The organism is Sulfitobacter aquimarinus, from assembly GCF_040149565.1.
Classification (GTDB): Bacteria; Pseudomonadota; Alphaproteobacteria; order Rhodobacterales; family Rhodobacteraceae; genus Sulfitobacter; species Sulfitobacter aquimarinus.
The window spans coordinates 1-55,259 of record NZ_JBEFLO010000005.1 but is presented as its reverse complement, the minus strand read 5'-3'; the positions used below and the strand labels follow the sequence as shown (position 1 = coordinate 55,259).

Annotated in this window: 57 protein-coding genes, 2 tRNA genes and 2 pseudogenes (1 of these 61 running past the window's edge); 22 read left to right on the top strand and 39 right to left on the bottom strand. The window is 60.8% G+C overall.

The features are described 5' to 3' along the window. The 14 genes from ABMC88_RS11115 to ftsW form a co-directional block, all read right to left on the bottom strand. On the bottom strand, positions 1-262 hold the beginning of the coding sequence (locus ABMC88_RS11115; protein ID WP_349576954.1) for an outer membrane protein assembly factor BamD. It extends 611 nt beyond the left edge of the window; the window shows 262 of its 873 coding nt (coding positions 1-262); it begins with the start codon at positions 260-262; the stop codon falls past the left edge of the window. 170 nt (positions 263-432) lie between these two features. Beyond that, a complete protein-coding gene (gene lpxC / locus ABMC88_RS11110; protein WP_349576953.1) occupies positions 433-1,356 on the bottom strand; it encodes a UDP-3-O-acyl-N-acetylglucosamine deacetylase in 924 nt (307 codons plus the stop codon). A gap of 208 nt (positions 1,357-1,564) precedes the next feature. Beyond that, positions 1,565-3,259: a cell division protein FtsZ gene (ftsZ, locus tag ABMC88_RS11105; RefSeq protein ID WP_349576952.1), complete on the bottom strand. Its 1,695-nt coding sequence runs from the start codon at positions 3,257-3,259 to the stop codon at positions 1,565-1,567. A 176-nt stretch (positions 3,260-3,435) separates the two neighbouring features. Continuing rightward, positions 3,436-4,770 (bottom strand): cell division protein FtsA, encoded by a 1,335-nt coding sequence (ftsA, locus tag ABMC88_RS11100; RefSeq protein ID WP_349576951.1) that lies wholly within the window; start codon positions 4,768-4,770, stop codon positions 3,436-3,438. Beyond that, positions 4,767-5,657, bottom strand: a complete 891-nt coding sequence (locus tag ABMC88_RS11095; RefSeq protein ID WP_349576950.1) for a cell division protein FtsQ/DivIB — start codon at positions 5,655-5,657, stop codon at positions 4,767-4,769. Before ABMC88_RS11095 ends, ftsA begins: the two co-directional genes overlap by 4 nt. Next, the gene (locus ABMC88_RS11090) at positions 5,645-6,526 is read right to left on the bottom strand and encodes a D-alanine--D-alanine ligase (RefSeq protein ID WP_349577144.1); all 882 of its coding nucleotides are present in this window, start codon (positions 6,524-6,526) and stop codon (positions 5,645-5,647) included. Before ABMC88_RS11090 ends, ABMC88_RS11095 begins: the two co-directional genes overlap by 13 nt. A 156-nt stretch (positions 6,527-6,682) precedes the next feature. Continuing rightward, positions 6,683-7,600: a UDP-N-acetylmuramate dehydrogenase gene (gene murB, locus ABMC88_RS11085; protein WP_349576949.1), complete on the bottom strand. Its 918-nt coding sequence runs from the start codon at positions 7,598-7,600 to the stop codon at positions 6,683-6,685. Continuing rightward, the gene (locus ABMC88_RS11080; RefSeq protein ID WP_349576948.1) at positions 7,597-7,875 is read right to left on the bottom strand and encodes a hypothetical protein; all 279 of its coding nucleotides are present in this window, start codon (positions 7,873-7,875) and stop codon (positions 7,597-7,599) included. The genes murB and ABMC88_RS11080 overlap by 4 nt, the downstream gene beginning before the upstream one ends. Positions 7,876-7,882: 7 nt before the next feature. Then, positions 7,883-8,143, bottom strand: a complete 261-nt coding sequence (locus ABMC88_RS11075; protein ID WP_349576947.1) for a DUF2484 family protein — start codon at positions 8,141-8,143, stop codon at positions 7,883-7,885. Beyond that, entirely contained in the window at positions 8,143-8,394 is a 252-nt protein-coding gene (locus ABMC88_RS11070; RefSeq protein WP_349576946.1) for a DUF2484 family protein, read from the bottom strand. Before ABMC88_RS11070 ends, ABMC88_RS11075 begins: the two co-directional genes overlap by 1 nt. Further along, positions 8,391-8,717, bottom strand: coding sequence for a hypothetical protein (locus tag ABMC88_RS11065; RefSeq protein WP_349576945.1), 327 nt, complete (start codon positions 8,715-8,717; stop codon positions 8,391-8,393). The genes ABMC88_RS11070 and ABMC88_RS11065 overlap by 4 nt, the downstream gene beginning before the upstream one ends. Then, positions 8,714-10,129 carry a UDP-N-acetylmuramate--L-alanine ligase gene (gene murC / locus ABMC88_RS11060; protein WP_349576944.1) on the bottom strand — a complete coding sequence of 472 codons (1,416 nt, stop codon included), beginning with the start codon at positions 10,127-10,129 and terminating at the stop codon, positions 8,714-8,716. Before murC ends, ABMC88_RS11065 begins: the two co-directional genes overlap by 4 nt. After that, positions 10,126-11,226 (bottom strand): UDP-N-acetylglucosamine--N-acetylmuramyl-(pentapeptide) pyrophosphoryl-undecaprenol N-acetylglucosamine transferase, encoded by a 1,101-nt coding sequence (locus tag ABMC88_RS11055; protein WP_349576943.1) that lies wholly within the window; start codon positions 11,224-11,226, stop codon positions 10,126-10,128. Before ABMC88_RS11055 ends, murC begins: the two co-directional genes overlap by 4 nt. Then, positions 11,223-12,389 (bottom strand): putative lipid II flippase FtsW, encoded by a 1,167-nt coding sequence (ftsW, locus tag ABMC88_RS11050; RefSeq protein ID WP_349576942.1) that lies wholly within the window; start codon positions 12,387-12,389, stop codon positions 11,223-11,225. The genes ABMC88_RS11055 and ftsW overlap by 4 nt, the downstream gene beginning before the upstream one ends. Positions 12,390-12,780: 391 nt before the next feature. On the opposite strand from ftsW, the gene ABMC88_RS11045 reads away from it, so the two are divergent. Further along, positions 12,781-13,980, top strand: a complete 1,200-nt coding sequence (locus tag ABMC88_RS11045; RefSeq protein WP_349576941.1) for a BaiN/RdsA family NAD(P)/FAD-dependent oxidoreductase — start codon at positions 12,781-12,783, stop codon at positions 13,978-13,980. A gap of 10 nt (positions 13,981-13,990) precedes the next feature. On the opposite strand, the gene murD is transcribed toward ABMC88_RS11045, so the two are convergent. From murD to mraZ, 8 genes are all read right to left on the bottom strand, one after another. Beyond that, positions 13,991-15,388 carry a UDP-N-acetylmuramoyl-L-alanine--D-glutamate ligase gene (gene murD, locus ABMC88_RS11040; protein WP_349576940.1) on the bottom strand — a complete coding sequence of 466 codons (1,398 nt, stop codon included), beginning with the start codon at positions 15,386-15,388 and terminating at the stop codon, positions 13,991-13,993. Between the two features lie 263 nt (positions 15,389-15,651). Further along, positions 15,652-16,734 (bottom strand): phospho-N-acetylmuramoyl-pentapeptide-transferase, encoded by a 1,083-nt coding sequence (gene mraY, locus ABMC88_RS11035; protein WP_349576939.1) that lies wholly within the window; start codon positions 16,732-16,734, stop codon positions 15,652-15,654. A 77-nt stretch (positions 16,735-16,811) separates the two neighbouring features. Then, on the bottom strand, positions 16,812-18,239 hold the full coding sequence (locus tag ABMC88_RS11030; protein ID WP_349576938.1) for a UDP-N-acetylmuramoyl-tripeptide--D-alanyl-D-alanine ligase: 1,428 nt from the start codon (positions 18,237-18,239) through the stop codon (positions 16,812-16,814). Next, a complete protein-coding gene (locus tag ABMC88_RS11025) occupies positions 18,236-19,720 on the bottom strand; it encodes a UDP-N-acetylmuramoyl-L-alanyl-D-glutamate--2,6-diaminopimelate ligase (RefSeq protein WP_349576937.1) in 1,485 nt (494 codons plus the stop codon). Before ABMC88_RS11025 ends, ABMC88_RS11030 begins: the two co-directional genes overlap by 4 nt. A gap of 18 nt (positions 19,721-19,738) precedes the next feature. Then, positions 19,739-21,532, bottom strand: a complete 1,794-nt coding sequence (locus ABMC88_RS11020; RefSeq protein WP_349576936.1) for a peptidoglycan D,D-transpeptidase FtsI family protein — start codon at positions 21,530-21,532, stop codon at positions 19,739-19,741. Continuing rightward, entirely contained in the window at positions 21,529-21,879 is a 351-nt protein-coding gene (ftsL, locus tag ABMC88_RS11015; protein ID WP_349576935.1) for a cell division protein FtsL, read from the bottom strand. The genes ABMC88_RS11020 and ftsL overlap by 4 nt, the downstream gene beginning before the upstream one ends. Beyond that, positions 21,876-22,859, bottom strand: coding sequence for a 16S rRNA (cytosine(1402)-N(4))-methyltransferase RsmH (rsmH, locus tag ABMC88_RS11010; protein ID WP_349576934.1), 984 nt, complete (start codon positions 22,857-22,859; stop codon positions 21,876-21,878). The genes ftsL and rsmH overlap by 4 nt, the downstream gene beginning before the upstream one ends. A 5-nt stretch (positions 22,860-22,864) precedes the next feature. Next, positions 22,865-23,368 (bottom strand): division/cell wall cluster transcriptional repressor MraZ, encoded by a 504-nt coding sequence (mraZ, locus tag ABMC88_RS11005; RefSeq protein ID WP_349576933.1) that lies wholly within the window; start codon positions 23,366-23,368, stop codon positions 22,865-22,867. Positions 23,369-24,195: 827 nt separating this feature from the next. On the opposite strand from mraZ, the gene ABMC88_RS11000 reads away from it, so the two are divergent. Then, positions 24,196-24,972 carry a hypothetical protein gene (locus ABMC88_RS11000; RefSeq protein WP_349576932.1) on the top strand — a complete coding sequence of 259 codons (777 nt, stop codon included), beginning with the start codon at positions 24,196-24,198 and terminating at the stop codon, positions 24,970-24,972. 3 nt (positions 24,973-24,975) lie between these two features. Here the strand turns inward: ABMC88_RS11000 and ABMC88_RS10995 are convergent, their stop codons facing one another. Further along, positions 24,976-26,049, bottom strand: coding sequence for an Mrp/NBP35 family ATP-binding protein (locus tag ABMC88_RS10995; RefSeq protein ID WP_349576931.1), 1,074 nt, complete (start codon positions 26,047-26,049; stop codon positions 24,976-24,978). 498 nt (positions 26,050-26,547) lie between these two features. On the opposite strand from ABMC88_RS10995, the gene ABMC88_RS10990 reads away from it, so the two are divergent. Then, positions 26,548-26,760: a DUF1127 domain-containing protein gene (locus tag ABMC88_RS10990; protein WP_349576930.1), complete on the top strand. Its 213-nt coding sequence runs from the start codon at positions 26,548-26,550 to the stop codon at positions 26,758-26,760. Positions 26,761-26,972: 212 nt separating this feature from the next. Here ABMC88_RS10990 and ABMC88_RS10985 read toward each other — a convergent pair whose 3' ends face one another. Beyond that, positions 26,973-27,143, bottom strand: coding sequence for a helix-turn-helix domain-containing protein (locus tag ABMC88_RS10985; RefSeq protein ID WP_349576929.1), 171 nt, complete (start codon positions 27,141-27,143; stop codon positions 26,973-26,975). A 223-nt stretch (positions 27,144-27,366) separates the two neighbouring features. Between ABMC88_RS10985 and ABMC88_RS10980 the strand changes: the two genes are divergently transcribed. Beyond that, on the top strand, positions 27,367-27,555 hold the full coding sequence (locus ABMC88_RS10980) for a hypothetical protein (protein ID WP_349576928.1): 189 nt from the start codon (positions 27,367-27,369) through the stop codon (positions 27,553-27,555). 50 nt (positions 27,556-27,605) lie between these two features. On the opposite strand, the gene ABMC88_RS10975 is transcribed toward ABMC88_RS10980, so the two are convergent. Further along, positions 27,606-30,017 (bottom strand): ATP-dependent helicase, encoded by a 2,412-nt coding sequence (locus ABMC88_RS10975; RefSeq protein WP_349576927.1) that lies wholly within the window; start codon positions 30,015-30,017, stop codon positions 27,606-27,608. A gap of 166 nt (positions 30,018-30,183) precedes the next feature. Here ABMC88_RS10975 and ABMC88_RS10970 point away from each other — a divergent pair, with 166 nt between their 5' ends. Continuing rightward, on the top strand, positions 30,184-31,329 hold the full coding sequence (locus ABMC88_RS10970; RefSeq protein WP_349576926.1) for an alpha-hydroxy acid oxidase: 1,146 nt from the start codon (positions 30,184-30,186) through the stop codon (positions 31,327-31,329). Between the two features lie 4 nt (positions 31,330-31,333). Here ABMC88_RS10970 and ABMC88_RS10965 read toward each other — a convergent pair whose 3' ends face one another. Beyond that, the gene (locus ABMC88_RS10965) at positions 31,334-31,891 is read right to left on the bottom strand and encodes a hypothetical protein (protein WP_349576925.1); all 558 of its coding nucleotides are present in this window, start codon (positions 31,889-31,891) and stop codon (positions 31,334-31,336) included. A 228-nt stretch (positions 31,892-32,119) separates the two neighbouring features. On the opposite strand from ABMC88_RS10965, the gene ABMC88_RS10960 reads away from it, so the two are divergent. The 3 genes from ABMC88_RS10960 to ABMC88_RS10950 all read left to right on the top strand — a co-directional run bounded on the left by ABMC88_RS10960 (position 32,120) and on the right by ABMC88_RS10950 (position 36,355). Further along, positions 32,120-35,560 (top strand): pyruvate carboxylase, encoded by a 3,441-nt coding sequence (locus tag ABMC88_RS10960; protein WP_349576924.1) that lies wholly within the window; start codon positions 32,120-32,122, stop codon positions 35,558-35,560. Between the two features lie 251 nt (positions 35,561-35,811). Then, positions 35,812-36,201, top strand: a complete 390-nt coding sequence (locus ABMC88_RS10955) for an MAPEG family protein (RefSeq protein WP_349576923.1) — start codon at positions 35,812-35,814, stop codon at positions 36,199-36,201. A 79-nt stretch (positions 36,202-36,280) separates the two neighbouring features. Beyond that, a tRNA-Gly gene (locus ABMC88_RS10950) sits at positions 36,281-36,355 on the top strand. 265 nt (positions 36,356-36,620) lie between these two features. Here ABMC88_RS10950 and ABMC88_RS10945 read toward each other — a convergent pair. From ABMC88_RS10945 to hisD, 6 genes and pseudogenes are all read right to left on the bottom strand, one after another. Continuing rightward, a pseudogene (locus tag ABMC88_RS10945) lies at positions 36,621-36,754 on the bottom strand (alpha-hydroxy-acid oxidizing protein); the annotation flags it as partial. 41 nt (positions 36,755-36,795) lie between these two features. After that, positions 36,796-37,350: a sulfopyruvate decarboxylase subunit beta gene (gene comE, locus ABMC88_RS10940; RefSeq protein ID WP_349576922.1), complete on the bottom strand. Its 555-nt coding sequence runs from the start codon at positions 37,348-37,350 to the stop codon at positions 36,796-36,798. Then, complete coding sequence (comD, locus tag ABMC88_RS10935; RefSeq protein ID WP_349576921.1) at positions 37,347-37,853, bottom strand: sulfopyruvate decarboxylase subunit alpha; 507 nt, start codon at positions 37,851-37,853, stop codon at positions 37,347-37,349. Before comD ends, comE begins: the two co-directional genes overlap by 4 nt. Positions 37,854-37,905: 52 nt before the next feature. Beyond that, on the bottom strand, positions 37,906-38,883 hold the full coding sequence (locus ABMC88_RS10930; RefSeq protein WP_349576920.1) for a zinc-dependent alcohol dehydrogenase: 978 nt from the start codon (positions 38,881-38,883) through the stop codon (positions 37,906-37,908). Beyond that, on the bottom strand, positions 38,880-39,626 hold the full coding sequence (locus ABMC88_RS10925; RefSeq protein ID WP_349576919.1) for an SDR family NAD(P)-dependent oxidoreductase: 747 nt from the start codon (positions 39,624-39,626) through the stop codon (positions 38,880-38,882). Before ABMC88_RS10925 ends, ABMC88_RS10930 begins: the two co-directional genes overlap by 4 nt. Next, positions 39,619-40,926: a histidinol dehydrogenase gene (gene hisD, locus ABMC88_RS10920; protein WP_349576918.1), complete on the bottom strand. Its 1,308-nt coding sequence runs from the start codon at positions 40,924-40,926 to the stop codon at positions 39,619-39,621. The genes ABMC88_RS10925 and hisD overlap by 8 nt, the downstream gene beginning before the upstream one ends. A gap of 216 nt (positions 40,927-41,142) precedes the next feature. Between hisD and ABMC88_RS10915 the strand changes: the two genes are divergently transcribed. The 8 genes and pseudogenes from ABMC88_RS10915 (at position 41,143) to ABMC88_RS10880 (ending at position 47,345) form a co-directional block, all read left to right on the top strand. Further along, entirely contained in the window at positions 41,143-42,180 is a 1,038-nt protein-coding gene (locus ABMC88_RS10915) for a LacI family DNA-binding transcriptional regulator (protein WP_349576917.1), read from the top strand. A 187-nt stretch (positions 42,181-42,367) separates the two neighbouring features. Then, positions 42,368-42,535: pseudogene (locus tag ABMC88_RS10910) on the top strand (FAD-dependent oxidoreductase); the annotation flags it as partial. A 185-nt stretch (positions 42,536-42,720) separates the two neighbouring features. Continuing rightward, entirely contained in the window at positions 42,721-43,548 is an 828-nt protein-coding gene (locus tag ABMC88_RS10905) for an NAD(P)/FAD-dependent oxidoreductase (protein WP_349576916.1), read from the top strand. Between the two features lie 48 nt (positions 43,549-43,596). Next, positions 43,597-44,580, top strand: coding sequence for a TRAP transporter substrate-binding protein (locus tag ABMC88_RS10900; RefSeq protein ID WP_349576915.1), 984 nt, complete (start codon positions 43,597-43,599; stop codon positions 44,578-44,580). Positions 44,581-44,734: 154 nt separating this feature from the next. After that, on the top strand, positions 44,735-44,989 hold the full coding sequence (locus tag ABMC88_RS10895) for a TRAP transporter small permease subunit (RefSeq protein WP_349576914.1): 255 nt from the start codon (positions 44,735-44,737) through the stop codon (positions 44,987-44,989). Positions 44,990-45,025: 36 nt separating this feature from the next. Further along, positions 45,026-45,352 carry a hypothetical protein gene (locus ABMC88_RS10890; protein WP_349576913.1) on the top strand — a complete coding sequence of 109 codons (327 nt, stop codon included), beginning with the start codon at positions 45,026-45,028 and terminating at the stop codon, positions 45,350-45,352. Then, positions 45,349-46,662 carry a TRAP transporter large permease gene (locus tag ABMC88_RS10885; RefSeq protein ID WP_349576912.1) on the top strand — a complete coding sequence of 438 codons (1,314 nt, stop codon included), beginning with the start codon at positions 45,349-45,351 and terminating at the stop codon, positions 46,660-46,662. The genes ABMC88_RS10890 and ABMC88_RS10885 overlap by 4 nt, the downstream gene beginning before the upstream one ends. After that, entirely contained in the window at positions 46,662-47,345 is a 684-nt protein-coding gene (locus ABMC88_RS10880) for an aspartate/glutamate racemase family protein (RefSeq protein WP_349576911.1), read from the top strand. The genes ABMC88_RS10885 and ABMC88_RS10880 overlap by 1 nt, the downstream gene beginning before the upstream one ends. Here the strand turns inward: ABMC88_RS10880 and ABMC88_RS10875 are convergent. Further along, positions 47,338-47,670: a hypothetical protein gene (locus tag ABMC88_RS10875; RefSeq protein ID WP_349576910.1), complete on the bottom strand. Its 333-nt coding sequence runs from the start codon at positions 47,668-47,670 to the stop codon at positions 47,338-47,340. The genes ABMC88_RS10880 and ABMC88_RS10875 overlap by 8 nt on opposite strands. Further along, positions 47,670-47,909, bottom strand: coding sequence for an Lrp/AsnC family transcriptional regulator (locus ABMC88_RS10870; RefSeq protein ID WP_349576909.1), 240 nt, complete (start codon positions 47,907-47,909; stop codon positions 47,670-47,672). Before ABMC88_RS10870 ends, ABMC88_RS10875 begins: the two co-directional genes overlap by 1 nt. A 133-nt stretch (positions 47,910-48,042) precedes the next feature. Here ABMC88_RS10870 and hisB point away from each other — a divergent pair, with 133 nt between their 5' ends. Next, entirely contained in the window at positions 48,043-48,630 is a 588-nt protein-coding gene (hisB, locus tag ABMC88_RS10865) for an imidazoleglycerol-phosphate dehydratase HisB (protein ID WP_349576908.1), read from the top strand. Continuing rightward, a complete protein-coding gene (gene hisH, locus ABMC88_RS10860; RefSeq protein WP_349576907.1) occupies positions 48,631-49,269 on the top strand; it encodes an imidazole glycerol phosphate synthase subunit HisH in 639 nt (212 codons plus the stop codon). Positions 49,270-49,406: 137 nt separating this feature from the next. On the opposite strand, the gene ABMC88_RS10855 is transcribed toward hisH, so the two are convergent. Beyond that, positions 49,407-49,790 carry a DUF2147 domain-containing protein gene (locus ABMC88_RS10855; RefSeq protein ID WP_349576906.1) on the bottom strand — a complete coding sequence of 128 codons (384 nt, stop codon included), beginning with the start codon at positions 49,788-49,790 and terminating at the stop codon, positions 49,407-49,409. A 135-nt stretch (positions 49,791-49,925) separates the two neighbouring features. Between ABMC88_RS10855 and hisA the strand changes: the two genes are divergently transcribed. From hisA to ABMC88_RS10840, 3 genes are all read left to right on the top strand, one after another. Next, positions 49,926-50,642, top strand: a complete 717-nt coding sequence (gene hisA / locus ABMC88_RS10850; RefSeq protein WP_349576905.1) for a 1-(5-phosphoribosyl)-5-[(5-phosphoribosylamino)methylideneamino]imidazole-4-carboxamide isomerase — start codon at positions 49,926-49,928, stop codon at positions 50,640-50,642. Positions 50,643-51,028: 386 nt separating this feature from the next. Beyond that, positions 51,029-51,790: an imidazole glycerol phosphate synthase subunit HisF gene (hisF, locus tag ABMC88_RS10845; protein WP_349577143.1), complete on the top strand. Its 762-nt coding sequence runs from the start codon at positions 51,029-51,031 to the stop codon at positions 51,788-51,790. After that, positions 51,787-52,107 (top strand): phosphoribosyl-ATP diphosphatase, encoded by a 321-nt coding sequence (locus ABMC88_RS10840; RefSeq protein ID WP_349576904.1) that lies wholly within the window; start codon positions 51,787-51,789, stop codon positions 52,105-52,107. Before hisF ends, ABMC88_RS10840 begins: the two co-directional genes overlap by 4 nt. A gap of 76 nt (positions 52,108-52,183) precedes the next feature. Here ABMC88_RS10840 and ABMC88_RS10835 read toward each other — a convergent pair whose 3' ends face one another. The 3 genes from ABMC88_RS10835 to rlmB form a co-directional block, all read right to left on the bottom strand. Continuing rightward, positions 52,184-52,651, bottom strand: coding sequence for a CoA-binding protein (locus ABMC88_RS10835; protein ID WP_349576903.1), 468 nt, complete (start codon positions 52,649-52,651; stop codon positions 52,184-52,186). 214 nt (positions 52,652-52,865) lie between these two features. Next, entirely contained in the window at positions 52,866-53,111 is a 246-nt protein-coding gene (locus tag ABMC88_RS10830; RefSeq protein ID WP_349576902.1) for a hypothetical protein, read from the bottom strand. Between the two features lie 71 nt (positions 53,112-53,182). Continuing rightward, entirely contained in the window at positions 53,183-53,959 is a 777-nt protein-coding gene (gene rlmB / locus ABMC88_RS10825) for a 23S rRNA (guanosine(2251)-2'-O)-methyltransferase RlmB (protein ID WP_349576901.1), read from the bottom strand. 165 nt (positions 53,960-54,124) lie between these two features. Here rlmB and ABMC88_RS10820 point away from each other — a divergent pair. Further along, positions 54,125-54,208: transfer RNA gene (locus ABMC88_RS10820), tRNA-Tyr, on the top strand. 17 nt (positions 54,209-54,225) lie between these two features. Here the strand turns inward: ABMC88_RS10820 and ABMC88_RS10815 are convergent. Next, entirely contained in the window at positions 54,226-55,155 is a 930-nt protein-coding gene (locus ABMC88_RS10815) for a tyrosine-type recombinase/integrase (RefSeq protein ID WP_349576900.1), read from the bottom strand. Positions 55,156-55,259: the final 104 nt, after the last annotated feature.

The window sequence follows — 55,259 nt, the reverse complement described above, 5'->3', positions numbered from 1 at the left end:
CCCGCTTCGCCCATTCGGAATAGGGGTACAAACGCTCGATCTCGGCGAAATAAAATGCCCCCTCGGACGGGCGCTTGCGGTTCAGCTCAAACTCTCCACGCTCGAAAATCTGTTCGGGCGTATAGGTTTCCAGCGGGATTTCCTGCGGGTTAAAGAGATTCTTTGTGAAGCGGCCCGTATCCTGCGTGCCACCGCACGCCCCCAATGCCGCAACAGCCACCAGTGTGACGGAAAGACGTCTTGCAGACCTTCCAAAACCCATCCTTGGCTATCCTTATTCTTCAACCACTTGCATATTACCCAAGGGTTTACCCCCTGTTTGCCCAACTGTTAGCACACAATTTACCGGTGCAAAACGCCCCATTTTCAATTTATAAAAAAGCCCCAAGCGCCGGCTTGGGGCTGTATCTGTTTTCAACGGGCAAACCCGCCCTACGCTACGGCTGGAATTTCGTCCCAAACCAGCCCGTGACCGGGCAAACGTGCGGCCTGTGCTGCGTCACATTCGATCAACCGCACCGCACCCGGCGTTGCGAAAAGCGCCCGCAGCAATGTGTTCGTAAGCGAATGACCTGCACGCACGCCCGTGTAATGCCCCAACAAAGGCGCACCGGCCAAAGCCAAATCACCCAATGCATCCAGCATCTTATGGCGCACAGGCTCATCCGCGTGGCGCAGCCCGCCGGGGCTGAGGACAGCATCGCCATCAAACACAACCGCGTTTTCCCCCGCCTCACCGCCAAGCGCCAGACCGTTGGCCTGCATCGCGTCCACATCCGCCTGACGGCAGAAGGTGCGGCTGTCACACAGTTCACGCGCGAAGGAGCCGTTGTTCATCACAAGCGACTTTTGCTGATGGCCGATGGCGGCATCGTCAAAATCAATCTCGAAATCAATGCGCAGCGTATTGGACGGGGCGATAGTGGCCCGCGCGTCACCGTCTTGCACGCTGACTTCCTTCAGGACCTCATAGGCCATGACAGGCACATGCAGCGACTGCACGCCGCGTGACATGATCCCGCGCACAAACGGCACGGCAGAGCCATCAAGGATCGGTACTTCGGGGCCGTCAATCTCGATCAGGGCGTTGTGGATGCCGCAGCCCGCAAGCGCGGCCATCAAATGCTCAACCGTGGACACCTGCAGCCCGCTGTCATTCTCCAGCTTGGTACACAAAGGAGAGCGGTTCACCGCATCCCAACGCGCCGCAATCATGCGGTCGCCCAGATCAACGTCGGTGCGTTTGAACCAGATACCGTGGTGGGGCGGCGCAGGGCGCACAGTCGCGGTCGCAGGTTTGCCAGAGTGCAAACCTTTGCCGGTAAAGCTGATCGCTGTTTTAACAGTATTCTGCACGCTACACACCTCGGGTACGGGGTCAGATTTCCATCTGATTAACCCTTAGATACGTCTGCACCCCCCAGCCTTCAAATCAATCATTGTAACCGACTGAAACATCCACGTAACAAACGGGCGCAATACCGCCGCCTCTACCCAAACCCCTTGTTACATAAGAAAAAAAGGCCACCCGAAGGCGGCCTCTTTCGTCACGATGTTGCGTGAATTAGTTCGCTTGACGACGCAAGAACGCGGGAATCTCGATGCGCTCCTGCTCCGGGTTTGCTTCCTGACGCGGCTGCGGCGCGGGTGCGCTGGCGGCTGCGGCACGCTGAACCGGCGGCTGCTGGCGTGCAGGCTGCGGCGCGGGTGCGCTGGCGCGTGGCTGGGCGTCGCCCTCTTGCGTGCCAGTCATCCGGTTGATCAACGAGTTGATGCCAAAGCGCGGACGCTCGCCCGTGGCGGGCTGGGCTTCGGCCGCTTGTTGCTGCTGCTGCTGTGGCGCTGGTGCAGGAGCCGCGGCAGGCGCAGGTGCTGCACGTTGGGCAGCGGCGCGCAGGCGGGCCATTGCTTCGGGCGACGGAGTGCCAGGTGTTGGCGCACGCGGTGCAACAAACTGCTCTGGCTCTGCTTCCAGCTGCTGTGGCTCCGGATCATAGGCTTCGGGCTCTGGCGTATAGGCCGGAGGCGGCAGATCGTCAGCTGCGTCTTGTACAGGCTCGAAGCGACGACCCGCGAACATATCGCGCTGTTCGGTACGGGCGGCTTGCTGAGGTGCCTCGTCAAAGAAGCTTGGCGCTTGCTCTTCCGCGGGCGCTGGCGCTGGCGCTGCTGCTGCAATCGGTGCCGCGACGGGCGCGGGCGCTTGCTCGACCTCGGCGGCCGGCTCAACTGTTTCAGTCGCCAAAGGGCGCGACATGGAGCGGCGTGGTACCGGCATATCCGTGTTCACATCCAGCGCATCAATACCAGTGGCCACAACGCTTACGCGCATCATGCCACCCAAACCTGCGTCCATGGTGGAGCCGACGATGATGTTCGCCTCTGGGTCCACCTCTTCGCGGATGCGGTTGGCGGCTTCGTCCAGTTCGAACAAGGTCAGATCGTCGCCACCTGTGATGTTGATCAGAACACCTTTCGCGCCGCGCAGGCTGATTTCGTCCAGCAGCGGGTTGGCGATTGCGGCTTCGGCAGCTTGGATCGCGCGATCTTCGCCTTCGGCCTCGCCTGTGCCCATCATGGCTTTGCCCATCTCGTCCATCACGGCGCGCACGTCCGCAAAGTCGAGGTTGATCAGGCCGGGACGGACCATCAGGTCTGTCACACCTTTGACGCCCTGGTACAGCACGTCATCGGCAAGCGAGAAGGCTTCGGTAAATGTGGTTTTCTCATTCGCCAGACGGAAAAGGTTCTGGTTCGGAATGATGATCAGCGTGTCGACGACCTTTTGCAGCGCTTCCACGCCGTCTTCGGCCTGACGCATACGCTTGGCGCCTTCAAACTGGAACGGCTTGGTCACGACACCAACGGTCAGCACACCCAACTCACGCGCAGCTTGCGCGATGATCGGAGCGGCACCCGTACCCGTGCCACCGCCCATACCGGCAGTGATAAAGCACATGTGCGCACCTGCGAGGTGGTCAACGATTTGCTCGATGCTTTCTTCGGCGGCTGATGCCCCGACAGAGGCGCGTGCGCCCGCACCCAGACCTTCGGTCACTTTAATGCCCAACTGAACGCGATTTTCGGCTTTTGCTTGCTGGAGCGCTTGCGCATCGGTGTTTGCAACAACGAAATCGACCCCCTCAAGGTTCTTGTCGATCATGTTGTTGACCGCGTTGCCGCCTGCCCCGCCCACACCGAAAACGGTGATGCGTGGCTTGAGATCTTCTTGTCCCGGCATAGAGAGGTTCAGAGTCATCGTGTGTCCGCCTGTTCTTTTTTCCCGCACCGCGCGGGTATTATTTGTCCCAATTTTTAACGACTTTAGACAAACCCGCCCGTGTCGTCACGCAAAAAAGGCTATTTTGGCCCCATATGTGGGCAATTTTTCGCCCATTCTTACCGCATTTTGGTTAACCCACCCCATCTGGGGGATCACCAGTTGTCCTTGAACCATTTCACGGCCCGTTTCAGTGAACGTGCGGGGTAGCGATCGGCGGGAATGTCGAAATCCCACCACTCGTCCTGTGGATTGGCTGCAAACAGCGCCAACCCCACAGCCGAGGAGAACCCCGGCCCTGTCGCCGCCTGCGGCAGGCCGTGCACGCGCAGCGGACGCCCAAGGCGCACCTGCTGGCCCAAAATCTTGCTCGCGAGCGCATCAAGGCCCGGAATCTGGCTGCCGCCGCCTGTCAGCACGATCTGCTGGCTGGGCAGATGGTCAAATCCTGCGGCATCCAGACGCGCACGGACTTCTTCCAGAATTTCCTCGACCCGCGGGCGCATGATGCCGATCAATTCGGCGCGGCTGGCAGTGCGGCGATCGTGTTCGTAATCGCCCGTCTCGCCGCCGATCTCGATCATCTCGCGGTCGTCCATGCCAGTGGCTTGCAGCCCGCCATAGAAGGTCTTGATCCGTTCGGCGTTGGCCGTCGGAACCTGCAACCCCATCGAGATGTCCGAGGTGATGTGATCGCCGCCCATGCGGATGCTGTCGGCGTAAATCATGTGCTTTTTGATAAAGATCGACACGCCTGTCGCCCCGCCGCCCAGATCAATACAGGCTGCGCCCAATTCCTGCTCGTCCTCGACAAGTGACGCGATACCAGAGACATAGGCCGACGAGGCAATGCCCGCCAGTTCAAGGTCACAGCGTTTGATGCAATAGGCCAAATGCTGGATCGCGGCGGCATCGACGGTCAGCATGTGCAGATCGACGCTCAGATCATTGCCAAGCTGGCCGCGCGGGTCAATCAACCCGCTGCGGTGGTCCAGCGCAAAGTTCACGGGCTGCGCGTGCAGTACCTCGCGCCCCTCACCGTATTCGGGCACATCGCAACTGCTCAGCACGCGGGCGACGTCGTCTTCGGTGACGACCTGATGCTCGAGCGAGATTTGCGCATCAAGGCCATAGCTGCGCGGCTCGGCCCCGGAGAAACACGCGATGACGTGGTCCACGCGGATGCCCGCCATCTTTTGTGCGGCTTGCAGGGCGGTACGAATGGCACGCTCTGTTTCGCCCATCGCGGCGATCTCGCCAAAGCGGACCCCGCGGGAGCGCGTGGTCGCAGCCCCGATCACACGGAACCCCGACTGACCCGCAAGCGATCCGATCTCGCCCTCTTCTTCCAGCTTGGCCGAACCGTCAAAGCGCAGCACAAGCGCCGCGATTTTCGAGCTGCCTACGTCAAGGATGGCCACCACACCGCGTTGCATCGCCAGTTTGCGCATTTGCCGCATCGTGCGCTGGCTGTCGTATAAATCGTTCATTTGTTCTTTGCCCTAAACGCTGCCTGTTGGGCCATCCGTTCTTCGGCGGCCTCGTTTGTCATTTGTACTGTGGGGCGGCCTTCCAGCCGCATGTCGACCCGCGCTATGTCGCGGCTCAGAATATCCTGTGCCTGATCCAGCGCGATCACGCGCTCCAGCGCCCGCAACGCATCCTTGGCAGGCAGCATGATCCGCTGTTCACGGTCGAGTACCACGTCCCAACGCCGCGCCCCGACGCGCACCAACCCGCGCAGCCGCTTGCCCAGCGGGCTGGCCGCTTCGATCAGCTCCAACGCTTGCGGCACATGGGCATCCGCCCCCTCGCCCGCGATCAGCGGCAGACCGGGGCGCGCATGGCGGCTGGTGGCGGCGGCGATGTAAAAGCCGTTCTCGTCGACCAAGGCCAACCCCGTCTCGTTGCGCCACAGCGCCACGGGCGTGCGCTGTTCGACATCCACCTGCAGCACGCCTCCGGGGCGGATGCGGACAGAGGCGGATTTCACCGCAGGAATTTCCGTGACCGTGGCCCGCATCGCGTCCAGATCCAGATCAAAGCTGGAAGTCGGGAAATCAAGCGGCAGACTTTCGCGGATATAGGTGGCAAGCTCGTCCTTGGCGCCGTCGATGGCCATCAGGTTGACCATGAATTCGGGGCGCTGCTGAATGCCTGCTTTTGTTTCGGCCACGCTTTGCGCGATGGCTTCGCGGCGCGCATCATTGGACAGATACACCGTGCCCGCCGTCAGCGTCAGGCAGAACGGAATGCCCGCCCGCAGCGCCAGACGGATGCCAGGCGTCAGCATCATCCGCTGCACCCGCCACGCCCAACGCGACGGCGCAGGATCAGCGCGGCCTGCTGTCTTTGGCTTGCGGGTCAACGGCCACATGATGCGTCCTCCACCATCCAGTGGCACAGCTGCGGAAAGCTGATGCCAACCGATTGCGCCTGTTCGGGCGATAGCGAAGTGCCCGTCATGCCGGGTTGTGTGTTTGTTTCGAGCAGGATCAAGCCGTCGGTGCCGCGTGCGGCATCCCAACGAAAGTCGGTACGGCTCACCCCGCGGCAGCCCAAGGCATTATGCGCACGCAGCGCATAGTCCAGACACAGATCAAAGATGTCCTGCGGCACGTCCGCAGGCACGATGTGGGAGGACCCGCCCTCTTTGTATTTGGCGTCATAGTCGTACCAGCCCGTGGTCACGATGTCGGTCACGGTCAGGGGGCGGTCGCCCATCACAGTTGTTGTCAGCTCGCGGCCCGGCGCGAAGGTTTCGACCATCACGGTGTCGGGCATATCGCTGTCCAGCTGTGGCGGGCCGTTGTTTTCGGTCTCGATCAGATACACCCCGACCGAGGAGCCCTCGTTATTGGGTTTCACCACATAGGGCGGCGCCATCACGTGACGCTTGCGTACCTCATCCGCCGCGACCAGCACGCTTTCGACCACAGGCAACCCGGCGGCGCGAAAGATGTCTTTGCTGCGCTGTTTGTCCATCGCCACGGCAGAGGCCAGAACGCCGGAATGGGTATAGGGGATTTGCAACCACTCGAGGATGCCCTGCACGCAGCCGTCTTCGCCCCAACGCCCATGCAGGCAGTTCAGGACCGCGTCCGGCTTTTTCTGCGCCAGAACGTCACAAAGATCAGGGCCTGCATCGACCTCGATCACATCAGTATAACCATATTCCCGCAGTGCGGCTGCGCATGCGCGCCCCGTATTCAGAGAGACCTCTCGTTCAGCCGAGGGTCCGCCCATAAGTACCGCCACTGTCGGGTTTGTCCTGCTCGACATAACCCAGTGCCTCAATGTCCCGGACCCGAAGGCCCTTCATTTTTATTATTCGGGCCTTTTTGACCCTTTATTTGTCGTTTGGTTGCCGCTTTTTGCGGCTTTCGCCCCTGCGCTTTGGCGTTACGTTTCGCCGATGCGCATAATTTCCCATTCTAGCGTAATACCGCAGGAATCGTAAACCTTTTTTCTCACCTCTTCGCCCAATCCTTCCAGATCGGCGGCGGTGGCATCGCCTGTGTTGATCAAAAAGTTCGCATGTTTGGGCGACATTTGCGCAGCCCCGCGCATGGCCCCTTTCATTCCTGCGTCCTGAATGACCTTCCACGCCTTGAGATCATGCACATCATCGGCACGACCGGTTGAGCTGAAACCCGCCGGATTGCGAAAGGTCGAGCCCGCGCTGCGATCTTTCGTGGGCTGCGTGGCATCGCGTTTGGCCAGCTGGTCCTCCATCCGCGCATGAAGCGCCGCCGCCTCTCCCGCAGGGGGGCGGAACGTGGCGCTGATCAGCACAGCACCCTCGGCCAAATCGCTTTGGCGGTACTGGAAATTGAGGTCTTGGGCCGTGAGGGTAATCACCTCCCCTGCCCGCGTGACCGCCTGCGCGCTGACAAAATGATCGGCCGTATAGGTGCCATAGCAGCCCGCGTTCATGCGCACAGCGCCGCCGATGCTGCCCGGAATGGTGCGCAGGAATGTAAGGTCCAGCCCCGCGTCCGCCGCCTTGCGGGCCACATGCGCGTCCAGTGCGGCAGCCCCTGCCGTGACGGTACCGCCGTCAATCTCGATCCCGTTAAAGCCGCGCCCAAGGCGGATCACAACCGCCCGCAGCCCGCCATCGCGCACAATGAGGTTAGAACCGACACCCATCGGGAACACTGCCACATCTTGCGGCAGATCACACAGGAAGCTTTGCAAATCGTCAACATCCGCAGGCTGGAACAGATAATCGGCAGGCCCGCCTACACGCAGCCAAGTCAGCTCGGAAAGGCTGCGCTGCGGAGTTAGCTTACCGCGTGGCGTTGGAAGAGTACTCATGACGGCTCTACCCGGCTGTCGCGAAACCGGCGCATGATGCGGCCCGCCAACCAGCCCGCAACAAACGCGCAAATCGCATAGATCAGCGCACCGGCATGGGCCGCCAGCGCGGGCGGCGACAACAGCTTTGCATCCAGCCCCAATATCATCCACGTCGCGTTCAGCGCCATGCCCACCAGCACGATCCCCAAAAACAGTTTGAACCGCCTGAAATAGCCCGCGTAGGCGCAGCCAAACATCCAAAGGGCGAGGCCCGGCACAAGAATATACAACATCAAAGTGTCACTCCACAGGGGTGCGGCGGACCACACCACGCAGCCAGCGGCCCAGATAGATCATCGGCCAACGCAGTACGGAACACCCCGCAACAAGGATCAGCAATCCGACCCACGGTCCGTGCTGTAGCACGATATAACCAAGGATCGGAATACCCACCGCAATCAGGATATAGGCATTGCGCCAGTGGTTGTCTTTGCTGGGCGTCATGGCCAGCACATTGGCCACCAGCGCCCACAGACATGCAAGAGTGAGAGACAGGCTCATTATTCGGGGATCTCCGGATGCTCGCCACGCAGCCGCGCCGCGATATAGCGTAGAGGGTTGCGGAACATGGACACGAACGCGGCAAAGCCCAAGACGGAATACACCCAGCCATGGTGCATCCCCGCCAGCACGATCAGCACAGGGGCCGCGATCAGCAAGACCAGCGCGGGATAGTACTGCCTGCGCACAGGCAGCATCGCCACACCGACAGAGGCGAAAACCCACGCAATTGAAAGCCAGATCACGGTCATGCCGCATCTCCGCGCAAATGGGGGAATACATGCCGCACCCAAAGTCCCAGCCCCGCGGCAGGCACAAGCCAGATGATGAGCTCTGCCATGATCCCGAGCGTGCGGGTGGTCATGCCGATCTCGATCATCGCGGTCATAACCTCGATGGGGCCCGCCCCTTCGAATGCGCCCCAAACGAGAAACAGAAAATACGGCGCGCTGAGCAGTGCAATAGCGACCAGCGCGACGATCTTGAGGGCTCGTGCATGCACCATGCGCACAACCAGCGCCACCGCGATAAACGGCAGCGACAAGATCACCAGCCGCATATGGTCGATGGTCACGCAGCGGCCCCTTTGAGTGCGCGCAGCGCATCAGGCAAGCCATTGGCCCAGCCGCTGATCGTACCTGCGCCAAGGCAGACAACCATATCACCGGGGCGGGCTTGCTCCGCCACAAGGCGGGCCAGATCTTCGGGGCCGTCCACACGGCGGGCATGGCGGTGGCCGTGCTGGATCAGCGCGGCCACAAGGCTGTCGCGGTCGGCCCCTTCAATCGGGTCTTCGCCAGCGGCATAGACATCCGTGATCCCAACGACATCACAGTCGTTAAAGCATGCGCAGAATTCATCGAAATGGTGGCTCAGACGCGAATAGCGGTGCGGCTGGTGCACGGCAATCACGCGGCCTTCGGTCGCTTGGCGCGCGGCTTTCAGCACGGCTGCAATCTCGACAGGGTGGTGGCCGTAGTCGTCAATGATCGTGACGCCGTCGACTTCACCCACTTTCGTAAAGCGCCGGTTAACGCCACCAAAGCCCTTAAGTGCTTCGCGAATTTCCTCGCCCTTCATGCCCAGATGCCGCGCCACGGCAACGGCAGACAGCGCGTTCGAAACATTGTGATCGCCCGGCATGGGCAGTTCACAATCCTTGATCACGATCTCTTCGTTCTGCAAATGGATGTCGAAATGCGCGACGCCTGCTTTGTAGTGCAGCCCCACCACACGCACATCGGCCTGCGCACTGAAGCCATAAGTCACGACACGGCGGTCGGTCAGCTTGCCCACAAGGCTTTGCACTTCCGCGTTGTCGATGCAGCAGACGGCGATGCCATAGAACGGGATGTTCGAGGTGAAGTCGAGGAAGCCCTGACGCAGGTTTTCGATCGTACCCCAGTGGTCCATATGCTCGGGGTCGATGTTGGTGACAATGGCGATGGTGGCGGGCAAACGGTTAAAGGTGCCGTCGCTCTCGTCGGCCTCGACGACCATCCACTCGCCCTCCCCCTTGCGGGCGTTCGAGCCGTAGGCGTGGATGATCCCGCCGTTCACAACCGTGGGGTCAAAGCCGCCCCCGTCCAGAAGGGCGGCGACCATGGTGGTGGTGGTGGTCTTGCCGTGCGTACCCGCAACGGCGATGTTGGATTTCAGGCGCATCAGCTCGGCCAGCATTTCGGCGCGGCGCACAACGGGCAAGCCCGCAAGGCGTGCGGCGTCCAACTCGGGGTTGCCCTTTTTGATGGCAGAGGAGATGACCACGACCTGCGCGTTCTCGATATTCTCGGCGCGCTGGCCCTCGAAAATCGTGGCACCCAATTCGGCCAGACGATCGGTGATCGGGGTGGATTTCAAATCCGATCCCTGCACCTGATAGCCATGGTTGAGCAAGACTTCGGCGATGCCAGACATGCCAATGCCGCCGATACCGACGAAGTGAATGGCGCCCACATCGGTGGGCAGTTTGGTGGCAGCGTTCATTGGCTTGGCTCCTTGGCGTGTAGGCTTTGCACCAGATCCGCGAGGGTCTCGGCCGCTTCGGGCTTGCCCAGACCCAATGCGCCGACAGCCATCTTTGTGGCGGCAGCGCCGTCTGCGAGAATCATCTGGATATATTCGGAAAGTGCTTCGGGTGTGGCTGCGGCCTCGTTGATCAAAACGGCGGCTTGTGCGTCGACCATGCCAGTTGCGTTGGCGGTCTGGTGGTCGCCCGCAGCAGCGGCAAAGGGGATGAGAATGGCAGGCCGCCCGATCACTGTCAGATCGGCAATGGACGACGCGCCAGAGCGGCTGATGACCAATTGCGCCTCGGACATGCGGCGCGGCACATCGTGGAAAAACGGCTGCACATCGGCGTTGATGCCGTGTTCAGCGTAATATTCGGACACGCGGGTGCCGTCCTCGTCGCGGGCCTGATGGCTGACGCGGATGTTGCGCAGCATGTCCATCGGCAGCGCGGCTATGGCAGGCGGGATCACATCGCTAAGGATACGCGCCCCTTGCGAGCCGCCCATCACCAGCAAATCCATCGGGTAGTCTCCGGGCGCGATATAGCCCGCGCCTGCCCGCTCCAACACAGCGGCGCGTACAGGATTGCCCACATGCACACCGTCGACCCCGTCGGGCAGCGGCGTGGGCCATGTGCCGCAGGCGACCGCATCGACGCGTTTGGCAAATATCTGGTTCACACGGCCCAAGACGCCGTTCTGCTCATGCAACATGCGCGGCAGGCGCAGCATCCACGACGCCCCCAGCGCAGGGATCGACGGGTAGCCGCCAAAGCCCACGACAACGCTGGGACGGTCGCGCAGCATCCCGAAGGCAGCAGACAGCGTACCGCCCAAAATGCGAAACGGCACCAGCGACTTGGCCAACAGACCACCACGCGCAAAGGTCGCACTGCTGATCTGCTCGATCTCGACGGCCTCCGGGAAGCCGCTGGTATAGCGGGCACCACGGGCATCGGTGCTGAGCTTGACGCGCCAGCCACGGGCTAGCATCACCTCGGCCAGGGCTTGGGCGGGGAACATATGCCCACCTGTACCACCGGCGGCGATCACCAACAGCGGGGCGCTCATGTCCGCCCCCGCGACAGCAATGCGCTGATCTCGCCCTGCGGGCGGGTACGGGTGAAGGCCAACAGCATTCCAAGGGCGATGCCCGAGGCAATAACGGACGAGCCGCCATAGCTGACAAAGGGCAGCGTCATGCCTTTTGCGGGCAGCAGGCGCACGGCCACGCCCATGTTGATCATGGCCTGAACGCCGAACATGCAGGCAAGCCCCGTTCCTGCAAGGCGAATGAAAGGATCACGCTCGCGCACCAGACGCAGCAAGGACCGCACGACCACAGAGGCATAGAGCGCGATGATGCACAGCACCAGCACCAGCCCGTATTCCTCGGCCGCGACGGCGATGATGAAATCCGTATGCGCATCGGGAAGCGACCACTTCACCTCCCCCTCGCCCACACCGACACCGAACAGGCCACCCTCGCGGATGGCGTTGGTGGCATAGCCCAGCTGCGTCGTCGGATCGACATCCACAGTCAGGAACCCGTCAATGCGGCGGGCAAAGTGTTCGGAACTGGAATAGGCCACCGTGCCCGCAACCACGACCATCGCGGCCATACCGACCAGCAGCACCATGGGCGCACCCGCCACGAAATACATCACACCCCAGCCAAACAGCACCAGACAGGCCTGACCAAAGTCGGGCTGCAACGCCAGCATCAGCACAATCGAGAGGCACAAGCCAAACGACCACGCCTTACCGGGCGGGCCGTTAATCTCAAGATTGGCGGCCATCATCCATGCGGCAACAACAACAAAACCGGGCTTCAAAAACTCGGACGGCTGCACAGAGGCAAAGCCAAGGCTGTACCAGCGCACGGCACCCTTGCCGAAATCGGTCCCGAAAAAGGGCAACATCATCAGCGCGGCAAACGCGATGGCAAAGCCCACCACCGCCAGACGCCGCACCATTGTGGGCGACAGCATCGAGGTGAACATCATCACCATCATCGCCAGCGTGCCAAACACCGCCTGACGCGTCACATAGTGGAACGGCTCAAACCCGTTCTTTTCCGCCAACGGAGGAGAGGCCGCGAGCCCCAGCAACATGCCGACACCAAAGAGCATCAGGATGCACGAGAGCGCCCATTTATCGAGCGTCCGCCACCATTTGGGGAGGATTGGTTCGCCATCCCGAATGGGAACTGCGCCATAAACCATTTCTGTCATGGGTACGTGCCTTACACTGCCTGTCCGCCCCCTTTGCGGGGGTCTAGAGGCCAGTATAGCGCGAAAAGACCAGCGCGGCTAGTAATATCAAGGCTATTTGCAGGCTAATTTCAGGTACGAGGTCAGCAGTCGTTTACGCAAGATGCCGTTTTGGCAGCTTATGCCGAGCTTGGGTAGCGCCAACAACCCGTTGTTGCGCCCCCCCCCCCCGCCGCACCATGCGCCCCGCTTTCCTCACCCTGCCCTTCACAGCAACCCCATACCACAGGTCCGATAAAGGCGGCCCACGACAAACAGGCACTCAATTGCGCCATCTGACCTGCGACGCCCCGCCGCAAACCCCGTCACAAACACTTGACCCCCCGCCCGCGGTCAGGCACCTGCATCGCTCATGGAATTTGATACAGCGATCATAGGCGCAGGGGCTGCCGGCATGATGTGCGCCGCCCATCTGGACGGGCGCACGCTGCTGGTGGATCACGCAAAGGCTCCGGGCGAAAAGATCCGCATATCGGGCGGCGGGCGGTGCAATTTCACCAACCTCTATACCGACGCAAATGCGTTCATCTGCACCAACCCGCATTTCCCTAAATCGGCCCTCGCCCGTTATACCCAGTGGGATTTCATCGCATTGGTCGACGCCTACGGCATCGCATGGCACGAGAAAACGCTGGGCCAGCTGTTTTGCGACAACTCGGCCAAAGACATCATCGCCATGCTGCGCGGGCTGATGGATGCCCGCGATGTGGCGCTGCATCTGCAAACCTCGATTTCGGATGTGGTACATCATGGCGATCACTACACCTTCACGCTGCACAAGGACGGCAACAGCCGCCCCGCCCGTGCGCGCCGTCTGGTGATCGCCACAGGCGGCAAATCCATCCCCAAGATGGGGGCAACGGGATTTGCCTATGACATCGCCGCGCAATTCAGCCTGCCCGTGACGGCCACGCGCCCCGCGCTGGTGCCCTTCACCTTTGCCGATGGCCGCTTTGCCGAGATCTCGGGCACGGCCACGCCCGCCCGCATCCGCGCCAATGGTCCCGAGTTCGAGGAAGCGCTGCTGTTCACCCACCGCGGCCTCTCCGGCCCTGCGGTTCTGCAAGCCTCGTCTTATTGGCAAGAGGGCGAAGTGGTCACCCTCAACATCGCGCCCGACGACATGTACGAGAGCCTGCGCACACAGCGCCAGACCTCGGGCCGCAAGAATTTCACGACCGAGCTGGCCCGCCACCTGCCCGCCCGTCTGGTGGACCATCTGGCAGGGCTGTTCGATCTAAGCGGGAACCTTGCGGATTGGTCCGACAAGCGGCTTGGCGCATTGATAGACGCCTTGCGCCAGTGGGAGCTGACGCCAAACGGAACCGAAGGCTACCGCACCGCCGAAGTCACCCTTGGCGGGGTGGATACAGATGCGCTGAGCGCGAAGACGATGGCCGCCAAGGACCAGCCCGATTTGTACTTCATCGGAGAGGCTGTGGATGTGACGGGCTGGCTGGGGGGCTACAACTTCCAATGGGCCTGGGCCTCTGGCATGGCGGCAGCAGCCGCGCTCAATACCGAAGCGAAGAGCGCCGAAGGACAGCGATGAGCGCCCCCAGCTATCCGATATGCGCTTTCACCTGCGCTGCAAAATCATCGCCGCGCTTCTCGAAACTGTCATATTGGTCAAAACTCGCCGCCGCAGGGGCCAGCAGAACCACGTCCCCCGCTTCGGCCTCGGCAATCGCTTGGGCCACAGCACGCTCCATCGTGGTGCAGACCTCCGCCTCGACTTCCAGCTGCATGGCAAAGCCCGCCGCCTCGCGGCCGATTACGTAGGCTTTGCGCACAGTCTGTCCTGCATCCGCCAGCCCCTCGAGGCCGCCTTCCTTCTCCAAACCACCGCAAATCCAACGGATGTTCTTGAACGCCGCCAGCGCCTTGGCCGCAGAATCCACGTTGGTGGCCTTGCTGTCGTTCACAAACCGCACGCCGTCTTTCTCGCCAATCGTCTGGCTGCGGTGCGGCAGGCCGCCAAAGCTGTGAAAGGCGACCTCAATCACTTTCGGGGCAATCCCCAGCGCACGGCACGCGGCATAGGCGCTACAGGCGTTCTGGTGGTTATGCTCGCCGGGCAGACCCGCAACGCTGCGCAGGTCAATCGACGCGGCCTGTTTGCCATTGCGGTATTCGCTCAGGAAGCCCTTTCGCGCAAACACCTGCCAGCCCTTGCCCGTCAGCTTACGCGCTACACTCACGCGGATCACGCGGTCATCGACCGCCCCCTCGCTCAGCTGCCCCGCAAGGAACGCGCCCTCCTTCTCATCCACGCCGATCACGGCGCGGTCGGGACCGCCTTCGGCGAACAAGCGCCGCTTGGCCGCGAAATAGCCGCCCATGCCTGCGTGCCTATCCAGATGATCGGGGCTTAGGTTGGTGAAGACCGCCACATCGGGCGTCAGGCTGCGGGCCAGATCGGTCTGATAGCTCGACAGTTCCAACACGACCACACCGCCCGAGGGCGCAGGCTCGATATCCAGCACACCGCGCCCGATGTTGCCCGCAAGCTGGCTGTTGCGGCCCGCATGTTCCAGAATGTGGTGGATCAGCGCCGAGGTGGTGGATTTCCCGTTTGATCCGGTCACTGCCACCACACGGGGCGCCACATCAAACATATTCCAGTCCGACGTCGCGAAACTCTGGAAGAACAGCCCGATGTCATTGTCCACAGGCACCCCAGCCGCCAAAGCGGCGGCGATCACCGGATTGGGGGCGGGATATAGATGGGGGATACCGGGGCTGACAATCAGCCGCGCAATGTCGTCGAACGCGCCCTGTTTGGTCAGCTCGACACAAGCGAAGCCCTCGGCCTCGACTGCCTCGCGTGCTCGGGGGTTGTCGTCCCAGCACACCGCCTCGGCACCGCCTGCGCGCAACGCCCGCGCCGCCGAGAGGCCCGAGCGCCCCAAGCCTAAAACCGCCACGCGGGCTCCTTGCATGCCCTGAACTGGTATCATCGCGCGTCTCTCCCTACCGCTCACGTACATCCTTGCCAGAGATTCCGCGCCGCTTCAACGTGGACATGGTGCAGGGGGCGGACCAAACGGCGGGAACAAAAACCGCAAGCGGCAGGATCAGGGCCGCTTGGCCACAAACAACTCAAGATTGCCCGCAGACTTCACCGAAGTCAGAGGATCCGCCGCCATCACAGCCAAAGCTTCGCGAAACAGCGTCTGTCCTGCTGGATAGCTTCCGAGGTTTTAAAGTGCTTACGCAGCCCTCAGCGCACCTTCAGCGTCGCCAGCCCGATCAGCGCCAGAATCAGCGAGATGATCCAGAAGCGGATGACGATCTGCGGTTCGGCCCAGCCCTTTTTCTCATAGTGGTGGTGGATCGGTGCCATCAGGAACACGCGCTTGCCTGTGCGTTTGAAATAGAGGACTTGGATAATGACCGAGAGCGCCTCGACCACGAAGAGGCCCCCGACGATGCCAAGCACAAGCTCGTGTTTTGTGGCCACGGCAATCGCGCCCAAAGCCCCCCCAAGGGCGAGCGAGCCTGTATCGCCCATAAACACCGCCGCAGGGGGTGCATTGTACCACAAAAAGCCAAGGCCGCCCCCAAAGATGCCAGCGGTAAAGATCAACAGCTCGCCCGTGCCTTCAACGTAATGCACGTCCAGATAATTGGTGAAATCCACGCGGCCCACGACATAGGCGATCACACCCAGCGTGCCCGCCGCAATCATCACAGGCATAATCGCCAACCCGTCAAGCCCGTCAGTCAGGTTCACCGCATTCGCCGCGCCCACGATCACGATCATCGCAAAGGGCACAAACAGAAAGCCGAGGTTGATCAGCGTATCCTTGAACACCGGCAAAGCCAGATGGTTTTGCAGCATCTCTGGGTGATACTGCGCGGCCCAAAAGCCTGCGATGCCTGCGATAACAAAGCCAAGCAGCAGGCGGATCTTTGAGGATACACCTGCAACCGTTTGCTTGCTCACCTTGGCGTAATCATCAGCAAAGCCAATCGCTGCAAAGCTCATCGTGACGAAAAGCACCATCCAGATGAAGGGGTTGTCCAACCGCGCCCAGAGAAGGGTCGAGGTCAGAAGCGCGCCCACAATCAGCAGCCCGCCCATGGTGGGTGTGCCTGCCTTGGCAAAATGCCCCTCGGGGCCGTCATCGCGGATCGGCTGACCCTTGCCTTGAGTACGGCGCAGCATGTTGATGAGCGGCAGGCCGAACAGAAAGCCAAAGATCAGCGCGGTCAGAAATGCGCCGCCAGCACGGAACGTGATGTAGCGGAACAGGTTAAAGAAATCACCGCCATCCGACAGCAGGGTCAACCAATAGAGCATACATCGTCCTTACAAATCTTAACGGCGCGGCCACCACATCTTGTGGCTGCGCCTCAAACTTCTTCCCCATCGGGGGTTCACACATCGGTTATCGGATGACCCATTTTGCGCATGGCGTCAACGACTGCGCCCAATTTCATGCTAAGCGAGCCTTTGGCAAGCACCACATCGCCTGCGTCGATACGGTCGCGCAGCCCTTGGCACATCTCGTCCGAGGTCTCGGTCCAAAGCCCGCGCTTTTGCTCGGGCAGCAGATCATAGAGCGCACGCATCAGCGGGCCTATGCAATGGATCACGTCGATGTCTTCCACCGCTGGCAAATGCGCGATGCCCGCGTGCAACGCGACTGCGTCTTCGCCCAATTCCTTCATATCGCCCAGAAACGCGATACGGCGGCCCTTGCCAATGCGGCCCACACCATCGGTGGTTTGCGCGCCTGCCAGCACCTCCAGCGAGGCGGCCATCGAGGTCGGGTTGGCGTTATAGCTGTCGTCGATCAGCGAGAGCCGCTGTTGCGCTTCGACAGGGTCAAGCTGGATCACTTCGCGCAGGCCGCGCCCTTTGTAAGGGGTCCATGTGCCCAGCACGGCAACGGCTTGGGCCAGATCAGCGCCGATGGCCTGAACCACGGCCAAGGCCCCCAGCGCGTTCATCGCAAAATGCCGCCCCGGCGTGGCGAGCTTGAACAGCAGCGGCTTGTCGTCCACTTCGGCCTGCACCACGGTAGTATCACCCTGAATGCTGAGGGTCTTTAGCTTCCAGTCAAAGCCGTTCTCGCCAAAGGCGATGCCGTGCAGGCGCTTGTCATGGGTTTTCGCAGCCAAAATCGCCGAAGTCTCGACATCCGCGTTATAAACCGCAGGCGCGCCGATGGGCAGGCTGTCGAAAATGCTGGCTTTCTCGAGCGCGATGCCGGTGATGTTGTCGAAGGCCTCAAGGTGGGCGGCGGCAACGGTGGTGATCAGCGCGGCATGAGGCTGTGCCAAGGTGGTCAGGGGCAAGATCTCTCCGGGGTGGTTCATGCCCATCTCGATGATTGCGTATTCCGTATTCGCAGGCATCCGCGCCAGCGTCAGCGGCACGCCCCAGTGGTTGTTATAGCTGGCGACAGAGGCATGGGTGCGCCCTTGTGCGCTCAGCATGGCAAGCATCATCTCCTTGGTCGAGGTTTTCCCGACCGAGCCCGTGATGCCGATCACGATCGCATCGGTGCGCGCACGGGCCGCAGCGCCCAAAGCCTCTAGCCCCTTCAGCACGTCGTCCACAATCAGCAATGGCGCATCCGCGCTCACGCCTTCAGGCACGCGGGAGACAAGCGCCGCCCCTGCCCCGCTCTCCAAGGCTTGAGCCACAAAGTCGTGCCCGTCCCGTGCGGCCTGCAAGGCGACGAACAGATCGCCTGCCTCAATCGTTCGCGTGTCAATCGACACCCCGTCAACGGCCCAATCACCGACCGCTTTGCCGCCTGTCGCTTCGGCGGCCTGCGCTGCTGTCCAAAGGCTCATGCCAATCTCCCGTCAAGTGCCGCGACTGCAACGCTGGCTTGTTCTACATCATCAAAGGGCAGCACATCGTCGCCAACGGTCTGGCCCGTCTCGTGGCCCTTGCCCGCGATCAACAGCGCGTCGCCCGCACCAAGGCTGTCGACCCCGCGCAGGATGGCTTCGGCGCGGTCGCCCACTTCCACGGCCCCCTCGCAACCTGCCAGAACGGCGGCGCGGATGGTGGCGGGGTCTTCGGAGCGGGGGTTGTCGTCGGTAACGATGACGCTGTCGGCATTCTGCGCCGCCGCTTCCCCCATCAACGGGCGTTTGGCCGTGTCACGGTCACCGCCCGCGCCCACGATGGCAACCAAGCGGCCCATCACATGCGGGCGCATCGCCGCCAGCGCGGTGGCCACGGCGTCAGGCGTATGGGCATAATCGACAAAGACCGCCGCCCCGTTGTCACGGGTCGCGGCCAGCTGCATACGGCCCCGCACGGTTGTCAGATGCGGCAGCGTATCGAAGACATCGGCAGGGTCCGCGCCACAAGCGATCACCAGCCCGCAGGCCAGCAACACGTTATCCGCCTGAAACCCGCCAATCAGGTTAAGCCGTTTTTGAAAGGCCTTGCCGCGCCAGTCAAACCGCAGGTCCTGCCCCGTTGCATCAAACCGCTGACCGATCAGGTGCAGATCACCCCCATCGCGCCCGACGCTGATTACATTACACCCCCGCGCCCGCGCAATCGCCGCCATCTCGACGCCGCGTGGATCATCAAGGTTGATCACAGCCGAGCCATCCTCGGGCAGAACCCGCGCAAAAAGGCCCGCTTTGGCGTCGAAATAGGCCTCGAACGTGTGGTGATAATCAAGGTGGTCTTGGGTAAAGTTGGTAAAGCCTGCAGCCTTGAGCGTCACACCGTCAAGGCGGCGCTGGTCCAGCCCGTGGGAGGACGCCTCCATTGCGGCGTGGGTGATGCCGTTGGCGGCTGCTTCGGCCAAGGTGCGGTGCAATGTGATAGGCTCTGGCGTTGTGTGTGCCAGTGGTGCCGTCCATGCGCCCTCGACCCCTGTGGTGCCAAGGTTGACGGCAGCCAGCCCCATTTCGATCCAGATCTGGCGCACGAAGGTGCTGACGGAGGTTTTGCCATTGGTGCCAGTCACGGCGATCATGGTTTTGGGCTGCGCCCCCGACCACAGCGCCGCCGTGCGGGCCAGAACCTCACGCGGGGCGTCTGTGACGATCAACGCAGCGCCTGCCGCGCGGATCGCGTCGCCTGCGATTTGCGCGCCTTCGGCATCTGTCAAAATCGCAATCGCGCCCTTTTCAAGTGCCATTGGCACAAACTCGGCCCCGTGGACCGTGCTGCCCGGCATGGCGGCGAACAGAGTGCCGGTTTTGACCCGCCTGCTGTCGACTTCAATACCGGAAATCTCGGCGTTCTCAAACCCTGCGGCCATCAGCCCCAATGAATTCAACGAGGTGCTATGGGGCGTGGACATGGGGCGAATACTCTGCCGTTAGTTGCTACTGGTTAGCGTTATACCAGTGACACCTGCGGGGGCAATGGCCGGACGCATCCCCAACAAGGGGGCGACACGGCGGATCATCTCGGCGGCGACGGGCACGGCGGTCCAGCCTGCGGTGCGGCGCGGCTTGCCGCTGGAGGTCTCGACAGGTTCGTCCAGCGTCACGATCAGCACATAGCGCGGGTCATGGGCGGGAAACATCGAGGCAAAGGTCGTGATCGTCTTGTCCTTATAATATCCGCCGCGTGCCTTGGGCTTGTCCGCTGTGCCGGTTTTGCCCGCCACGAAATAGCCCGGCACCTCGGCAAAGGAGGCCGTGCCGTCTTCGCCCACAACCACATCGCGCAACATCCGCCGCGCGGCGGCGGCGACATCGCTGCGCATCACACGTTCGCCTTTTTGCGGGCCCGATTGCTTTAGCAACGTCGGCTTGACCGCCCGCCCGCCATTGGCAATCGCGGCGTAGCCTGCGGCCAGATGCATCGCGGTGGTGGATATGCCGTGGCCATAAGAGATCGTGACCGCCGACAGATCGGTATACCGCTGGGGCAGCAGGGGACGCCCGCCCGACGCTTCGACAATCTCGAAGGGGGTGCGCTCGAACAAGCCCAGCTTGGCCAGAAATTCCTTTTGCCGCTCTTTGCCGATCATCAGCGCCAGACGGCCCGTGCCACGGTTCGAGGATTTCTCGATGATCTGGCTCACGCTGATTGTGCCGTAGTTGTGGTTGGCAAATTCGCCGATTTTGTGCCCGCCGACTTTCATCGGGCCTGCGGTATTGATCATCGTATTGGCGTTGACCAGACCCAGCTCCATTGCTTGGGCGGCCGCAAAAATCTTGAAGGTCGAGCCAAGCTCGTACACGCCCTGAACCGAGCGGTTGAACAATGGGCTGTCAGACGGGTCGCCCTCAACCGCGGGACGGGGGCGGTTGTTTGGATCAAAACTGGGCAGTGACGCCACGCTGACGACCTCGCCTGTGTGTACGTCCATCAGGATCGAGGTCGCGCCCTTGGCGTTCATCAATTTCATGCCACCCTCCAGCACACGCTCGGCGGCGGCTTGGACCGACAGATCAAGGCTCAGCTCCAGCGGTTTGCCCGCATTGGCGGGGTCGCGCAGGTAGTCGTCAAAGTACTTCTCAGCCCCCGCAATGCCGATGACTTCGGCCGCACGCACGCCTTCGCGGCCAAAGCTGGCACCGCCCATGATGTGCGCGGCCAGCGGGCCGTTAGGAAACAGGCGCATGTCGCGCGGCGCAAACAACAGACCCGGATCACCGATGTCATGCACGGCCTGCATCTGCTCGGGGCTGATTTTCTTTTTGACCCACAGGAACTTGCGCTTGCCGGTGAAGTCCTTGATCAGGCGTTCTTCTTTGAGGTCGGGGAAGATTTCTGCCAGCTTTCTGGCAGCACCTTCGGCGTCGATCAGATGCGGCGGCTGCGCATAAAGCGCATGTGTATCCAGATTGGTCGCAAGGATGCGGCCATTGCGGTCAACAATATCGGCACGCGTGTTGGCGATGATCGAACCCGGCGCATGTGCGCGCGGCTCAACAGGGTCCGAGACAGCCAGCAGGCCCATACGGGCCCCGACAACGGCAAAGGCGCAGAAAAAGAACACACCCAACACCAGCAGGCGGCCTTCGGCGCGGTTGCGGTCGGCATCGCGCATCTGCTCGTGGCGGATGCGGCGGTTCTGGTTTTCGATGGCGTCGGGGTTTTCACCGCTGGCGCGGGCCGACAGGATACGCGCCAGCGGGCGCAGAGGCGTGCGGATCATAGCGGATCCTCCGCGTTCATCGACGACACATCGACAGGATTGGTGATCGGCAGCAAATCGGGCGCGGGGTATTGCACCTCGTCCGCTTGGCCGAACTGGTCGGGATGCAGCGGCAGCAGTTGCAGCCGCTCAAAGTTCAGCTCTGCCAGATCGCGCAGACGGTCGGGGCGGTTCTGATATGCCCATTCGGCGCGCAGCACAGCCAGACGCGCATGGGCGTCGCGGATTTCTGCGTGCAGCTTGTCGGTTTCGTTCAGGGCCGCTTGGGTCGCGTAGTTTTCGCGGTAGGCCCAGAAGGCCAAACCGATCACACCCAAAGCTGTCAGCACATAGATCACTGATTTCATTTGCTCTTCCCCCTCATCATCGGCATTCCGATGGCTTTTGCCTCAATGCTGCCCGCAGGCGCATCCGTGCGCGTGGCAACCCGCAGCTTGGCGCTGCGGCTGCGCGGGTTTGCCTCTAACTCATCCGCATCCGCGCTGATCGCTTTGCGCGATTTCAGCGTGAACTGCGGCGCGTCCTGTTCAATCTGCGGCGCAAAGCGGTTGGCGTTGCCCCCTGCCCCCGCACGCGCCGTGAGGAAGCGTTTGACCATGCGGTCCTCGACCGAGTGGAATGTGACAACGGCCAATTGCCCACCGGGCCTCAAGGCCCGCTCGGCGGCCATCAGCCCTTCCCACAACTCGCCGTATTCGTTGTTCACAGCGATGCGCAGCGCCTGGAACGTGCGCGTGGCGGGGTGGCTTTGATTGGGCTTGGGACGCGGCAGGCAGCTCTCGACCAGTTTGGCCAGCTCTAGCGTGCGGGTGAAGGGCGCATCCGCACGGGCCAAAACAATCTTTTTGGCGATGCGGCGGCTGGCGCGTTCTTCACCATAGAGGAATATGATATTGGCGAGGTCTTCTTCGGAGGAGGTATTGACCAAATCAGCGGCACTTGGCCCGTCTTGCGACATGCGCATATCCAGCGGGCCGTCGCGCATGAAGGAAAACCCACGCTCGGCCAGATCAAGCTGCATGGAGGAGACGCCAAGGTCCAGCACCACACCGTCAAGATCGCTGGCGTATTCGTCCATCTTCGAGAAGACACCGTGCTGCATGACCAAACGGTCGCCGTAGTCCCCTGCCCAAGGCTGCGCCATCTCGAAGGCCAGCGGGTCACGGTCAACGGCAATCACGCGGGCAGCGCCTGCGTCCAGAAAACCACGGGTATAGCCGCCCGCCCCGAATGTGCCGTCCAGCCACGTGCCCTGCACGGGCGATACAGCCTTCAGGATCGGGTCAAGCAGGACAGGAATATGGGGGGAGGTCTCGGTGGCAGCCATGACGCTCACGCTCCGACGGGTCCGTCGAGGAACTGCATCGGATCAAAGTCCTCTGGCAACTCGTCCAGCCACGCTTCTTGCTTGGCACGCTCTTCGGTGTCGTAGGTTTCGGGCTGCCAAATCTGGAAGGTGTCACCCATCCCGATAAAGAAGGCTTCTTTGTCCAGATCAATCTTGTTGCGCAGTTTGGCGGGCAGAACGAGCCGTCCGGTTTCATCGACAGTCGTGGGAAACGACTGCCCGTGAAACAGGGCTTGCAACATCTTACGCTCCATTGAACCACGCGGCAGGGCGTCGATCTTGTCGTCCACCTCTTCAATCGCGGCCATTGTATAGACTTCGAGATAGCTGCGGCGGTGGTCGCCGTACACAATGACCAACTCAGGGGTTTCGCCAGCCTTCCAGTTCGGGTCAGATGCCTCCAACACACGCCGAAAAGAGGCTGGTATGGATACCCGCCCCTTTGTGTCGACTTTGTTGTGGCTTTCGCCTCTGAACCTTCGGCTCACGTGTTTTGTCCCTTTGTTACGCTGCTGCGTATAAGTGTCTGCCTGCCTGCATCTGCCTGATGCCTCTGTCGTATTGGCCGCGCCTCTGACGGGTGCATGGGCCTAAAAGTAAAAAGGGCGGATTGATCTGCTGCCACTGATCAACCCGCCGCTTTATTCCCGCTGTGCGGGGAAGTCCGACTGCGCGCGCCACCTGGGGGGATGTCTGCTCGCCCGCGCGCCGGATCTCTTGGTCTGATGAAAATCGAGGCCTGTATGAAACCTGCTAGAGTTTTTTATTTTTGGGGTCGTTTGGTGCCCCGTGTCTCGTTCTCATCTGATGCAATAAGGGATACGATGGGAAATCATGGGCGTCTACAATTATTTTTCCTAAAATCCACTTCATCTTGTTTTCAGCAGGTCCAGAAAACAAGATATAGAGCAAAATTCAGCAGGATTTTAGCCTAATTGGTGGTTAACGAACCAACGCTCACTACATATGGACAATCCATCTGCACCCAACTCTTTCCCACAAATTCCCAATTAATTTGCAGCCGAATGTCTGCGCCGCCGCATGTTTTTGATTTGTTCTCACCCAACCCGCGTCCGCACTGCCGAATCCGACCTATCGGACCCCATTTCCCACAAAGATTCGCCCCTTGGCCCCGACGCATTCCCCCTACTGCCCATAAATTCCCATGACCCATCCCATGATTTCCCATGACGGTGCCGCCCGTCGCGCCGATGACCCATTTTCAGCACACCACACCGCCATCCCTACCCTGCTGCCTTGAAAATAGACGGCCAAGGCGTCACACTGGACCTCCCAATATCAAACCGAGTTCCCAGTGATCACCGCACGCAGCCTTTTGCAAAATGCCATTCTGCTTTTGACCCGCAATCCGAAGAAAACGGTAACCGTTGTCGCGCCGGCTTTGGTATTGATGCTGGGTGTGGGTATCCTGACGGCGCTGCTGGCGCCTGATGTTCTGGCTGCAAACGCCAACACGTCCGACTTCAGCTTTCTGGCGGACGGGCCCGTGCCCTTGCTGCTGGTTGCGGGTTTTGTGCTGAGCTATGCGCTGATGGCAATCTTGTGGCACCGCCACACGCTGGCCGACCGCCCTGCCCGCCGCCCGATGAGCGCGATGCTTGTCATGGGGTATCTGTGGCGGGTGCTGGCCTTGGCGCTGATCCAGCTGGTCGCAAGCCTTGCTATTATCATGCCGCTTCTCATCGTGACCGAGACAGGCGACGGTGCCGCGCGCCCGCCTGCGCTGGTCTCGATCCTGATCACGACATTCACGACGCAAATCATTTTGCTGTGGTTCTCGCTCAGGCTCAGCCTGATCCTGCCGGCCGCCGCGCTGGGTAAGCCAATGCCGCTGGCGCACAGCTGGCGGCACACCGATACGATTGCACGGCCCTTATGGGGTGTCGCGGCGGCGCTGGCGCTGGTGAACACTGGCTTCACCGCGATTACCACCTTTATACAGCCCACCGCGCCCAGCTATGCCGTCGCGGTTGAGCTGCCTATCCATATCATAGAGGGGCTGCTGATTTTCAGCGTCCTGACCACACTCTATTCTATACTGGTCCAAAAAGACGGCTCCAGCGCGGCCTGAGCTTTAGGCCATCCCACCCTTGATCAACCCTTCGGCAATGCGCGCATAGGCTTGCGCCATCGGGCTGTCGCCTGCCGCGATCGGTGTGCCACCATCGCCCGCAAGGCGCGTCTCCAGATCAATCGGCAGCGTGCCCAGCAACGGAACGCCCATCTGCGCCGCCTCTGCCGCGACACCACCCTGCCCGAAAATCTGATGCTCGGCCCCGCAGTCGGGGCAGACAAACATCGACATATTCTCGATCAGGCCCAGGACAGGCGTTTTGAGCGTACCGAACATATCAAGCGCCTTGCGCGCATCAATCAAGGCCACGTCCTGTGGCGTGCTGACGACAATCGCGCCCGAAAGCTCCGACTTGGTACACAGGGTCAGCTGCACATCGCCTGTGCCGGGTGGCAGATCGACCAGCAGCACGTCCAGCTCACCCCACTCTACCTGCCCCAACATCTGTTGCAGCGCGCCCATCAGCATGGGACCACGCCAGACGACGGCTTTGCCCTCTTCCATCATGAACCCGATCGACATGAGCGTGACGCCATGGGCGTGCAGCGGGATGATCGTCTTGCCATCGGGGCTGGCGGGTTTCTTGTTCACCCCCATCATGCGCGGCACACTGGGGCCGTAGATATCCGCATCAAGCAAGCCGACCTTGCGCCCCTGTTTGGCCAAGGCCACGGCGATATTGGTACTGACCGTGGATTTGCCCACGCCCCCCTTGCCCGAACCGATGGCAATGATGCGCTTGACGCCGCTTGGCTTGGTCGGGCCGTCCTGAGGCTTGGGGTGGCCACCGACCTTCAGGCTGGGCGGAGCGGCAGGTTTCGCCGCAGGCCCATGCGCGGTGAGCGCGACCGTCGCTTGTGTCACGCCGTCCAGCTCTGCCACGATCTTTTCCGCCGCATCACGCAGCGGGCCCATCGCCTTGGCCACATCCGCATTCGGAGCCTCGATCACAAAGCGCACGACAGTTCCATCAACCGTCAGCGCCCGCACCAGATCATGTGCGATAATACTGCGCCCGTCGGGCAGGTTCAGCCGTTCCAGCGCTGCGGTGACATCTTCTTTGGTTACGGACATTGCACACTCCCCTTGTTTCCCCTGACATCGCAGATTGAGCGGAAACCGCAAGCAAATGCACCGCAGCAAAGCACAGGCGGGGTCGTGACGGGCGAATGCCTAAATATTCAGCAAACACGCTTATGCAAAGAATGCATAGCCGCATTGCAGAAAATTAATTTGTGCAACTGCAGCAAATGGGGGTATACAAGCTATGAAAGCAATCCTCCCGATGGTTTTCTAAACTTTTTAAGTGACCTCCACCTCCTCCCGGAGTGATCTTAGTTTTTACGGCGGCGACTTCTCCTCCCTGAAGTCGTCGCCATTTTTTTATCCTGTAGTTGAATCGTGAAACCTGACGTAGGGTCATTTTTTACAATTCATAAACAACGGGTTGCGACAAATTGTGCATATGCAGAAAATGCATAGCCGCATTGCAGCATTACCTATTGTCCGATCGGGTCATCGTCATACATAACAGTCACAACAAGACGCAAACAACGATGAGAAGAGAGCAACATGGCTTATTTCAACGACACAATCGCATCCGCACAACCACGCCGCATCGCAGCATTTTTCGACGCAATCGCGCTGAAACTGCGCCAGCGCAAAGTTTACAACCAGTCCCTGAACGAACTGTACACACTGACAGACCGCGATCTGGCCGATCTGGGCATGTGCCGCGGTGACTTCCGCCGCATCGCACGCGAAGCTGCTGAACAGACTACATAAATTCGAATTGCTTGCGGGAACGTCCTCCCACTGAACCGCAGGTAAGCTGGCACATCGGCAGAGTCTCACCTCCCTGATGACCCCTTTGTGCCAAAAGCTGCGCCTTTCCTTCCTCCCATTTGGAAGGGTGCACTTAACCAAAGCGGCGGCCCCTCCTCCCAGGGGTCGCCGTTTTACGTTTTCGGGGCGACTTCCAACAGATCATCGGGCTGTCAGTCAAGCACTTCGCAAATACGGGCAAGTGTTTCGAGCCGCACACCTTTGACCTTGCCTGATTTCAGCAAACACAGGTTATGTTCGGTGATGCAGCCCCGTTCGGCCAGATCTTTGCCCTTCATTTTGCGCCGCGCCAGCATGACGTCGAGCCTGACAATCACCTCCATCAAACGAATCCCTCGTTCTCGCGCGCGATTTTGATCTCTTCATGCAGGACCAACCCAAGGAACAGGAACGCCAAGCGCAAAAAGCCGAACCAACATTGTCGCTGTTCTACCAGATACGCAGTGGCAATGGGCCGTCCAGATTGTGCCACGACCGGATCATCGGACTGAACGCGCCCGCCGCCATCGCCAGAGTCGACGAGAGAAACATCAAACCGCCAAAGACATGCGAACCCGATATGAACGCCAGCAGAAAAAGGGCAAATACGGCGCCTTTGCATTGATCAAAGCGTTTGGTTTCGGCGTCTCCATCGGGTGGAACACAGCAAATGAGGCCCGCGAGGCCGCGATCGCCTATTGCAAAGTCGCATCCTCAGAGGCGCTCGCCCCTTTGGGGGGCGAACCGCACAAATGATCAAACGCCCGCGGGCTTGAACGGTGCAGGATCAACAACCCCCACAATCCCTAAGACGCAGCATCATCCGCCGCTGTCAGGAAACGGGCGACAACCTTCTTGTCGCCCGCTTTTTCAAACGCGACTTCCAGTTTTTCGCCCTCGATCCCGATGATCGCGCCATAACCGAATTTCTGGTGAAACACCCGCTCGCCCATGGAAAAGCTGCTTGTCGCGGTCATATCGATGGTCATGTTCTTCGCCTCTGACGGCTGGCTGACCCCGCGTGTGCCCGCCCGCGCCTGCAAGCGCCGCCATCCGGGCGAGTTATAGACATTCGCCTCGGCCGCCTGATCGTGCAGCGTGCTTTTGGGCATCGCGGCCCCAAAACCACCGCCATAAAGACCGGGCGGCGTCAGCACATCCACATGCGCCTCGGGCAGCTCGTCGATGAACCGCGATGGCATGGCGTTTTGCCACTGCCCAAAGACAAAGCGGTTGGCGGCAAAGGAAATCGTGCACAATTCCTCCGCCCGCGTGATCCCCACGTAAGCCAGCCTGCGCTCCTCCTCCAGCCCCTTTAACCCGCTCTCATCCATCGAGCGTTGCGAAGGGAACAGCCCGTCTTCCCAGCCGGGCAGGAACACGGCAGGGAACTCGAGCCCTTTGGCCGCGTGTAGCGTCATAATGCTGACCTTCTCGCCCTCGCCGTCTTTTTCATTGTCCATGATAAGGCTGACGTGCTCCAAGAACCCTTGCAGATTCTCGAATTGCTCCAAGGCCTTGACCAGTTCCTTGACGTTCTCGAGCCGCCCTGGAGCTTCCGGCGTTTTGTCATTCTGCCAATGACCGGTATAACCGCTCTCGTCCAAAATCATCTCGGCCAGTTCAACGTGGCTGACCTCTGGCGGGCCATATTCAATACGGATCGGGCCGCCCGTATCCACGACAGAATCGTCGTTCACCTCAATGCGCGGCCCGCGGAGCATCCCTGACCAGCGGTCGATCCCCTCAATCAGCAGCCGCAACTGCGCGGCCCCTTTGCCGCCGATCCCGTCATGGGCCAGCAGGATACGCGCACCTTCCACCATATTGGTGCCATGCTCTTGCGCGGTAGCGCGGATTTTGCGTTGCGCCACATCGCCAAGGCCGCGTTTGGGTGTGTTCACGATCCGCTCGAACGCCAGATCATCATCGGGCGAGGTCACAACACGGAAATAAGCCATCGAATCGCGGATCTCCAACCGCTCATAGAAACGCGGGCCGCCGATCACGCGGTAGGGCAAACCAATCGTCAGAAAACGGTCCTCGAACGCGCGCATCTGGTGGCTGGCCCGCACCAGAATCGCCATATGATCCAGTGACACACGGGCGTTGCCCCGCGTGCCACGCTGCATGGCCTCTATCTCGTCCCCGATCCAACGCGCCTCTTCCTCGCCGTCCCAATGGCCGATCAGGCGCAGCTTCTCGCCCTCCTCGGCTTGCGTCCAGAGCGTCTTGCCCAATCGCCCCTCATTGGCGGAGATCACGCCTGCCGCCGCCGCCAGAATGTGCGGGGTGGAGCGATAGTTCTGCTCCAGCCGTACCACATGGGAGCCCGGAAAGTCCTTTTCAAACCGCAAGATATTGCCCACCTCGGCGCCGCGCCAGCCATAGATCGACTGGTCGTCATCGCCAACACAGCAGATGTTCTTATGCCCCGCCGCCAGCAGCCGCAGCCATAGGTATTGGGCAACGTTCGTATCCTGATATTCGTCCACTAGGATGTATTTGAACCAGCGTTGATACTGCGCCAGCACGTCCTCATGGGTCTGGAAAATGGTGACCATATGCAACAGCAAGTCACCAAAATCACAGCAATTCAGCTCGACCAGCCGCTTCTGATAGGCCGCATAAATCTGCGGCCCCAAATGGTTATACGCCCCCGCATCAGCGGCGGGTATCTTGTCAGGCGTCAGCGCACGGTTCTTCCAGTCGTCAATAATCCCCGACAGCATCCTTGCAGGCCAGCGCTTGTCGTCAATCCCTTCTGCGGCCACCAACTGCTTGAGCAACCGAAGCTGATCGTCCGTGTCCAGAATGGTAAAATTCGACTTCAACCCCACCAGCTCTGCATGCCGCCGCAGCAGCTTCACGCAAATCGCGTGGAACGTCCCCAGCCAGCGCATCCCGTCGGCCGATTGCCCCAACATCGCACCAACGCGATTCTTCATCTCCCGCGCCGCCTTGTTGGTGAAGGTCACGGCCAAGACCTCATTCGGCCGCGCACGCCCTGTATTGAGCAGATGCACAATCCGCGCCGTCAAAGCCCGCGTTTTGCCCGTGCCGGCCCCAGCCAACATCAACACAGGGCCATCCATCGTCTCGACGGCCTCGCGCTGCGCAGGGTTCAACCCCTCCAGATAGGGTTGGGGACGCGCCGCCATGGCGCGGGCGGACAGGCTGGCCCCTTCAAAGGCCGCATTTTCATCAAATTCGCTCATACCGCAGACCCTACCCAATAACACCGCAAAGGAAAACCATGTTCTCGTGATGTTCCATCTTCATTTTGCCAATAACCTCCGGGAGCGCGAGGGCTGGCGCTCGCTCCCACACCTGCCCCACAAGCAAACAGTAGACAATCCGTCACGCCACCCGCCATATAGCGCAATGGACCTGCACGCAAAATACCCCGCCCTCAGCGATCTGCGCAGCCGCGCACAAAAACGCATCCCGAAATTTGTGTGGGAATACCTCGACAGCGGCACAGGCGACGAGGCCACAAAGGCCCGCAACCGTGCGGCGCTAGACCGCATCGGCATGATGCCCTCGATCTTGCACGGTGAATTCACGCCCGATCTATCCACAACCTTCATGGGCCACGACATGCCCCTGCCCTTTGGCATTGCGCCCATCGGGATGTCGGGCCTTATGTGGCCCGATGCCGAAGGCCATCTGGCCCGTGCCGCCGGCCGCAACAAAATTCCCTATTCCATATCAACCGTCGCCACGCAAAGCCCCGAAGACATCGCCCCACATCTGCCCCGACATAGCTGGTTCCAGATGTATCCGCCCCGCGATGCGGACATCCGCCGCGACATGCTGGCGCGAGCCAAGGCGGCGGGGTTCAAGACGCTGATCCTAACCGTAGATGTGCCCGTCGCCAGCCGCCGCGAGCGGCAGGTCCGCTCCGGCCTGACCAACCCGCCGCGCCTCACCCCGCGTCTGGCGCTGCAAGTCGCCATGCGCCCTGCTTGGGCCATGGGCATGGCGCAGCGCGGGATGCCGCATATGCGCGGCCTTGATAAATACGCCAATGCAGCGACCGACGGGCTCTCGCCCACGGCGCATGTGGGCTATCTTTTGCGCACGGCCCCCGATTGGGACTACGTCAAATGGCTGCGCGATGAATGGGACGGCGATCTGTTTGTCAAAGGCGTCATGCGTGCCGAGGACACGGCCCCGTTGGAAGCCGCAGGCGTTGACGCCATCTGGGTCTCGAATCACGCAGGCCGCCAGTTCGACGGCGCCCCCGCCGCGATCGAGGCTCTGCCCGACATCCGCGCCGCCACGAAACTGCCGCTCATCTTCGACAGCGGGATCGCAGGAGGGCTGGATATCCTGCGCGCCATCGCGCTGGGTGCAGATTTTGTCATGCTGGGGCGCGCTTTCCACTACGCACTGGGCGCACTTGGGCCACGCGGCATTGACCATCTGGTCGATATTCTGGCCAAAGACATGGAATCGTGCATGGGACAGATCGGCGCGCAAAGCCTGCGCGACCTGCCCGCTACAATCACGTTGAGCCCGCGCTGAGCCGTTATTGCACCCACAGCTTGGCCGGACCTGTCACAAAACGCGCCGTCTGTTCACCTGGCGGGAATGGCTGTCCGTTTGCGCCGGTCGTGCGGATAACATATCCATCCCCGTCCGCGGCGCGGAAATAGCTGGCGCAGACGCTGCCGCCAAACTCGTCCACCAAACCGCGGGTGAAATCCTGAACAAATTGCGCCATAGCATCGCGGCCTTCAACAGTGACATCATTGCTGGCACTGCACAGCCCGCCGTCGACCACTTTGCTACGGGTGCGGACCGCGATTTGCTGCGTAGCAGCGCCGTCGGGCGTGCGCACAATGGCGACCTCACGCGACTGCATGACCGAGCCGCGCAGCGTGGCCGTGATCACCGAGGCGCAGCTGTCGGTCTTTGCCTCGTAGTCAACGCAAATATTCTGGTTCGGGTGCGCTGCAAGGATCGCGCGAATGCCCAGCGGCTCGCCCTTCGGCAAACTGCGCAAGGCAAGCGGATCAGGCGCGGCACAGCCCACCAGCACAGCCAAAGCGACGCCAACTTCGCATAAATTTCTAAAGCCAGCCATAAGAACGCTCTTCACCTGCATGTATTTGGAAAATTCTATCCTTCTAATCCTTGCCGTGACAAGGCGTTAGGCGGCTGAAATGCACAATAACGCCGCAAAAATGCGCAAAATCGACATTGTTAGCGCAAAAAACGTCACAAATACGCGGCTATACCCATTCTCACGCATTGCGCCCCCCCGTCGGCCGGGCCTACAACTTCGCAACGGAAGAACTCCAAAGGTGCAGCTATGACCGACTTCAACAAAATCCTCATCGCCAACCGCGGCGAAATCGCAATCCGCATCATGCGGGCCGCCAACGAGATGGGCAAAACAACGGTCGCGGTCTTCGCCGAAGAGGACAAGCTGGGCCTCCACCGTTTCAAAGCAGACGAGGCCTACCGCATCGGCAAGGACCTTGGCCCCGTCGCCGCCTACCTGAGCATTGACGAAATGATCCGCGTGGCCAAAGCCAGTGGCGCGGATGCGATCCACCCCGGCTACGGCCTGCTGTCCGAAAACCCCGATTTCGTGGATGCCTGCGCGCAAAACGGCATCACCTTCATCGGCCCCAAAGCCGAAACCATGCGTGCGCTGGGGGACAAAGCCTCGGCCCGCCGCGTGGCGGTAGAGGCAGGCGTGCCCGTCATCCCTGCAACGGGCGTGCTGGGCAATGATATGGAGGCGATCAAGAAGGAAGCAGCCGAGGTCGGCTATCCCTTCATGCTCAAGGCGTCATGGGGCGGCGGCGGGCGCGGTATGCGCCCGATCTATTCCGAGGACGAGCTGGAAGAGAAAATCCGCGAAGGCCGCCGCGAGGCCGAGGCCGCATTCGGCAATGGCGAAGGCTATCTGGAGAAGATGATTCTCAAGGCCCGCCACGTCGAGGTGCAAATCCTGGGCGACAGCCACGGCGAGATTTATCACTTGTACGAGCGGGACTGCTCGGTCCAGCGCCGCAACCAGAAGGTGGTTGAACGCGCCCCCGCCCCCTACCTGACCGAAGAACAACGCGCCCATGTCTGCGAGTTGGGCCGCAAAATCTGCGCCCATGTGAATTATGAATGTGCAGGCACTGTCGAGTTCCTGATGGATATGGAAACCGAGGAGTTCTACTTCATCGAGGTAAACCCCCGCGTGCAGGTCGAACACACCGTCACCGAAGAAGTCACCGGCATTGATATTGTGCAGGCGCAAATCTTAATCTCGGAAGGTAAGACCATCGCGCAAGCCACCGGCAAAGCGTCACAAAGTGACATCCAGCTTCAGGGCCACGCGCTGCAAACCCGCATCACGACCGAGGATCCGCTGAACAACTTCATCCCCGACTATGGCCGCATCACCGCCTTCCGCGAGGCGACGGGCATGGGCATCCGTCTGGACGGCGGCACGGCCTATTCGGGCGGTGTCATCACGCGCTATTACGACAGCCTGCTGGTCAAGGTCACCGCCAAAGCGCAAACGCCCGAGCAAGCTATCGCCCGCATGGACCGCGCCCTGCGCGAGTTCCGCATCCGCGGTGTCTCGACCAACATCGCCTTTGTCGAGAACCTGCTGAAACACCCGACGTTCCTCGACAATACCTACCACACGAAATTCATCGACGAGACGCCTGATCTGTTTACCTTCAAGGCACGCCGCGACCGTGGCACCAAGGTGCTGACCTACATCGCCGATATCTCTGTCAACGGGCACCCCGAGACGAAGGACAAGCCTCTGCCCGCCCGTGCCGCACGCGCGCCACGTCCTCCCGAAAACCGTGCCGAGCCGATGATGGGCACCCGCAACCTGCTGGAGCAAAAAGGCCCGCAAGCCGTGGCCGACTGGATGGGGCAACAGCGCCAGCTGCTGATCACCGACACGACCATGCGCGACGGGCACCAGAGCCTGCTTGCCACCCGCATGCGCAGCCATGACATGATCAAGGTGGCGCCTGCCTATGCCGCGAATCTGCCCACGCTGTTCTCGGTCGAGTGTTGGGGCGGTGCGACCTTCGATGTGGCCTACCGCTTTTTGCAGGAATGCCCGTGGCAGCGCCTGCGCGACATCCGCGAGAAGATGCCGAACATCATGACGCAAATGCTACTGCGTGCGTCGAACGGTGTGGGCTATACCAACTATCCTGACAATGTGGTGCAGCATTTTGTGGCCACCGCCGCCAGCAGCGGCGTGGATGTGTTCCGCGTCTTCGACAGCCTCAACTGGGTCGAAAACATGCGCGTGGCAATGGACGCGGTGCAAGAAGCGGGCAAGGTCTGCGAAGGCACGATCTGTTACACCGGCGATATCTTTGACCCCGACCGCGCCAAATATGACCTGAAATACTATGTCGCCATGGGCAAAGAACTGAAGGCCGCAGGCGCCCATGTGTTGGGTCTCAAAGACATGGCGGGCCTCTTGAAACCCGCCCAAGCGCGGCAGCTGGTTCGCACGTTGAAATCCGAGGTCGGCCTGCCCATTCACTTCCACACCCACGACACGGCAGGCATTGCCACGGCGACAATCCTTGCCGCCAGTGAAGCAGGCGTAGACGCCGTTGATTGCGCGATGGATGCTTTCTCAGGTAACACATCCCAAGCCACGCTTGGCTCCGTGGTCGAAGCCTTGCGTCACACCGACCGCGACACTGGATTGGACATGAATGCCGTGCGCGAAGTATCTGATTACTGGGAAGAAGTCCGCCATCAATACGCCGCTTTTGAGACGGGTATGCAGGCGCCCTCATCCGAGGTGTACCTGCACGAAATGCCCGGCGGGCAGTTCACCAACCTCAAGGCGCAAGCGGCGAGCCTTGGCCTTGATGACCGCTGGCCCGAGGTGGCGCGCACCTACCGCGATGTGAACCAGATGTTCGGCGATATTGTGAAGGTCACGCCGTCCTCGAAGGTCGTCGGCGACATGGCCCTGATGATGGTGTCGCAGGGTCTGACCCGCGATCAGGTGGAGGACCCCAAAACGGAAGTCTCCTTCCCCGACAGCGTCATCGACATGATGCGCGGCAATCTGGGCCAACCTCCGGGTGGCTTCCCAGCAGGCATCGTGGACAAGGTGCTGAAGGGCGAGAAACCCAACACCGCCCGCCCCGGTGCGCATCTGGAACCTGTCGACCTTGAGGCCGAGCGCAGCGCGCTGTCCAAACAGCTGGGCGGCGTCAGGATCGACGATGAGGACCTCGCAGGCTACCTCATGTATCCGAAGGTCTACACCGACTACATGACCCGCCACGAGACTTATGGCCCCGTGCGCACTCTGCCCACGCCCACGTTCTTTTACGGGATGGAACCGAGCGACGAGATCACAGCCGAGATCGACCCCGGCAAGACGTTGGAGATTCGCCTGCAAGCCATTGGCGAGACGAACGAGGACGGCGAGGTGAAGGTATTCTTTGAACTCAACGGCCAGCCCCGCGTGATCCGCGTGCCGAATCGTCTGGTCAAAGCGTCCACCATCCAGCGCCCCAAAGCCGAAGCAGGCAACGCCAACCACATCGGCGCGCCGATGCCGGGTGTGGTGGCCAGCGTCGGGGCTGTCGTGGGGCAATCGGTCAAGGAAGGCGATCTGCTGCTCACCATCGAAGCGATGAAGATGGAGACAGGCCTGCACGCAGAGCGTGACGCGGTGGTCAAAGCCGTACATGTTGCCGCGGGTGGGCAGATTGACGCCAAAGACCTGCTGGTTGAACTGGAGTAGCGTCTGGAATGGCCAGTGGGTGGGAACGGGCTTTTCAAGCAAAAGCCCTGCCTCCCACAGTCGTGGACCATAGGTCCACGCGGATTGACGCCAAAGACCTGCTGGTTGAACTGGAGTAGCAACTAGCACCAAACCTCAGAGCGGCCTGCCTTTGTGCCATGCGGGGCCGCTCTGACCCTGCCCGTACTGGTATTTAGGGCGCAATTGGCCCAAGCTTCCGCAAAACCAACTTTTTTGCCGGAGCTTTCCTCATGTCCCTTACTGTTACCCCTCTCTATGCCGGTCTGCTGACCCTTTTATATCTTGTGCTGACCGTGCGCGTTGTGCGCTATAGGCGCGGCAATCAGATATCGCTGGGCGATCAGGGCGACAGCCAGATGGCGAAACGCGTGCGCGTGCATGGCAACTGGGCCGAATATGCGCCGCTGGTGATGATCCTTCTGCTGATCACCGAACTTCAGGGCGCGCCTGCGCTGGTGCTGCATCTGATCGGTGCGGCTTTTCTGATCGGGCGCATCTGTCACGCGGTCGGCGTGTCCCAGACCCCGCAAATCATGCCCCTGCGGGTTGTCGGCATGGTCCTGACAATCAGCGTGATGATCCTCACTTCCTTGGGGTTAATCGGACATAGTTTGCTCTGATCAAAAGTTTTTCGAAATACGGCAACTTTTCCTCTTGCGGCTCCCTGCCCAGAGAGCTAAATCACCCTCACTAACGGATGCGGGCGTAGCTCAGGGGTAGAGCATAACCTTGCCAAGGTTAGGGTCGGGCGTTCGAATCGCCTCGCCCGCTCCAGTTAGACCGCTTTACCCAAGCGGTGATTGACAAGGCCGCCTTCGGGCGGCCTTTCGTCGTTTGGGGGGCTTAATCTTTCTAGGGAAGGTTTGGCATTTCGGTTTCGGCTATGGCGATACTCATCTGGGCGCTTGCGACCTCCCCCCTGCTCCAGGCCCACCGCCTTTTGCGAGGGCGCATTGCACCACGCGGCCATAGAATACAAATTCAGCGCCCGACAGCAGCGCCTTGTGCGCATCCGCGCCAAAGAGGTTTTGCACAGCTAACGATCGCTCACGGCGCGCAGAATGCGGGGGCGCAAGCGTCAAAGGCCGCACGGTAACGCACGGCCCCTGACGCAGTAACAGCGGCGCCGTCAATATAGTCAAACACCATCCACGGCAGAGTCCGCTTAGGCAATCGCCGTGCGTCCTATGTGCTGTGGATAGCGTCTAGCCCTGTCAGGCTTTGACAGCTTCCATAAAGCGGTGGCGGATCACGACGGGGTCCAGCGTGATGACCGGCAACTTGATATTGCCGCTGTCGCATTTGCACACGATGATGGTCATCTCGTCGCTGTCGATGGCCGATTGCAGCACAGGACCAAGGTCTTTGTCCTGCACTTCGACCACGTTGTCGCACCCACAGGCCGTGGCAACAGCCGCAAGCGATGTCTTCTTGCCCGCATAGGTCGGTTGATCCCCGGTGGAGCCATAGGACCCGTTGTCGATGATCAGCAGCGTGTAGTTGCCCGTCGCGTTGTTCGCGATAGTGGGCAGCGTGCCAAGGTTCGTCAGGACCGAGCCGTCCCCGTCGATGGAGATCACAGGCTTGTCCTGCGCCAACGCGAGGCCGAAACCGATGGAGGACGACAGCCCCATGGTGCCGAGCATGTAAAAGTTACGCTCGTTATCGTCGATCATGTGAAGTTCCTGAGACGGAAGACCGATGTTGCACACCACCAGATGCGGATTAAGGATCGGGGCGATTTCTTTCAAGATTTCTGAACGGATCATTGGTCGCCATAGCCTCCCCAAAAGTTGGCGTCGGTCAGGATCGCCACGGGTTTGTTGCACATGAATGTGTATTTCAGGATGTTGTCGAATTCCTCGACGTCTTTTTGCCAGTGGAAGTGGTAGGTGGGGATGTTCAACTGCGCCAGCAGCGCCTTGGTATGGACCGCCATTTCGACCTGACAGGCCACCGGTTCACGCAGCTCACCACGGTAAGAGATGATCATCGGCAGCGGCATGCGGTAGAATTGCGTCAGCGTGGCCAGCGTGTTGATCGTGACCCCGATAGCCGTGTTCTGCATGATGATCGCGGGGCGCTTGCCGCCCATGAAGGCACCCGCGCACAGACCCATGCCTTCGTCTTCTTTGTTGGAGGGGATGTGGAAAATCTCGTCGCGGTTCTCGACCTCGTCGATCACACCGGCCAGCTGTTTGCACGGCACGGTGGTGACGAAAGAGACATCATTGGCGACAAGATCGTCCACGATCTTTTTGTCGATGTTCATGGAGGTGGCCTTTCGGGTTCTGGGTTAAAACAATCTCGGGTGAAGCGCGGCTCTAGGTCCACGGCTCCAGTATGATTTTGGGCTCGGCAACTGTGCCTTGGCGCAATTCGGCAAAGGCTGCGGCCCCTTGCGACAGCGGGCGATGCTGGCACCAGTCCAGCGCGCCAAGCCGCCCGTCAAAGATGGCAGCAGCCGTATCGCGGAAATCCTGTGCGGTATAGGTGTATGTCCCGATAAAGCTGATCTCTTGCAAGGTCATGCGCCGCACGTCCAAGCCGCCGGTATCCTCGCCCAGACCCACATGCGCGATCACACCGCCCGGTGCCGCCAAAGCCGAGGCAGCAGCGCGGGTCGCGGCATAGCCAACCGCGTCAATCACGATGGCAAACTGCCCCTGCCCTTCGGCAACAGCCGTCTCGCCCAGAGCGCTCAGAAAAGCACGGCGGCCTGCGTTCGGCTCGACAATCGTGATGTCCTCTACGCCCATTGCCCGCAGAGCCAGCGCGGCAGCAAGGCCAATCGCCCCACCGCCCAAGACCAGCGCAGCCCGCGGATCAGCGGCATGTACCGCGCCCAGCGCCAGTTTGACCGCATGCCAGCTCACCGCCAGAGGTTCGGCCAAGGCCGCTTTGGCCAGCGGTATATCATCGGGCACCGTCACAAGGTTGCGCTCGGGCATGGTGATGTATTGCGCAAACGCGCCTTCACGCGGCGGCATCGAGATGATCTGGCGATCAGGGCACAGGTTCTCGCGCCCTGTCCGGCAGGCATGGCAGGTGCCACATTCCACCAGCGGGTTCACAGTCACACGGCGGCCGCCCATCGCGCCGCCTTCAATAACGCCTGCGGCCTCATGCCCAAGGATCAGCGGCGCGGGGCGGCGTGCGTCATGGCCCAGATAGGCGTGCATGTCAGAGCCGCAGATGCCCACGGCCTCGACCCGTATCAGATGGGTGCCGTCTTCCGCCACGGGGTCGGGCACATCACGAAATCCCAGCGTCTCGACGCCGTCATAAACCAGTGCCTTCATTTTGCAGTAAATCCTCCATCCACCATCAGCACCTGCCCCGTGACATAGGCGCTGGCGTCAGAGCATAGGAACAAGAGCGGGCCGTCAATGTCTTCCATGCGCCCGTTACGCCCCGCGCAGGTTTGCGCGGCATTGCGTGCGGCCCGTTCGGGGTCGTCGAACACGGCTGCGGTAAGCTCGGTCGGGAAGAACCCCGGCCCGATGGCATTGGCGGTGATACCGTCACGGGACCATGCCTCGGCCATGGCGCGGGTCAGCTGGCCAATGCCTGCCTTGCTGGCGCCATAAGCAATTCCGCCCGGAAAGGCGCGGGTTGTCTGTAGCGAAGCAAAACTCACGATCCGCCCCCAGCCTTTGGCCCGCATCGCGGGCACCATGGCGCGGCTGATGAAGAATGGCGCCGTGAGGTTCAGCGCAAGCGTGGTGTCCCAGCCCTGTCCCGTCACATCATCCGCCGCTTCGCGGGTGTTGATGCCCGCACAATGCACGACAATATCGGGCGCACCGTAAGGCGCGCTGATGTCGGCCACCAATTGCGTAATGCTGTCACGGTCTGCGATGTCGGCCACGACAAACGCCCCGCCTGTCTCGGCGGCCAAACTCTCTAACGGCTCCTGACGCCGTGCCACGCCCACAACCTGCGCCCCTGCCGCAGCCAAGGCAACCGCGGCACGCCGCCCAAGGCCAGCGCTGGCCCCCGTGACGCAAGCCACGCGGCCTGTCAGATCGAACAGATCAGCCATCGGCTGACAGATCAAAGTTCTCATCGGGGAAGTATTTGGCAAGGCGCACGTCGGCGGCGCGGGCGTGACCCTCCATCCCTTCAAGGCGTGAAATACGTGCGGTGGCCTCCGCCACTCGTTTCGAAGCATCACGCGTGGTGCGCTGCCAAGTGACGATTTTCATGTACTTATGAACCGACAAGCCGCCCGTGTATCCCGCCGCCCCCGAGGTCGGCAAAACGTGGTTGGTCCCCGAGGCTTTATCGCCATAAGACACGGTCGTCTCTTCACCCAAAAAGAGCGAGCCATAACAGGTCAATCGCTCCAACCACCAATCGGGATCCTCGGCCTGCACGGTCAGATGTTCGGGCGCATAATCATCGGAACAGGCGGCCATTTCCTCGCGGTCTGCGCACAAGATCACCTCGGCGTAATCACGCCACGCGGCGAAGGCGTTCTCGCGGTTTACCTCGGGCAGATCGGCAATCAGGTCAGGCACCATCTCCATCGCCTTCTCGGCCAGTGCGCGGTCATCGGTGACCAGCCAGACGGGCGAGTTATAGCCATGCTCGGCCTGAGAGACCAAATCCACCGCCACGATATGCGCGTCGGCGTCCTTGTCCGCCAAGATCAGGCTGTCTGTCGGGCCTGCGATCATGTCGATGCCCACACGGCCAAAGAGGATCCGCTTGGCCTCGGCGACGAACTGGTTACCGGGGCCTACAAGGATGTTGGCCTTTGGCAGGCCGAACAAGCCGAACGTCATGCTGGCCACGCCCTGCACGCCGCCCATCGCCATAATCTTGTCCGCGCCGCAAATATGCGCCGCATAGACAATCGCGGGGGCCACACCAACACCGTGGCGCGGAGGAGAACAAGCGACGATATGCTTGCAGCCTGCCACTTTGGCGGTGGTGACTGTCATAATCGCGCTGGCAATGTGGCTATAGCGCCCGCCCGGCACATAGCAGCCCGCCGCATCCACAGGGATCGCTCTCTGCCCTGCGATAAACCCCGGCTCGATCTCCATCTCGACATCGGTGAGCGTGGATTTCTGCACTTCGGCAAAGCGTTTTACGTTGTCATGGGCGAACTGGATATCCGCCTTGAGCTTTTCCGGCACCAAGGCGCAGGCCGCCTCGATCTCGCTCTCGGTCAGGATCACGTTGCCCTCGTAGCGGTCAAACTTGGCCGCATATTCCAGCGCTTTTTCGTCGCCGCCCTGCTCAATCTCGTTGAGGATATTTTGCACAATCTCATGGGTTTCGGTCGCGCTCGATTCCGCAGTCAAAGTTGCCTTTTTCAAATATTCACGGGTCATGGGGGCATCCTGATTTGCATTTTATGTCACTGCGGAAAAGCCAGACGCATCGGGCCGCTGCCGCCAAACGCCGCTTCGCGAAACGTGTCTGTCCGCCGGTATCTAAGCTCTTGCGGATTTCAAATGCAAGCGCTTACATAGGCGTGGTGAAAAGTTACGCTCTGGCAAGGTTTTGTGCTTCTTTTTTGACTGCGGCGGGCATGATATGCAGGCAAAATGACAAAAACGCGCAGCAGCAGACCGATTCCCACACTTGACGATGTCGCCAGAAAGGCGGGCGTCTCGACCGCGACGGTATCGCGCTGCATCAACACGCCAGACCGCGTTGTGGAAGCCACGCGGGCCAAAGTGACAAAGGCGATCGAAAGTCTAGGCTATACCCCCAATTTCGGGGCGCGGGTGATGGCGGCAAAGCGCACTTTTACCATCGGCGCGATCGTCCCCACGATGGAAAATTCGATCTTTGCGCGGGGCTTGCAGGCGTTTCAGGAACAATTGCACAGCCACGGCTATACGCTGCTTGTCTCCAGCTCGGCCTATGATCCAAAGATCGAGGAGGAGCAGGTGCGCGCCCTTGTGGCACGCGGTGCGGACGGGCTGATGCTGATCGGCTATGACCGCGACGCCGCGATTTACAAGTATCTCGAGCGGCAATCCGTGCCTGCGCTGATCGCTTGGGCCTATGCTCCGCAAACGCCGCGCCCTGCCATCGGGTTCGACAACCGCGCCGCGATGGCGATGATCGCGGATGCGGTTTTGGCCCAAGGCCACCGTCACATCGCCGTCATCTCGGCCCACGTTAAGGGCAACGATCGCGCGGCAGAGCGGGTGGAAGGCATTCGCGCCAGTTTGCACACCCGCGACCTGCAACCGGAGCATATAATCGAAACCTCCTATGACGTGGACGCAGGTGCCCAAGCGATGACCGAGCTGATGCACAAAACTCCAAGGCCAACGGCTGTGATCTGCGGCAATGACGTATTGGCGGCGGGTGCGCTTAGGGCGGCCCGCGACATGGGGCTTGAGGTGCCGAAAGATGTCTCCCTCACCGGATTTGACGACATGGATCTGGCGCAGGTTGTGACACCCGCCCTCACGACAATGCATGTCCCCCACCGAGAGATGGGTCGCATCGGTGCCGATATGCTGATCGCGATGGTCGAGGGGGCAGCCCCGCCTGCGCCCGTGCAATTGCCGACCACGTTGCAAAGGCGCGCCTCGCTGGGGCCGGCGCCCACACGCACGCCTGTGTAACTGCGCCGCTGGCCCTGCCGCTCACGCACGCTCACCCCGCCACCGGGAAAGAACAGATTGATCTTGCCGCCCGTCAGGGGTTTAGCTTGGGGCGGGCAGTTGGTGTAGACGGCCCGCGCTGAAGGGGACCACCATACATATACTTGTCGCAGGCGCAGGGATCGTCGGCATCTCCACCGCAATCTGGTTGCAACGCGCAGGCCACAGCGTCACCGTTATTGAGCGTACAGGCCCCGCCAGCGGGACAAGCCATGGTAATGCCGGCGTTTTGGCCGCAGGAGCGGTGGTGCCTGTGACCACGCCGGGCCTCGCGCTCAAAGCGCCTGCGATGCTGGCCGACCGCCGCTCGCCTTTGTTTTTGCGCTGGTCCTACCTGCCGCGCCTACTGCCCTTTCTGCGCCACTACTTGCGCCACACCACAGACGCTCATGTGGATGCCTACGCCACCGCCATGTCCGCCCTGCTGCATGACAGTGTCGAGCAGCATCAGGCCCTGAGCGCGGATACCCCCGCCGCCCAATTTGTCACCACAGAAGATTATTGTTTGGGCTACGCCATCCGCGCCGAGTTCGAGGCCGACAGCTATGGCTGGTCCAAACGCGACGCGGCGGGGGGCAGTATGAGGTCGTCTCGGGGCGCGACTATGCCACCTATGACCCGATCTTTGGCGAGACGTTCGACACCGTCGTGCGCTGCAAGAACCATGGCCGCATCAGCGATCCGGGCGCCTATGTCAAAGCGCTCGCCGATCACTTTGTCGCCCAGGGCGGCACGCTGGAAATTGCCGAGATTACCGATGTACAGATGCGCGACGGCGCGATCCACGCGCTGATCACCAACGACGGGCCCCGCCGCGCTGACAAAATCGTCTTTGCCATGGGGCCGTGGTCGCGCAAAATCGCCCACAAACTAGGCGTCAAAGTCCCGTTCGAAAGCGAACGCGGCTACCATATCGAGCTGACAAACCCTACGGCCATGCCCCGCGCCCCGATGATGGTTGCCTCTGGCAAATTTGTGCTGACGCCGATGCAGGGCCGCATCCGTGCAGCGGGCGTGATCGAGTTAGGCGGGCTGGAGGCGCCTGCCTCAAGGGCGCCCTTGGATATGCTGCGCGCCCGCGTGGCCGAACTGCTGCCCGATGTGCAATATGACGAGGTCATCGAGTGGATGGGCCACCGCCCTGCCCCCGCCGATAGCCTGCCGCTGATTGGTGCAAATGGCACTGGCGGTCTCAGCTATAGTGCCTTTGGCCACCAGCATGTTGGATTGACAGGGGGGCCGAAAACGGGTCGGATGATTGCGGACATGATCAGCGGGGGCAATCCGAACATGGATATGCGCCCCTTTGATCCAGCCAAATACACGTGAAATCACATTGGCAATCAGAGCCATAACATCAGTGATAAGCACATCAAAATGATCACCACACTGGGCCTGACGGCCGCCACCGCCGCGTTGATTGCGGGAAGCGCCATGGCCGACGGCCACGCGGAGAAATGGGACATGCCCATGGCCTATGCGGCCACCAACTTCCACTCTGAACAGGGCGTGATCTTTGCCGACAAAGTGCGCGAATACACAGATGGCGCGATCGACATCACCGTGCATCCGGGCGGCTCGCTCTTTGGCGGCGGCGATATCAAACGTGCCGTGCAGACCGGTCAGGTCAACATCGGTGAGCGTTTCATGTCCGCCCACGCGAACGAGGCACCCCTGCTGGGCTGGGACAACCTGCCCTTCCTCGCCACATCCTATGAGGACAACGCAAAGCTTTGGGCTGTGGCAAAAGACACCGTCAACGCGCAGCTGTCTGACCTGAACATGGTCGCGCTTTATACCTGCCCGTGGCCGGGTCAGGGGTTCTATTTCAACAAGGAAGTCGGCTCCTCCGCCGATACCCAAGGCGTGAAATTCCGCTCCTACAACTCTGCCACTGCCACCTTCGCAGAAGAGCTGGGCATGATCCCCGTTCAGATCGAAGCGGCGGAACTGTCCCAAGCACTGGCGACAGGCGTGGCGTCCGCGTTCATCTCGTCCGGCTCGACAGGATATGACCGCAAGGTGTGGGAGCATCTGAGCCACTATTACAAAGTCAACGCATGGCTGCCGCGCAACTATGTTGTGGCGAACAAGCAAGCCTGGGACGCGCTGGATGCCGACACCCAAGCGGGCGTGATGAAAGCGGCGGATGAAACGGCGGCATCTTGTGCGGCCAAATCGGCCGAGCTGTCGGATTTCTATTTTGACGAGCTGGCCAAAAACGGCATGACCGTGACCGACGCCGCACCCGAGTTTCTGGAAGAGCTGAAAGCCATCGGCGACAAAATGACAGCCGAGTGGCAGGAAACTGCGGGCGCAGACGGCCAGGCCATCCTCGACGCGTTCAAAGCCGCCAACTAAAGACCTTTGGCGCGCCACGCGACAAGCGGGCGCGCCACCCTTCCCAAAGGAATTTCCCACGCGCGACTGGTCACCAGTCCTTGGCCTGCCCCTTTGGGTCTGGCTGTTTGTTTTGCCGTCTGCCTTCGGGGTGCTCTGTTTCTTTGCGCGGCCCTTGCTGGGGCGTGTATTACGCCCCCTTTGGCGCATCCTTGATGGCGTTTACTTCGCCAGCGGCGCGATTGCCGCGTGTTTCATGGTGACGATCCTGCTGTTGATCGTGGCGCAGATGGTCGCCCGCTGGACCGGTGTGGCCCTGCCGGGCACCACGGAATTTGCGGGCTATGCGATGGCCGCCACCTCGTTCTTTGCGCTGTGTCATGCGTTGACCCGTGGGGCGCATATTCGCGTGTCGATCATCCTAAACTGAAACCGCCACACCTCGCGCTGGCTGGACCTGTTTGCCGTGCTTGGTGCGGCTGTGATCGCCACCTATTTCGCGCGCTTCGCGGTCAAGACGAACATCTTTTCCGAAATGCTCAATGACCGCACGCAGGGACAGGACCAAATCCCCGAGTGGGTGGTCACCTTGCTGAGCCTGCCCGCCACACCTGTTGGCGATTGGGGGAGTGCCATGGGAAACGCGTCGTCCAAGCTGGTCTATACACCCGTCTGGATCCCGCAACTGGCCATGTCCATCGGGGCTATCCTATTGGCAGTAGCGCTTTGGGACACGCTTTACCGCACCATTATCACGGGTAAAAACCCCATCGTTTCGGAGGGCGTGGAATGATCGAAGCCTATGCAACCGTTTTCTTCCTGTTTGTCCTGTTCACGCTGCTTGCCTCGTCCATCTGGATCGGCCTTGCGCTGATGGGTGTCGCGTGGGTGGGGCTTGAGCTGTTTACCACCCGCCCCGCAGGGGATGCGATGATCACGACGATCTGGACCTCGTCCAGCAGCTGGACCCTGACCGCGCTGCCTTTGTTCATCTGGATGGGAGAGATCCTCTATCGCACGCGATTGTCCCAAGACATGTTCCGTGGCCTCGCCCCGTGGATGCGTTGGCTACCGGGTGGGTTGCTGCACACCAACATCGCGGGCTGTACGATTTTTGCTGCCGTTTCAGGCTCTTCCGCGGCGACCCTCACAACCGTGGGCAAAATGAGCATCCCCGAACTGCGCAAGCGCGGCTACCCTGAATATATGATCATCGGCACGTTGGCGGGGGCGGCCACGCTGGGCCTGATGATCCCGCCGTCGTTGACGCTCATCGTCTACGGCGTCTCGATTAACGAGAGCATTATCAAGCTGTTCATGGCGGGCATCGTTCCCGGCCTTGTGCTGGCGGGGTTGTTTATAGGCTATATCGCGGTCTGGCACTTCGTCAAACCCGATCAGCGCCCCCCGCCCGAGCCGCATATGCCGTTCTCCACCATGCTGTCGGAGTCGCGCTTTCTGATCCCTGTGCTGATGCTGGTTTTTGCGGTCATCGGGTCGATGTATTTCGGCTGGGCCACCGCAACCGAAGCGGCGGCAGTGGGCGTGCTTGGCTCGCTCATCCTTGCCATGTTCCAAGGGTCCCTGAATTTCAGCACCTTCCTTGAAAGCCTGATGGGGGCCACGCGGACATCGGCGATGATCGCGCTGATCCTGATGGGGGCGGCGTTTTTGTCGCTGTCGATGGGGTTCACGGGCCTGCCCCGTGCGTTGGCTGCATGGATTGACCAGATGAACCTGTCGCCCATCACGCTGATCGCAGCACTCACGGTGTTCTACATCATCCTTGGGATGTTCCTTGACGGGATCAGCTCGGTCGTGCTGACCATGGCGATCGTCGAGCCGATGATCCGTCAGGCGGGCATCGACGTGATATGGTTCGGCATCTTCATCGTGGTGGTGGTCGAGATGGCGCAGGTCACGCCGCCCATCGGGTTCAACCTGTTTGTGCTGCAGGGCATGACCAAACACGAGATCTCCTACATATCCAAGGTCGCCCTGCCCATGGTCGGTCTGATGCTGTTGATGGTCGTGATCCTTGTGGCCTTTCCCGAGATCGCGACGTGGTTGCCCGACAAAATCAGTGCCTCTCAGGTCAGGTGATGCCGCCGCGCGTCACTGTTCTGCAACTCGATACCGATTTCCCTCGCATCGCGGGGGATGTCGGCGCGCCCGAAAGCTATGCCCGCCCGCCCCAGATCATCCGCATCGCTGGCGCCAGCGTGGGCCGCATCGTGACCGACCGCCCAGCAGACATCGACATTGCCCCGTTCGAGGACGCGCTGGCGCGGGCGACAGGCGACATCATCGTGACCTCTTGCGGGTTCTTGTCGTATTGGCAGGCGGATCTTGCCGCATGCACCGACAGACCGTTCATCAGCTCTGCATTGACCGCACTGGACGGATTGCACCACAGCGTGCCGCCCGCACAGATGTGTATTCTGACCTTTGACGCCACGCGTCTGGGTGCGGCGCATCTGGGGCGTCACAGCGCCTATACCAGCAGCATCATCGGCCTGCCACAGGCACACCACCTGCGCCGCGTGATTGAAGGGAATTTACACAAGTTGGACAAGCAGACCGCCACCCGCGAGATCACCGCATTAATGGCCGACACCGTAACACCAGCGCACCGTCAGATCCTTCTGGAATGCACCAACCTGCCGCCCTACCGCGCCGCGATAAAAGCGGCCACAGGTCTGCCCGTCACGGATATTCTAACACGGATCGAGGCCACCTGCCCCGGCAGCATCGCGCCACGTTTTCGTGGCCCGCAGGTCAGTTGATCGGAAACCGCAACAAACACCGCGGCGCGTTGCGCTGGTAGTCGGCCAATGTCGCATCCACGTCGCGGCGGTCGCGCATGGCTTCCATCGCTTTCTTCTTCTCGCCCCATGTGCCGCTCACGTGGCGCTCTAGGATCAGAACCGAAATGCCGACCAGCACGTCTTTTTCGGGCGCGCCCATCAGGCCCGCGCCGTTCAGCGTGATGCCTGTATAGGCCATCATATTGGCACAGCGGATCGCCGCCGCCTCGTCGCCCTCGTATACCCGCTGTGCGGCGTGGGTTTGCGTCGCGACCAGCGCCAGCCCGAGGGCCAAGGCCCGCATCAAAAGACCTTGAACGTCATCGTCGTGAGCGAGCGTTCGATCCCGTCGATGTCCAGCAGGTGATCGTTGATATACACCCCGACGTCCTCGGTTTCAGGGATATACACCTTCATCAACAGGTCAAAATCACCCGAGGTCGAATACAGCTCTGAATGTATCTCGCGCAGGGCAATCGCCTCGGCCACGCGGTAGGTGGAGCCGGGGCGACACCGGATCTGGATAAAAACGCATGTGCTCATTGGGGGCTGCTCCTGTAGATCGCTTTGGATGCAGGCTCTCACGAAGGCCCCTGCACCGCAATCCCCCATCGCCCCTTGGCGCAGCCGCGCACGCTGTTATAAGGACACGAGTTTGTTATTGAGAGGCCCGCCCATGCGCACGGCAACCATCACCCGCACCACCGCCGAGACCGACATCAATGTCGAGATCAACCTCGACGGGACCGGCATATACGACAACAAGACCGGCGTGGGCTTCTTTGACCATATGCTGGACCAGCTGTCGCGCCACGCGCTGATTGATATGACCGTGCGGTGCAGCGGTGATCTGCACATCGACGATCACCACACCGTCGAGGATGTGGGCATCGCATTGGGTCAGGCGTTGACCCAAGCCGTCGGCGACAAACGCGGCATCGTGCGCTACGGGTCCTGCCTGCTGCCGATGGACGACGCGCTGGTGCGTGCCGCACTTGATCTGTCGGCCCGCCCCTATCTGGTGTGGAACGTCGATCTGCCCACCGCCAAGATCGGCACGTTTGATTGCGAACTGGTGCGCGAGTTTTTCCAAGCCTTCGCCACCCACGGCGGCATCACGCTGCATGTGGACCAGCTGCATGGCCTCAACTCCCACCACATCGCCGAGGCGGCCTTCAAAGCGGTTGCGCGTGCCTTGCGCGACGCGCTGGAGCAAGACCCCCGCAAGTCGGACGCGATTCCCTCGACCAAAGGCATGCTTTGAATGCTGACCGCGATTATTGATTACGAGAGCGGGAACCTGCATTCGGCCCACAAAGCGTTTGAACGCATGGCGCGGGAGGCAGACGCAGGCGAGGTGATCGTCACGGCGGATGCCGATGTGGTCGCTGCCGCCGACCGTATTGTGCTGCCCGGTGACGGGGCCTTTCCTGCCTGTATGGCGGCGTTGAAAGGTAAAAGCGGCATCTTTGACGCCATGTGCGAGGCGGTCGAGCAAAAAGGCCGCCCGTTCCTTGGCATCTGTGTCGGCATGCAACTGATGGCGACATGGGGCCGTGAGTATGAGGACACCCGCGGCCTTGATTGGATCGGCGGTGAAGTCACGCGGATCACGCCTGCGGATGCGACGCTCAAGGTGCCGCATATGGGCTGGAACGATCTGGTGCTGGACGCGCCACATGCCGTGTTTGACGGCGTGGCGACGGGCGATCACACCTATTTTGTGCACAGCTATCACATGGCGGTTGCGGACACGGCGCAACGGTTGGCCCACGTCGATTACGCCAGCGATGTCACCGCCGTGATCGGCCGCGACAACATGGTCGGTATGCAGTTCCACCCCGAGAAAAGCCAAGGCACCGGCCTGCGCATGATCTCGAACTTCCTGAAGTGGGCGCCTTGAACAGCGCGGTTGTGACGGGGTGACAAATATCGGGCGCCTGCACGGGGTGCGCGGACGGGATTGAGTTTAAGGGCAAAATAAAGAAAGGCGCAGGTGAGCTGGCACCTGCGCCTTTTATCTTCTGTTCGCGCCTGGGGTTAGTTCACGCGCTTCCACGTTTGCTTTTTGCAGATCGGGCCGACACAACCCGACACTTTGAGCGTGTTGCCGGACATGGACATCTTTGACTTGAAGGTCTTGCCCGTGGAGGGCTGCCAGATCTTGCCGTTTTTGTATTTGCCGCCGCCTGCGGGGACCATGTCCCAGACCAGCTTTTTGCCAAGGTTGGCGGATTTATATTCGCCTGTGCCGTTGAAGGTGCGCGCAATGGTGCCGCAGAGCTTGGCACCGCAGGTGCTTATCTTCACGTGGGCATAGGCGCCGTCGTCCACTTGGGTCTTCCACGTGCCTGTGGCCGGATCGGCGAGTGCCGCCCCTGCGAAAGCACACGCAGCGATGGCTGCTGTCAAAATCATCCTCATTAAGGTTCCTCCCTAGAACTGACGCGTAGCTTGGCCCATTGGCGGGCTGTCAGGCAAGCCTAACGTAGGGTCGCGTTGCACCCGTGCGCATTCCGTGGCACACCGCGCCATAGGCCCACAGCAAGGACAAAACCTATGATCCTCTATCCCGCAATCGACCTCAAAGACGGTAATGCCGTGCGCCTTGTGCACGGCGACATGGACCGCTCGACCGTGTTCAACGATGATCCTGCCGCGCAGGCGCAAGAGTTCGTGGATGCGGGATGTACGTGGCTGCATCTGGTGGATCTCAACGGTGCTTTTGCGGGCGCGCCAGTAAATGCCGCCCCTGTTGAGGCGATCCTGAAGCAGTGCAAGGTGCCTGCGCAGCTTGGCGGTGGCATCCGCGACATGGCCACCATAGAGGCGTGGCTGGACAAAGGCCTTGCCCGTGTGATCCTGGGCACCGTGGCGGTAGAGAACCCCGATCTGGTGCGCGAGGCAGCGCGGGCGTTTCCGGGTCAGGTCGCTGTTGGCATCGACGCACGCAATGGCCGCGTGGCGACCAAAGGCTGGGCCGAAGAGACTGATGTTATGGTCACCGACCTTGCCAAATCATTCGAGGACGCGGGCGTTGCCGCGATCATCTACACCGACATCATGCGCGACGGCGCCATGGGCGGGCCGAACATCGAGGCAACAGCCGATCTGGCCCGCGCCGTAAACATCCCAGTCATCGCTTCGGGGGGCGTGTCATCGCTGGCCGATTTGCAGGCGCTTAAGGCCACAGGCGTGATCGAGGGCGCGATCTCGGGCCGTGCGCTCTATGATGGTGCGATTGATCTGGCAGAGGCTTTGTCCGCGCTCAAGTAATTTTCTTTCTGCTGTCCGCTTTTGTCAGGGCCTCGCAGTCGCGTTCATTGCCCTGCTTTGGGCAAAACGGACGCAGCTTTCGGGCTTGTCGCGCTGGCCTCGCATCAGCGCGACACTTTGGGCACTCGCCCTGACGCTCGCCTTTGCGGCGGCGGTCGTCACGGAGCTGACACGCACCCTGCACGGGCTGCACCCGCTACAGTGATAGCACAGCAACGCTCACCATAACGTCTATTTTCATCGTCGTATTTTACGGGTTCTTCCTTGCCGTGGCCACGTTCTGCCTCGGCGACATCCTTAATCCCGAACCCGCAGGTGCTCTAGGGCATATCGCATTGCCTTTCGTTTCCCTTGCTCCCAAGGCGACAGAGCGCTAGATGGTTGCCATGCTCAAAACCCGTATCATTCCCTGTCTCGATGTCGCCGATGGCCGTGTGGTCAAAGGTGTGAACTTTGTCGGCCTGCGCGATGCAGGCGATCCCGTGGATGCCGCCATCGCCTATGACGCTGCCGGCGCGGACGAGCTTTGCTTTCTTGACATCCACGCCACCCATGAAAACCGCGGTACGATGTTTGACATGGTGCGCCGCACAGCCGAGCATTGCTATATCCCGCTCACCGTGGGGGGGGGCGTGCGCGAAGTGGCCGATGTCCGTGCCCTGCTGCTGGCAGGTGCGGACAAAGTCAGCTTTAACTCCGCCGCTGTCGCCAACCCCGATGTGGTGGCCGAGGCCGCCGATCAGTTCGGCAGCCAATGTATCGTCGCCGCCATCGACGCCAAAACCGTCAGCCCCGGCAAATGGGAGATATTCACCCACGGTGGCCGCAAGCCCACGGGCATCGACGCCGTGGAATTTGCAATCACCATGATGAAAAAGGGCGCAGGTGAAATACTGCTCACCTCCATGGACCGTGACGGTACCAAACAAGGGTTCAACCTGCCCCTGACCCGCGCCATATCGGACGCCGTGAACATGCCGGTGATCGCCTCTGGCGGTGTTGGCAATCTTGATCACCTCGTTGACGGCGTGACGAAGGGCGGCGCATCGGCGGTGTTGGCGGCTTCCATCTTCCACTTCGGCGAATACACCATCGCACAGGCCAAACAACATATGGCCGCCGCGGGCATCCCCATGAGGTTGACATGACAGACGCCAACGCCACGCTTGACGCGCTATACGCCACCATCCTCGCCCGCAAAGAGGCAGACACAACCAGTAGCTGGACCGCCCAATTGCTGGCCAAAGGCCCCGAAAAATGCGCCGAGAAATTCGGCGAAGAAGCCATCGAGGCAATCATCGAAGCCGTCAAAGACGACAAAGCCGCCCTTACATCCGAAGCCGCCGACGTCCTCTATCACCTGCTGGTCATGCTCGCCGCACGCGATGTCCCGCTGGCCGATGTTATGAACATTCTGCGCGCCCGCCAATCCACATCAGGCATCGCGGAAAAAGCAAGCCGCTAACCGCTTTCTTTATTTTGCCCTTAAACTCAATCCCGCACCCTCTCCGAGCGCAGGACGGGATGTAGCGCACAACCGTTTACAGCTTGCTCGAAATCACACCTGTCGCAAACCCGCCCATACGCAGTTCACCGAACAGCCGCTGATACTCGATCTTGGGACAGCGGTTTTGAACCACGTCCAGCCCTCGCTCCTGCGCCACCTGCGCCGCCTGCGCGTGCTGCACGCCGATCTGCATCCAGATCGTGCGCAACCCCTCCAGATGCGCCAACCCGTCATCGACAATCTGCGGCACCGCCTCTGATCGGCGAAAGATGTCCAGCATGTCCACGGGCCCCTCGATCTGGGACAGCTCGCCTACAACGGTCGCCCCGAACAGGCGTTGCCCCGCCAGCTTTGGGTTCACCGGCACGATCTCGAAGTTGCGCAAAGATAGATACCGCGCCACAAAATAGCTGGCCCGCACGGGGTTGTCGGACACGCCTACAATCGCCACCCGTTTGGTGCAGGTCAGGATGTCTTTTAAAAATTTGTCACTGTATTCCATAGCTCACAGCTATAGCCCCCAACAGCGCATAAAAAAACCTCCCCGACGGATCGGGGAGGTGAAAAGTGGGAACAGGGACTAAACCACAAGGCGGACGTTCCAACCCGTCCTTGCATCTTAACACATAGGAGCGTTGCACCGCGATAAAAGCCCCTCATGGCCGAATATCGCGGCAAGGCTGCGTGATCGGCAAAGTCCCGCCCATATGCGGTCCTTAGTCAAAGATATCTTCAACCAGATCAAAGGCTTCTTCGGCAAACTGGCGCAACAGGCTCTTGCGCTTTTTGCGCCGTTTCACCGGCTTGGGGCGCTGCGGCTGCGCATATTTGCGCTGGCTGGACATCACGGGCTGATGCGTCACAGCAGGCTTGGAGACAGGGGCTGCTACAGGCAGCGCCTTGAGCCGGTTCAGCGGCGCACCGCAGGCCCCGCAGCTTAGCGTGTGTTGGCCCGCCTGCATCTGCAGCAGCGCACGGGTGCCGCAATGGCAGCATGTGGCGATCTTGGTTGAATGGGCGATGTCACCGCTCCTTAGTTATGCTCTTTAGTAGCATATAGGCCGATTGCCGCCGCATTTGAGACGTTGAGCGAGCCAAATCCGCCGCCCGCGTCAATCCGTACCAAAGCATCCACAGTTTCACGCGTCTTTTCACGCAGGCCGGGCCCTTCGGCCCCCAACACCAGCGCCACGGCACGGTCACGCTTGCCCGCCACGGCTTCCTCGATGGTCTGCGTGCCCTCGCCGTCCAGCCCCAGCACCAGATAACCCATCTTTTGCAATGCAATGATGCCATCCGCCAGATTGCGGATCCGCAGATACGGCTGCCGCTCCAACGCACCCGAGGCCGTTTTGGCCAGCGCCCCCGTCTCGGGCGCGGAATGATGGCGCGTGCCGATCACCGCAGAGGCGCCCAGCACCTCGGCCGAGCGCAGGATCGCGCCTACGTTATGCGGATCAGTCACACGGTCCAGCATGATCACACGCGGCGCAGCATCGCCGATGCACACATCCTCCATCCGCCCCCAATCCAGCGGCTTGACCTCCAGTACAACCCCCTGATGCACCGAGCCTGCGTCAATCGGAGGGCGGAACTTGCGCGGGTCCACGACTTCGGGCGTAATGCCGCTGGCTGCGACCGCTTCTTCCAGCTTGGCCAGCGCATTGGGTGTGACCATCATGGTGACCTTGGTGCGCGCAGGGTTCATCAGCGCATCCCGCACCGCGTGCAGGCCAAACAACCAAAGCGTCTCGCGTGCGTCCGCTTTTTTGCCCTGTTCTTTTTCGACAACCCACTTCGGTTTCTTCATCTTGGCCCCCTGATTTTGCGCAGCTTGGCCCCTCCTCTACCCCTTTGGGCACCGCAGGCCAAGCCTTGCCCTGCCTGCGCATCACGCGGCCCCGAACACGACAATGCATTTAGACTGATTTAGTGGTTGACGCACAGGACCCCCACAGGTAATCACCGCGCCAGTGGGCGACAGGCCGCAAGGTGTGGCAGGGGACTGTAACTCCCTCGCGGAGACGCACGCCTGGTTCGATTCCAGGGTCGCCCACCACTTGTTTTTTCAAACACTTACGACGTTTTTTGCAAACCCTTACTTTTTAGGGATATTGCGGTGGTCCCAATGTATGGTCCGAACTTCCGTTCTGTGCGTGTACTATTCACTCCTCTTTCCTGACCAGATTTCGAAAGCATTCTACGGTTAGCCTTTTTACGATAGTAAGCTACCATCTCCGCACTCTGACCCGTGACTGCCTGAATTTCTGCATCGCTTGCACCTGCTTCGGCCAGCCGAATAATAGATAGCTTTCGAAGGCCGTGAAGGCTGAACTTTTTTGCGTCGCGACCCAGAGATAGGCGCCACGCGCTGAAGTCCTTCTCAATCGCATGATAGGTCATCGGTTCTGTCAGATTTTTCGAAAGCAGGTGCTGCCCTTCAATCGGCATGTCTTCGACGAACCGACGGAGCGCCTGCGGACAGTAAACCTCGAGCTCCTGTTTGCCTTTCTCGTCTCTGACAATCATCCATTCACCTTTAAACTGATCGCGCCTCATCGCGACAGCCGCCCCTGGCCTTTGCCCTGTTCCCAAGATGAGATTTGCCAAAACCTTTACTCGAAATGGTGCTTCATCCAGCGCCGCAACCACCCATTGGGGCCATGGCTCGAACTCACGCTGTTTCCCGAAGTGCTTGATGCCCTTCGCTGGCTTCTCACTCAAAGGCCAATCAAGCTGCAAAGCTGCGAAATTCCATAGAAGTGATACCGTTTGAAGCAGACGATCTGCCTTCTTGGGGGTATCTGCCAGCGACTGATGGGCAGCACGCAACTCTTGTCTACTGATTGATTTCAGACTTTTCGCGCCATTCTTCTCGAGAATTGACTCCATCGGCGGACGATACGACTTCTTGGTACTCGGGGCGAGATTGTTTTGAATTTGCCTGTCTGATCGCCATGCTTCGATACACTCACTCCAAGTGTATCGACTTTTGACGATCTGCATAGTATGCTGTCCAGCCTCACATGCCCAGTAAAGGCGATCAAGCTCCTGTGGGTCGGTAATCCCCCCATTTTTAATGGGGCTCAGCCGTAGAATTCATGCGGCTA

Excerpts from the sequence above, each read along its gene's own strand:
- ftsZ (WP_349576952.1), bottom strand. The coding sequence starts at position 3,259 with ATGACTCTGAACCTCTCTATGCCGGGACAAGAAGATCTCAAGCCACGC.
- ftsA (WP_349576951.1), bottom strand. The coding sequence starts at position 4,770 with ATGAACGATTTATACGACAGCCAGCGCACGATGCGGCAAATGCGCAAA.
- ABMC88_RS11095 (WP_349576950.1), bottom strand. The coding sequence starts at position 5,657 with ATGTGGCCGTTGACCCGCAAGCCAAAGACAGCAGGCCGCGCTGATCCT.
- ABMC88_RS11090 (WP_349577144.1), bottom strand. The coding sequence starts at position 6,526 with ATGGGCGGACCCTCGGCTGAACGAGAGGTCTCTCTGAATACGGGGCGC.
- murB (WP_349576949.1), bottom strand. The coding sequence starts at position 7,600 with ATGAGTACTCTTCCAACGCCACGCGGTAAGCTAACTCCGCAGCGCAGC.
- ABMC88_RS11080 (WP_349576948.1), bottom strand. The coding sequence starts at position 7,875 with ATGTTGTATATTCTTGTGCCGGGCCTCGCCCTTTGGATGTTTGGCTGC.
- ABMC88_RS11075 (WP_349576947.1), bottom strand. The coding sequence starts at position 8,143 with ATGAGCCTGTCTCTCACTCTTGCATGTCTGTGGGCGCTGGTGGCCAAT.
- ABMC88_RS11070 (WP_349576946.1), bottom strand. The coding sequence starts at position 8,394 with ATGACCGTGATCTGGCTTTCAATTGCGTGGGTTTTCGCCTCTGTCGGT.
- murC (WP_349576944.1), bottom strand. The coding sequence starts at position 10,129 with ATGAACGCTGCCACCAAACTGCCCACCGATGTGGGCGCCATTCACTTC.
- ABMC88_RS11055 (WP_349576943.1), bottom strand. The coding sequence starts at position 11,226 with ATGAGCGCCCCGCTGTTGGTGATCGCCGCCGGTGGTACAGGTGGGCAT.
- ftsW (WP_349576942.1), bottom strand. The coding sequence starts at position 12,389 with ATGACAGAAATGGTTTATGGCGCAGTTCCCATTCGGGATGGCGAACCA.
- ABMC88_RS11045 (WP_349576941.1), top strand. The coding sequence starts at position 12,781 with ATGGAATTTGATACAGCGATCATAGGCGCAGGGGCTGCCGGCATGATG.
- murD (WP_349576940.1), bottom strand. The coding sequence starts at position 15,388 with ATGATACCAGTTCAGGGCATGCAAGGAGCCCGCGTGGCGGTTTTAGGC.
- mraY (WP_349576939.1), bottom strand. The coding sequence starts at position 16,734 with ATGCTCTATTGGTTGACCCTGCTGTCGGATGGCGGTGATTTCTTTAAC.
- ABMC88_RS11030 (WP_349576938.1), bottom strand. The coding sequence starts at position 18,239 with ATGAGCCTTTGGACAGCAGCGCAGGCCGCCGAAGCGACAGGCGGCAAA.
- ABMC88_RS11025 (WP_349576937.1), bottom strand. The coding sequence starts at position 19,720 with ATGTCCACGCCCCATAGCACCTCGTTGAATTCATTGGGGCTGATGGCC.
- ABMC88_RS11020 (WP_349576936.1), bottom strand. The coding sequence starts at position 21,532 with ATGATCCGCACGCCTCTGCGCCCGCTGGCGCGTATCCTGTCGGCCCGC.
- ftsL (WP_349576935.1), bottom strand. The coding sequence starts at position 21,879 with ATGAAATCAGTGATCTATGTGCTGACAGCTTTGGGTGTGATCGGTTTG.
- rsmH (WP_349576934.1), bottom strand. The coding sequence starts at position 22,859 with ATGGCTGCCACCGAGACCTCCCCCCATATTCCTGTCCTGCTTGACCCG.
- ABMC88_RS10995 (WP_349576931.1), bottom strand. The coding sequence starts at position 26,049 with ATGTCCGTAACCAAAGAAGATGTCACCGCAGCGCTGGAACGGCTGAAC.
- ABMC88_RS10990 (WP_349576930.1), top strand. The coding sequence starts at position 26,548 with ATGGCTTATTTCAACGACACAATCGCATCCGCACAACCACGCCGCATC.
- ABMC88_RS10985 (WP_349576929.1), bottom strand. The coding sequence starts at position 27,143 with ATGGAGGTGATTGTCAGGCTCGACGTCATGCTGGCGCGGCGCAAAATG.
- ABMC88_RS10980 (WP_349576928.1), top strand. The coding sequence starts at position 27,367 with ATGCGAACCCGATATGAACGCCAGCAGAAAAAGGGCAAATACGGCGCC.
- ABMC88_RS10975 (WP_349576927.1), bottom strand. The coding sequence starts at position 30,017 with ATGAGCGAATTTGATGAAAATGCGGCCTTTGAAGGGGCCAGCCTGTCC.
- ABMC88_RS10970 (WP_349576926.1), top strand. The coding sequence starts at position 30,184 with ATGGACCTGCACGCAAAATACCCCGCCCTCAGCGATCTGCGCAGCCGC.
- ABMC88_RS10965 (WP_349576925.1), bottom strand. The coding sequence starts at position 31,891 with ATGGCTGGCTTTAGAAATTTATGCGAAGTTGGCGTCGCTTTGGCTGTG.
- ABMC88_RS10960 (WP_349576924.1), top strand. The coding sequence starts at position 32,120 with ATGACCGACTTCAACAAAATCCTCATCGCCAACCGCGGCGAAATCGCA.
- ABMC88_RS10955 (WP_349576923.1), top strand. The coding sequence starts at position 35,812 with ATGTCCCTTACTGTTACCCCTCTCTATGCCGGTCTGCTGACCCTTTTA.
- comE (WP_349576922.1), bottom strand. The coding sequence starts at position 37,350 with ATGATCCGTTCAGAAATCTTGAAAGAAATCGCCCCGATCCTTAATCCG.
- comD (WP_349576921.1), bottom strand. The coding sequence starts at position 37,853 with ATGAACATCGACAAAAAGATCGTGGACGATCTTGTCGCCAATGATGTC.
- ABMC88_RS10930 (WP_349576920.1), bottom strand. The coding sequence starts at position 38,883 with ATGAAGGCACTGGTTTATGACGGCGTCGAGACGCTGGGATTTCGTGAT.
- ABMC88_RS10925 (WP_349576919.1), bottom strand. The coding sequence starts at position 39,626 with ATGGCTGATCTGTTCGATCTGACAGGCCGCGTGGCTTGCGTCACGGGG.
- hisD (WP_349576918.1), bottom strand. The coding sequence starts at position 40,926 with ATGACCCGTGAATATTTGAAAAAGGCAACTTTGACTGCGGAATCGAGC.
- ABMC88_RS10915 (WP_349576917.1), top strand. The coding sequence starts at position 41,143 with ATGACAAAAACGCGCAGCAGCAGACCGATTCCCACACTTGACGATGTC.
- ABMC88_RS10900 (WP_349576915.1), top strand. The coding sequence starts at position 43,597 with ATGATCACCACACTGGGCCTGACGGCCGCCACCGCCGCGTTGATTGCG.
- ABMC88_RS10885 (WP_349576912.1), top strand. The coding sequence starts at position 45,349 with ATGATCGAAGCCTATGCAACCGTTTTCTTCCTGTTTGTCCTGTTCACG.
- ABMC88_RS10880 (WP_349576911.1), top strand. The coding sequence starts at position 46,662 with ATGCCGCCGCGCGTCACTGTTCTGCAACTCGATACCGATTTCCCTCGC.
- ABMC88_RS10875 (WP_349576910.1), bottom strand. The coding sequence starts at position 47,670 with ATGCGGGCCTTGGCCCTCGGGCTGGCGCTGGTCGCGACGCAAACCCAC.
- ABMC88_RS10870 (WP_349576909.1), bottom strand. The coding sequence starts at position 47,909 with ATGAGCACATGCGTTTTTATCCAGATCCGGTGTCGCCCCGGCTCCACC.
- hisB (WP_349576908.1), top strand. The coding sequence starts at position 48,043 with ATGCGCACGGCAACCATCACCCGCACCACCGCCGAGACCGACATCAAT.
- hisH (WP_349576907.1), top strand. The coding sequence starts at position 48,631 with ATGCTGACCGCGATTATTGATTACGAGAGCGGGAACCTGCATTCGGCC.
- ABMC88_RS10855 (WP_349576906.1), bottom strand. The coding sequence starts at position 49,790 with ATGAGGATGATTTTGACAGCAGCCATCGCTGCGTGTGCTTTCGCAGGG.
- hisA (WP_349576905.1), top strand. The coding sequence starts at position 49,926 with ATGATCCTCTATCCCGCAATCGACCTCAAAGACGGTAATGCCGTGCGC.
- hisF (WP_349577143.1), top strand. The coding sequence starts at position 51,029 with ATGCTCAAAACCCGTATCATTCCCTGTCTCGATGTCGCCGATGGCCGT.
- ABMC88_RS10840 (WP_349576904.1), top strand. The coding sequence starts at position 51,787 with ATGACAGACGCCAACGCCACGCTTGACGCGCTATACGCCACCATCCTC.
- ABMC88_RS10835 (WP_349576903.1), bottom strand. The coding sequence starts at position 52,651 with ATGGAATACAGTGACAAATTTTTAAAAGACATCCTGACCTGCACCAAA.
- ABMC88_RS10830 (WP_349576902.1), bottom strand. The coding sequence starts at position 53,111 with ATGCAGGCGGGCCAACACACGCTAAGCTGCGGGGCCTGCGGTGCGCCG.
- rlmB (WP_349576901.1), bottom strand. The coding sequence starts at position 53,959 with ATGAAGAAACCGAAGTGGGTTGTCGAAAAAGAACAGGGCAAAAAAGCG.
- ABMC88_RS10815 (WP_349576900.1), bottom strand. The coding sequence starts at position 55,155 with ATGCAGATCGTCAAAAGTCGATACACTTGGAGTGAGTGTATCGAAGCA.